Raw genomic sequence first — 56,849 nt, 5'->3', positions numbered from 1 at the left:
TTCATTGACAGAATAATTATTAGAATCTAGTTGCTCTTTTTTAGTCCAACGGTAATACGTTGACTTAGGTACCCCAAAAAGATTCAAGATATCTTTAATTGATACAGTGTTGCGATACTCTTCAACGAGCTTGATGATTATTTCAGGAACCACATCCTCTCTCTTTCCAAATACTTTTTTAATAGTTCAATTTGTTGCTCCAAAGATTTAATTCTAAGTCTTTGTGTTTCTTCGACCGTGTCTCCTTCAGGCCCTTTTCCAAAAGTATATTGCTTGCCTACCGGTTGAGAAAATCGGTAGTGTTCACCATTTCGATACCATCTCCACCATGTTTTGACTTGAGTTACATTTTTTATTCCAAGTTCAGTCTGAATAAACCTGCTTGAGTAGCCTGCCAACTTCATTTCTATAACTTTCATCTTTGTCTCATAGCTATGCATAGTTCGTGTTCCCATATAAAAACCTCCTATATTGAACTATTTTACAATAATTCTCATACAAGAGGTTTTTTTCTTTAGTCCCACGGAACTAGGTCAGTTCCAAATAAACAATTCCGCAGGTGGGGTTTTTTATGGGGGTCCAAAATGTAAATATGATTAATATAAAGTATAATGATTCTATTCTACTTTATAGATTTGAATCGTGTCATCGTCATCAAAGAAATGATAGGCTAAATCGGAAAACGATTCAGGATGGGCAAGCACCGCTGGATACTTCCCATTTTTAAACAAATAAATCGAGGTATGTCGAACTTTTTTAAGAAGACAATTATAGATATGGATGTAATGACATTTACGAATGCGCTGATCATCACGACATCCCGTTAAAAGAAGGGGAGCACGTAGGTTACTCAAATCATCGAAGTAGGGTGTATTCCCAAATTCTAAGATTGCATTGGTTTCATTAACCACTGTTGTATGCCATTTTTTTCCATGAATCCTTCGGAGGTTAAACTTTCCGGGTATACTGGAAAGTAACTTGCGACGCTCACGTGCAAGCGATTCAAGAAATTGCGGGCTTGATGATTCACCCTGAAAGTTATCGGCAATGATTTTATGAATCCGTCCGGGTTCTTTGAGTGCAATATTCACTGCAACAATTGCACCACCGCTCATTCCAACTAATTTTACATCTCGATAATCTTTAATATGAATCAATTCTAAAACTTGAGCAGCCTCATAAGCCCAAATATCAAGTGGGAATGTATCAATCTGCTCGGATTTTCCATAACCTAAAAAATCAATGAGAACGACTTTAAAGTCATCTTTATATAAATCAATAATCGGTTTAAATACATCAGATGATGATGCATTACCATGTAGGAAAATCAAGGGGTCTCCCATACCGAATTCTTCATAAAAGATCTCATGCCCCATAAAATTGAAATAAGACATTGTGTAACCTCCAAAATTACAATATCCACATTATAGCAAACTCTTTGTAATAAAACACAAAGAATGATTAAGTTCTCTAAATTACACGATGTAGTTGTTTAAGAAAAAAAATTATTAGGATAAAAAAGAGTATGGTAAAATAAAAATCGAAAGGAGGTTTTTTAGGAATACAAGCGCCTGGCTCATATTGAGCGACGAGGAAAGAGGAGAATCGAGACTTCGGCGGATGCCTCTTCGGTTATATGGAATCGTAAGATAAGGACAAATAGAACAAATCCCTTATCAACCATAATCTTAAAATAATAGGAGATATATAATATGTGTGGAATTGTAGGATATGTTGGCACGCGTAATGCTGTCGACGTTTTAAGCGTGGGATTATCCCACTTAGAGTACCGAGGGTATGACTCAGTTGGTTTAGCGATTCAAGAAAGAAAAAAAATAAAAACGTATAAAGAAAAAGGAAAAATTAAGAATTTAGAAATGCAACTTGAAGCAGCTCGTAAAGGTGAACCTTCCTGTGGTATTGGTCATACGCGTTGGGCAACGCATGGTCGTGCATCTAAAAATAACGCGCACCCACATGGCACAGAAAATGTAGTGTTGGTACATAATGGCATTATTGAAAATTATTTAGAGTTGAAAGAAGAATTATTAGCACTTGGTTACAGTTTTGTATCAGAGACAGATTCTGAGGTTGCGGCCAAGTATTTGGATTATCTAATAAAGCAATCAATCTCAAATCAAAAAGCCATTGAATTACTGTGTGACCGGATTCGTGGTAGTTATGCTTTTGCGATCATGTTTTTAAACGAACAGGATGTTCTTTATGGTGTTCGGCACGGCAGTCCATTGTGTTTAGGTATTGGAAAAGATGAAATGTTTCTTGGTTCGGATATGTCACCCATTTTGAGTTATACCAATGAGTATATACTTCTTGATGATCGTGAAATTGTCCGTGTTGAGTCGGATTCGTTTGTGGTGTACCGATCCGATGGTATCGAAGTTAAAGATAAAGTAATTCATTTTGTGAATTGGAATCAAGAATCATCCGATCGACAATTGTTTGAGCATTTTATGCTTAAGGAAATACATGAACAACCCGATGTACTTGACCGAACTTTAAGAACTTATACACAAGCTGATGATGAGGGTTCGTTAAATGTTTCCTTGCCCATCCCGTGTGATTTCTTTACAAACATTAAAACCATCCACATTATTGCATGTGGAACGGCCCTTTATGCAGGGTTATGCGCAAAGTATTGGATTGAAGCTGAAACAGATTATCGAGTCATGATTCATACAGCAAGTGAGTTCCGTTATTATCCTTTAAAGCTCGGTGAAGCAGATTGTGCATGGTTTATTTCGCAAAGTGGTGAAACGGCAGATAGTCTTGCCTGTTTACGCATGGTTTCTGAGCAAGGAATTAAGACGCTTGGAATTGTGAATACTCAAGGGTCTTCAATCGCACGCGAGGTCGATGTGTGTATTTATACATGTGCGGGGTTTGAAAAATCTGTGGCGAGTACAAAAGCCTACACGGCACAGATCGCATTGTTGTATCTTATTACATTATCACTTCAAGAATCGAATCATCCACATCAAGCTCTTGTGATGCTTCAACAATGTATTCGTGCACAACAAGACCTGCTTGAACAAAAAGATGACATTCAAGCGCTCGCACGAAAATACTTGGGGATTTCTTCAGTGTTTTTCTTAGGTCGTGGACTGGACTTCGCAACCTCGGTTGAAGCATCGCTGAAACTCAAAGAAGTTTCTTATGTTATGAGTGATGCTTATCCGGCAGGGGAATTAAAACATGGAACCCTTGCTCTTATTGATCCAAAAGTACTTTCAATTGTGACCTTAACACAAATGGATACTAAAGAAAAAACCCTGAGCAATTTACAGGAGGTGCAAGCACGATCAGGTCAACTTTTGTTGATGACCAGCGACCCGATGCTTTCGAGTTTTTGTGATGATGTGTTCGTCGTGCCAAAGGTTGATGATAAAACCATGCCGTTTATCAGCATTATTGCACATCAATTGTTTGCCTATTACAGTGCAAAAATCAGAGACTGCGACATCGATTGTCCACGAAACCTGGCAAAATCAGTTACCGTAGAATAACAAAAGAAAAACGTATCCTTCGATACGTTTTTCTTTTGACGGTCAGTACGTGGATAAATCTCCAATCATCTTAACCACTATTTCACTAGAGCGAGAGCTCCCATTGGATCCCATGGTTCAAGCTCAATGACGTGATCACTTTCAAGGGCTGCAAGATAATCTTTCGGTACATATTTCTTGTCGACCATAACTTGGTAGTTGTATTCATCAAACCATTCATCAGTCATGGTGTAATAGCCTTTACGTGCATTACGATCTGTTCCCCAACTGTTTTCAACGTTCCAACGTGTTGGTTTTCCGTTTTCATCCAGATTAACCCCAACGAAAACCATGGCGTGGGTCATCAAACTGTCGCCATAATCAAGACGACCGGATTTATCAAGGTTTAATTCAGTATTAAGAACGCCTTTGAAATCAAAGGCATCTTTAGCCATAATTCCATTTTCACGATCGTGCATTTGCCCAACATCGCATCCAAACCATACTGGTTTTCCATCTTGAAGTTGTGCGATGGCTGCTTCTTTTAAAATTTGACTCGGTGCATTCACATACTTGATGGGATCTGCTTCCTTCACCGTTCCAAGATATTTAACTGTAAATGCTTTTCCATAAGGTTTATCAGCGGTTGGTGCATTGATAATGCTTACTTTATCTTTAAGATTCCATCCAACATATTCATTCATAAATGCTACAGGTGTGATGGTGTCGATTTTTTTATAATTACCATCTTTATCATGATACTCGTAGCTAAAGGTTTCTGGAGGTGTTCCAAGACATAAACATAAAATATGGTAAATTTCATATAACATTTCATCTTTGCTACGTGGGTTTTCAGATTCGCGCAGTTCATAAGCAAATTCGCGCAGTTTTGACGTGATGATTTTGTTCATGAAGGCAGAGTTTGAACTGTGATATGTTTCGGGCATGACTTCTTTCGGTACAACACCATATTTTTCTAAAATTCCTTTAAACATATCCCACTGACCACCATCTTGAATGGGACCAGAGAGTAGATGTTGGATTAAGCGACCATCAGTTGGTTCATCCTTTGTCTCAATAATGCTTTCAAGGAAGTAATTTGCCTTCTCTAATTTATCCCAAAAGAAAGGGTAACTTTCTGAGAATTCAAAGGTATCAACATTAAGACAACCCAGAACATCAGCACGCATTGTGTTTAGTGATGCAAACATCCAACAACGTCCGCTTGCTTTCTGATTGGTAATGTGACCCCCTTTAGCCTGAACAGAAAATGCATCAGGATAACGTGATGAGAGTGTGTGATCGACGGCAGTATCGTGAATGCCGTTGTGTGTTACTGCATTTTCAAGGGTGCGCGCCGTTTTATTATTTTGATATTCCGATTTGAATTCGGATAATAATGATTTTGAAATAGCCATTATAAGACCTCCTATATTAAATTAGGGTCACCTAATTTAATTGGTATTATACGCCTGATTAATTATGGTGTCAAGAAAGGTATACCTAATTATTCACGAATTAGCACTCATGTATTGACAGTGCTAACGAATGTGATATACTAAAGGTGTAATAGCACTCTGTATAAGTGAGTGCTAAAATAGGAGGCGGACATATGAAACAAACAGTTAGACCGACAACACTTTTAGAAAGCTTATTTGGTGATGATTTTATGAATAATGCAGGCTTTGGCACCGGAATTGATATTTATCGTGAATCTGGGAATTATCATGTTGATATTGAGATGCCTGGATTTGAAAAAGAAGATATTGATGTAGAATTTAGTGGTGACATCTTATCGATTAAGGCAGAACATCGCACATCTGAAGAAAAAGAAGAAAAGAATTATTTCTATCGTTCACGAAATCAAAAGAGCGTTAAACGACAAATTCGCTTTGCGGATGTTGATGCAAATGCCATTGATGCAACTTACGAACGCGGTATCTTATCAATTACTTTACCGACAAAAGTTGAAGAACAGCTTTCGAATAAGATTAGTGTTAAATAAAAAAGAGGGTAATTCCTCTTTTTTTTTTGATTTGTTAATTTTTGGTGAACAATGCTCACCTTCGTGCGAAGGGTGTTATAATTTATATGGAGTTGATGCAAATGATTACGTTATCTCAACAAATCGAATCTGTAATGATGGAACTTACTGACCGAGGTTTTGAAGCTTTTGTGGTTGGTGGGTTTGTTCGTGATGCGCTTATGGGCCATCGATCATTTGATATTGACTTATGTACTAACGCTTTACCCGAACAACTTCTAAAAATTTATAAAAATTATTCAATTGAACCGATTGGTCACGATTATGGTATTAAGTTTAGGGTGGATGAAGAGCATTTTGAAATTTCTACTATGCGACTTGAGGGTGATTATGAAGATGGCAGACGTCCATCACGCGTCGAGTTTATCAATCATCTCTATGATGATTCATTGCGTCGTGATTTTACGGTCAATGCGCTTTATTATCATCCACGGCATGGTTTGGTTGATTACCATCAGGGTGTTGACGATTTACACAATCGTAAGTTAAGGGTCATTGGCGACCCAAAGGTTCGTTTCGGAGAAGATGTATTGCGTCTTGCACGTTTGTATCGATTTAAATCTGAGCTTGGTTTTGACATCGAGGCGAAAACGTTGCATGCAGCTCAAAATCAGTTGGAGTCGCTTCACCGATTGAAGCTTGTGCAACTTTATCCAGACCTTACGCGATATCTAAATGGGCCCTATTTTGTAGAGACGAGTTTGCTTTGTCCCGAGTTTTTAATGACGGTATTTCCACCGTTAAAGGATACACTCGCGTTTGATCAACAGAATCCATTTCATGAATACACCCTTTACGAGCACACGATTCGTACCGTACAAGGAATTCCCAATCGAATGGATTTAAAGTTGGTTGGATTGTTTCATGATTTAGGAAAGGTCTTTGTGCAAACTGTAGACGATTCTGGAATTGCTCATTATCCCGGTCATGCGCAAGCAAGCGGTGTCATCGCACGTCCTTTCTTTGAAGGGTTTCAATATTCAAAAAAGAAAGTCACATATTTAGAGCGATTGATTCTCGAACACGATTTAAAAATTCAACCCGAGTCGGCACAAATCCAGCAACTTATTCGGGTTCATGGTATCGATTGGGTTCGAGATTTGATGATTGTGAAGCGCGCAGATAACTTGGCAAAAGGATTGGGTGCGCAGTATCAATTACAACGTTGCACGCATATCAATCATATTATTGATGAAGTTATCAGTCAAAAACGCCCCACATCCATACGAGATCTTGATATCTCGGCATCAGATTTAAAAAAGTTGGGCATTGAAGGAAAAAGGATAAATCAGTATCTCAATCTGTGTTTGGATCGTGTCATCGAAGGAACACTCCCCAATACACAAAAATCACTGTTGAATTGCATCAAGGAGGTTAATGCAGTATGAGTTATATTGAAGTTAAAGATATTACAAAAATATATAAAGTTGGAAATGTTGAAATATCAGCCTGTGCAGGTGTTGATTTTTCAATTAATAAAGGTGAGTTTATTGTCATTGTAGGACCATCTGGTGCAGGAAAGACAACGGTGATGAATATTATTGGAGGGATGGATTCGCCCACTTCCGGTACAGTTACAATTGATGAAAAAGAAATCACTGGAATGAGTGATCGCGAAATGACGGCGTACCGTCGTGACGATGTGGGTTTTGTTTTTCAGTCGTATAATTTAATTCCAAACCTTACGGCGTTAGAGAATGTTGAACTGGCAACCCAAATTTGTAATGATGCAAAAAATCCCCAGATGATTTTAGAACAAGTTGGTCTTGATAAACGGATGGGAAATTTCCCAGCACAAATGTCCGGTGGTGAACAACAACGGGTGGCGATTGCACGAGCGATTGCAAAGAATCCGAAGTTACTTCTTTGTGATGAACCAACCGGTGCACTTGATACGGAAACAGGGCAACAGGTGTTGCGTGTTTTACGTGATTGTTCCGATATTTATAATATGACCGTGGTGATTATTACGCATAATCAAACCATTACACAAATTGCTGATCGCGTTATCGAGATTAAAAACGGTAGAGTCGAACGTAATTGGGTTAATGATGATGTAAAGTCAGTGGATGACATCTCATGGTAAAAGATATCCTACGCGAAATTAAGGCGAAATGGTTTCAGTTTGTTGCGATCCTTATAATCACCGCGTTGGGGGTTGGTTTTTTTGTTGGGATTCGTGTAACCGGATACGATATGCGTGCAACCGGTGATCGTTATATGAAAGAAAGCGAAGTGATGGATTTAGAATACCGTCACAGTCTTGGTATCGATCAAGCCATGTTGGATCAACTGAGTGACATTGTCGATGGTGATGCCGTCGGTGTCTATGATGGCGATGCTTTTATGAATCTGCGTGATGTTGATGGGGTTATGAAAGTTATTGACCTAAACGATCAGACAGAAAAAGACATTACACTTGTTGACGGGAGGATGCCGAGTCACAAAAACGAAGTGGTCGTGGATAAAGTGCTCCAAGAGCACCGTGGATTTTCGTTGGGGGACACAATAAAGTTAAAGAAAAATGATGTCTTTAGACCTGCAAATCTAAAAATAGTTGGGTTTGCGGAATCAAGTCTGTATATGAATTTAGAACGTGGACAGAGTAAAGTAGGCTCGGGTAATGTTTTAGGATTTATGTATGGATTTGATCTGGATAAAGAGATTGACGTGTTCACCAGTGCGCGATTTGTATTTGCAGAGGGCGCGGATGTCGAAGATCAAAAGCAACGGATTAAAGACCATGAAGCATCGCTATCCTCACAACGATTTGATCGTGCTTCTAAACCGGCGTTTGAAAAACTCCAAGATGCGCAAGAAGAATTAGATCAAAAACGTCTTGAAGCAGATCGTGAATTTGCGAAAGGGGCTCAAGCCCTCACGCAGTCCAAACTTCAACTGCAAGATGCCCATGAAGAACTTGAAAATGGCATTCTTGAATTATCATCGCAGCCTGGACCTGGTGATTTACAAACAAAGCTTGACAGTGCCGTGCGTCGTTTTGCGCAAACGGTGGGTGAGCGTGAGAATATTCTAAAAGGATATGAAACAGAACTTGAAGAAGGGAAGGCCCAATATACTTCGGGGTTAGAATCTTTAGAGTCAAAACGTCCAGAAATTGATGCATTAAAAGAAATTGTCGACTCACTGCCTGAACCTCAAAAAACAGAAGCGTTGACGGCGATTGCATCGTTTGATAAAGCAGAAGCAACGCTTAACGCGACGAAGCTGGAACTTGATCAAAACGAAACAGAAATTAAAACAGGATATGAGCGTCTTGAACAGGGCAAGGTAGAATTTAAAGCGGGTCAAGAACGTATTCAAAAAGGAATTCAAGAATATAATCAAGGATTAAAAAGTTTAACCGAGGCAGAACAAGCATTTAATCTTAAAAAAACAGAAGCGTATGACCAAATTGAGTCGGGTCAAAAAGAAATTGATGCAGGATTACAAGAGCTTGAAGATGCAGATCATGGGAAACTCTATCTGCTTGATCGGGAAGATGTGCTAATTGGATATCGTGAGTTTTACCAAGATAGTGACCGTATTGAAGCGATTGGTCAGGTCTTTCCATTAATCTTCTTTGGTGTTGCAATTCTTGTAACGCTCAGTACTGTAACCCGAATGGTTGATGAATCACGCATGCAAATGGGTGTCTATAAAGCGCTTGGATACTCTTGGTTTGCTTCTGCAATGAAGTTTGTTGGTTTTACAGGTCTTGCATGGATTTTGGGTTCAATCTTAGGGCTTATCATGGGCTTCTACATGATTCCAACACTTATCTATAATGCATATCGCATTATGTATCTTACACCCGAACTTGAGCGTGGTTTTGTTTGGAGTTATGCAGCAGTTCCGCTCTTGATTAGTTTTGTATCAAGTGTTGGCGTTGCAATGATTAAATCCATGTCAGTCAGCCGTGAGAAAGCAGCAAACCTATTACGTCCACCCCTTCCCAAAAGCGGTCAACGAATTCTTCTCGAACGGATTCCGATGATTTGGGATCGTCTTAGCTTTCTTTATAAAGTGAGCCTGCGTAATTTATTTAGAAATAAAACGCGCTTTGCGATGACCGTTGTCGGAATAGGCGGTTGTTGTGGGCTCCTAATTACGGGATTTGGTATTAAACATTCAATCTATTCGATTGTAGATAAACAATTTGATGAAGTGATCCAATACGACGGTATGGTTCTCTATGATCGTGACATCTCAACTGAAAATATTACGGTGACCGATTCCATTCATCTTGCAACCGAAGCAGCAAAAGTAGATGATTTAGATGTAACGCTTTATGTTGCGGAAGATTTTAAAGCCTTACCGAACTTTATTCAATTAAAAGATCGTCATACAAAAGCACCGATTTCGGTCGAAAAGGACCCGATTGTCATTACCGAAAAACTTGCCATCTTAAAAAATGTGGATGTTGGCGATGTGATGACGTTCAGGGTAAATGAACAAGAATATGAGTTTGAAATCGGTGGAATTTCTGAAAACTATGTTGCGCATTACATCTTTATGAGTGAGGCACAGCATCAAGTCTTGACAGGAAAGAAACTTCCTGAGAATATGTATCTCTTTAATACATCGGATGATCACGATCAGGTTGCGGAAAAACTACTGAGCCAAGATTCTGTGTTTAATGTTAGTTTCTTGGGTGATATGCGTGAGTCCTATCAGGATATGATGGGTAATTTTGATATTGTCATCTATGTAATTGTGGGTGCCGCATTTGCTTTAGAAGTGATTGTGCTTTTAAACCTCATTACCATGAATATTAGTGAGCGATATAAAGAACTGGCGACACTCAAGGTGCTTGGTTTTTATCCAAAAGAATTGGCGACATATATCTTGCGCGAGAACATTATTCTTACATTAATGAGTTTGATATTTGGTGTTGGTTTCGGATATTTCCTCCATCAATTTGTAGTTGTTCAAGCAGAATTGGATGCAATCATGTTTAATCGTGAGCTGTTACCAATGAGTATTGTGTTGGCCAGCGTGCTGACCTTTGCCCTCTCAATTGTCATTAACATCTTAATGGCACGACGCGCAAATAATGTTAATATGAGTGAAGCTTTAAAGACTTTTGATGATTAAATGATGACAAAGAGGCGCTTGCCTCTTTGCCTTCGTTTGTAGTATCATTTTGAAATTATGATATAATAAAGTATATCGTTTAAGTGAAAATGCCTCAGTATTGACAATTGAGGCTGTAATTTGTAGAATTACTGTTATAGAAAATTTGGAGGATTGTTTGTGGAAAACAGTGACCAGGATAGTTATCCTAAAAGGGATCAAAATTACAGTGTAGTTATAGGGGGAGTTCAATAATGCTTGTTCAAGTTATAACCCTAGTATTTTTAGTGCTTTTAAATGCTTTTTTTGCCGGAAGTGAATTAGCGTTTGTTTCAATTAATAATAACAAACTAAAAAGTATGGCTGAGGAAGGAAATAAAAAGGCACGACGTGTATTGAATCTTAAAGAAATTCCAAACCGTTTTTTATCAACCATTCAAATTGGTGTTTCATTAGCAAGTATTTTGTCAGGGGCTTTTGCTTCAGAAGCATTTGCACAAGTACTCACTGATTGGGTTGTACAAAATGGTTGGATGGCTGCTTCGGTTATGAAGCCAATTTCTATGATTTTGATTACACTGTTGACATCATATTTAATGCTTGTTTTTGGAGAACTTGTGCCAAAGCGCATTGCGATGACCAGTCCAGAAAAATTTGCTTTTTTTGTTGTTTATCCTATTTCGTGGCTGGCTGTGTTCACGAAGCCCTTGGTGAAATTTTTGTCAGTATCCACCAATCTTGTATTAAGAATTATTGGAATTGATCCAAATAAAGTTGAAGATGAAGTGACTGAGGAAGAAATTCGAATCATGGTTGATGCGGGTGAAATTGATGTCACAGAAAAAGAAATGATTAATAATATCTTTGAGTTTGATAATCTGGATGTTGCTGATATTATGACGCACCGTACAGAAGTTGTGGGTATTGATGTATCCAGCTCTTTTGCTGAGATTATGGAACTTGTGGACGAAGAACGCTATACACGTTATCCAGTTTATGAGGATAGTATCGATAATATTATTGGTTTAATTCATTTGCGTGACTTATTGCGTTATGTTAAAGATCATCGCGAGGATGAAGTATTTGAAATTAAGAAAATTATTCGTGAACCTTATTACGTACCCGATTCTAAACGTACCGATGAGCTTTTCAGAGAATTACAAAACAGTAAGATGCACTTTGCGGTCGTTATCGATGAGTATGGTGGTACGGCTGGGATTGTTACGATGGAAGATCTCATTGAAGAAATTATGGGTAACATCATGGATGAATATGATGAGGAAGAAGAACAAGAAATTGTTCCCGTTAATGTTGATGAGTATTTAGTAGATGGTGCCTGTGATATTGAGGATTTGGAAGATGTTTTAGAAATTAATCTTCCAGTTGAAGATTATGATACTGTAAGTGGTTTTGTAGTGGGGCAAATCGGGCGTCTTCCAACAGAAGAAGATGTGCGTGAAGATTTATCAGATGTAATTTATCATGGATACCGCTTTTCAATCATGGAGCTTGATGAAAAGGTCATTGCACGGGTTCGTGTTACAAAAGAAAAGGAAGTCGATCTCGACTCCCTAGAAGATTAGATATAATACATATTACCGTCGCCGGATTCATTTTTTATGAGTTCGGCGATTTCTTTTAGTTTAATACCTTTTAATGTTTCGCGTAATGCTGCATCAATAGGGGTATATAAATGCGTACACAGTGCAGCATTAATAATATTATCATCTGTTGAAGCAGGGGTTTTCTCAAAAAGCGATGGTTCTAAGGCGTTGAGAATGTTAAACATATTACATTCCTTGGACTTTAAATAATAACCGCCCGCAGGACCCTTTACAGCGTCAACGAGATTCGCTTGCTTTAAACTGGAAAAAACTTGTTCAAGATAAATTTTGGAAATATTTAAATGCTCAGCGATATTAACCAGGGTGGTAAGTTCTTGATCGTTGATGTGCATATATGTCATCGCGGCAATACCGTAACGTGTTCGTGCAGATAATTTCATGTCATCACTCCTTATTACCTATAATGTTATGTCTTTTACTAGGTAAAGTCAATGAAACTGAAAGAGTGTTAGAATTGACATGAATATAAATAGTTGTATAATACATATATAACATATAGGTAAAGGTGATAATATGAAAACATATAAAAATATAACAGAATTAATTGGACGCACGCCTCTTGTTGAGTTGTCGAACATTTCAAAAGAAGCTGGACTTAAAAACCCAATTCTTGCTAAGGTAGAATTTTTTAATCCAGGTGGTAGTGTTAAAGATCGTATTGCATTCGCAATGTTAACTGAGGCACGTAAACAAGGTTTCGTTAATGATGAAACCGTTATTATTGAGCCAACCAGTGGAAATACTGGTATTGGACTTGCTTCAATTGGTGCATCCATGGGTCTTAAGGTGATATTAACGATGCCTGAAACGATGAGTGTCGAACGTCGTAATTTATTAAAAGCTTATGGCGCAGAACTTGTTCTTACGGATGGTGCTGCTGGAATGAAAGGGGCCATTGCTAAGGCTGAGGAACTTGCGAAGGAATACGAAAATTCATTTATTCCATCACAATTTGATAATCAAGCTAACGTACAAGCTCACTACACAACTACAGGTCCTGAAATTTATGCGGACACTGATGGTAAAGTAGATATCTTTATTGCAGGTATTGGTACCGGCGGAACCATTACGGGTACGGGTATGTATCTAAAAGAACAAAATCCAAATATTCAAGTGATTACGGTTGAACCCGAAAATTCAGCAGTGCTCTCGGGTGAAAAACCCGGCCCACATAAACTCCAAGGTCTGGGTGCAGGGTTTGTACCATCGATTCTTCAAACAGATATCTATGAAGAGATTTTACGAATTACGGATTCAGAGGCATTTGTTATGGGTCGTCAATTGGCCCAAAAAGAAGGTTTACTTGTAGGTGTCTCTTCCGGTGCTGCGGTTGCTGCTGCACTTAAAGTAGCACAACGACCTGAAAATGAAGGCAAAACGATTGTTGTCGTCCTTCCAGATACCGGGGAACGTTATCTATCAACACCCATGTTTAACGAATAAGTATAAAAGAACACGGTAATTGAATCAAAACAATCGTGTGCATATACCACGATTAGATTGTTTGAAGTTCTATCAGGTATCCCTAAAGAATACAGGGATGCCTTTTTTGTGGGTCATCGTATGCGAAATATTGTTTTCTTTCGTAACATCGATAATTTATGGTAATATTTAGAATATAGAGTGAATGCGAGGATAGAGATGATGACGAAGAAAAAACAAGCACGATATCAACAAATTGCCCTGGATATTGCAGCTCGAATTGCACGCAATGATCTGCTTGAAGGTGAACGGATCTCGGGGCGATCCATTTTATCAAGTGAATACGGTGTATCACCTGAAACGATTCGAAGAGCGATGAGTCTTCTTGAAGAGGTTGAGGTGGTTCATGTGGCCAATAATTATGGTGTGATTATCGGTGCGAAAGAAGCTGCGATTGCTTATTTAGATTCTTTTTCTTCGGTTTCTGATGTCACTCAACTCAAGCATCGTCTGAATGCATTGATGGATAAGCGTCATGAGATTGATGAGGAAATTCGAACGATAATCAGTCAAATTGTGGATTTGTCTGGTCGATTTTCATTCTCAGATCCCTTAAAACGTTTTGAATTTACCTTACACGCGGGTTCAAAACTAATTGGTCAAACGATTGGGAGTTCCGCATTTTATCAGACTACAAAAATGACAATCATTGCTTTAAATCGCCAAGGTACGATGATATTATCCCCTGGACCGGATGCTGTTTTTGAAGAAAACGATGTTTTGGTGGTAGTGGGACATGTGGCGGATGTTGTTAAGGTAGAAATGTTGGTTCAAGACTAGTCAAATAAAGTGTGATGTGATAAGATAATCTTGAAAAATCGTACTAAAGATATATTGGTTTTGTTGGAACTTTTAGAGACAAGTTGGTTGGTGAAAAACTTGAGGAACACGAAATCAATGCTCCTTTAGAAGATGAGGAAACTCCGTATTGTTTGCGTTAAAAACAGGAGAGATGTATACACTTGTATAAATCAGGATGGTACCGCGTGAAAACGTTCCTGGATGGAATGTTTTTTTTATGTTTAGGAGGAAGTTATGAAGCAACTTACAAGTAGTGAAATAAGAACTATGTTTTTGGATTATTTTAAAGCACAAGATCACATGATTGAACCGGGTGCACCCCTTGTTCCAATCGATGATGATACCCTTTTATGGATTAATTCTGGGGTTGCTGCACTTAAAAAATATTTTGATGGTCGTGTTAAACCTAAGAAACCACGTATCGCAAACGTCCAAAAGTCATTGCGCACCAATGATATCGATAATGTAGGTAAGACAGCGCGTCACCATACATTTTTCGAAATGCTCGGAAATTTTTCAATCGGAGATTATTTTAAAGAAGAAGCCATTGGGTTTGCATATGAGTTTTTATTTTCTCCAGAATGGCTTGATTTGGATGTAAGTAAAGCGTATTTTAGTGTGCATACAGATGACCAAGAAGCTTTTGATATTTGGGTTAATAAATATAACGTGAATCCATCACGTATTTTACGCACGGATGATAACTTCTGGCAAATTGGTGATGGTCCTTGTGGTCCGAACTCAGAAATTTTTTATGATCGCGGTGAAAAATATGATCCCGAACATATCGGCGAGCGTCTTTTCTTTGAAGATCTTGAAAATGACCGTTATGTTGAAGTTTGGAACATTGTATTTTCACAATTTGATGGTGTTGAAGGTGGGGATATCCATACCTTTAAAGAACTTCCACAGAAAAACATTGATACAGGAATGGGTTTTGAACGTCTTGTAAGTATTGTTCAAGATGGTGATACAAACTTTGATACAGATTTATTTATTCCAATCATCCAAGCAATTGAAGCATTGACACCGCTTAAATATCACGACAATGTGATGGCATACCGTGTTATTTCTGATCATATTCGTTCATTAGTCTTTACACTAGCAGATGGTGCCGTGTTCTCTAATGAAGGACGTGGTTATGTTTTACGTCGCATTTTACGTCGTGCTGTACGTTTTGGTAAAGTGTTAGAAATTGAAGGAACCTTCCTTCATACATTAGTAGATGATGTTATTGCAGTTATGGGAGATGCATATCCAAACCTAGCAGAACATCGCGATATGATTGTGAAATTGATTTTGAGTGAGGAAGAGCGTTTTGCGAAGACATTGGCAGGCGGTGAGAAACTCTTACTTGATACAATTGAAGCAAACAAAGAGGCAATCATCACAGGGGAAGTTGCGTTTAAACTCTATGATACCTACGGTTTCCCAATTGAATTAACACAAGAAATTGCAGAAGAACATCACGTTTCCGTTGATTTGGAAGGTTTTAAAGCGTCGTTAGAAGAACAAAAAGAACGCGCACGCAGCAGTCGTCAAAAAGTTGAATCTATGGGTTCGCAACAAGAAGATCTTCTAAATTTCAAAGAAAACAGTGAGTTTATTTATGATTCGTTTGAAACACAGGGTCGCGTTGTGGGTTTATTTGTGGATGGCAAGCAAGTTGACGCCTTTACAGGTAAGGGGCATGTTGTTTTTGATAAAACATGTTTCTATGCTGAAAGTGGTGGACAAGTTGCGGATACAGGTACCATTGAATCCGATAGTGCTAAAGGAAATGTTCTTGATGTTAAGAAAGCGAATGGTGGACAGCCACTTCATTTTGTCGAAGTAGATGGAACCATTACAATGGGTCAAGTGTTTGATTTGAAAATTGACGCAAAACGTCGAATTTTAATTCGAAAAAATCACTCATGTGTTCACTTATTGCATTCTGCATTAAAGACTGTCGTTGGCGATCATGTGTCGCAAGCAGGCTCTTATGTTGATGAAAACTATTTCCGTTTCGATTTCTCACACTTTGAAAAGGTAACGGATGAGCAACTTGAAAAAGTTGAACTGATGATTAATCAATGGATTGCGGAGTCGTTACCAATTACGGTTGTTGAGAAACCACTTGAAGAAGCAAAAGCAATGGGGGCGATGGCATTATTTTCAGAAAATTATGGATCGGTTGTTCGCGTCGTGACAATGGGAGATGCTTCTATGGAATTATGTGGTGGAACCCATGCGCATGGAACAGGTGAAATCGGTGTCTTTAAACTAGTATCAGAAGAAAGTGTTGGTTCAGGTGTTCGCCGTATTCTAGGAAAAACAAGTTTCGGTGCTTATGAATCATATAAAGAAACAGAATTGGAAGTCGATCAAATTCGCACACAACTTAAATTGTCACCACAAAAATCAATTCAAACTAAGATTGAAGAGATGGAAGCAGAAATCAAGCAGTTAGAAGGCAAATACAAACTCATGATGGCGGATGTTCTCAAGGCTAAAACGCAAGAGTATATTCAAATGGCTGAACAGGTAGGAAATGACTTGAGTTTTGTTTGGATTGATATGGAAGATCAAGAGATGAATGTTGTCAAAGAACTTGTTGAACGCATTCGTGATCATGTCGATATTGTTTTTGTTGCAAATCATAAAGCATCCTCAGTAAACTTTGTTGTGGGATGCAGTGAAAAAGCAATTCAAGCTGGTATTAAAGCGGGAGATTTAGCGAAAGAAGCAGCAGTAACAACTGGTGGTAATGGTGGTGGTAAACCTAATTTTGCACAAGCCGGTGGTAAAGATATCACTAAAATAAATGATGCCAAATTAGTGATTTCTAACAAAATTGCTTAATAACTTTATCTTTTAAGGTTTATACGATAAAATAGAAATAAAGGATGTGATATAAATGTCGAAACACAATGTGACAGAAACAATGGCTTTTAATTCAGATGAAGTTCGTCGTGATCGAATTAAAGAAATCCTTGCTGAAGTAGAATCAGCACTCGAGGAACGCGGCTATCAATCCGTGAGTCAGATTTCTGGGTATTTGATTTCAAATGATCCAGCTTATATTTCTTCGCACAATAACGCGCGTGTGAAGATTCAGGAAGTTGAACGTTACGAAATTATTGAAGAGTTAGTACGTTTTTATCTTAGTGAAAAATAAATGATAGGTAAAATAATTGGTCTCGATCTTGGATCGAAAACGTGCGGTGTCGCGCTGTCTGATGGGCTTGGAATGTATGCTCATCCAGTTGAGACATTGTATTACAAAGTCTCAGTAGATGAGTTAAAGGAACCATTGGAAGCTTTAATCAAAAAAGAGCGCGTTAAAGTAATTGCATTGGGTTTTCCTAAGATGATGAATAATGATGTTGGGGAGCGTGCCCAAATTTCTGAAGATTTTAAAATGACATTGGAGTCTTGGTTTAATTGTGAAGTTGTACTCATCGATGAACGACTTACAAGTGTGGTGGCAAATCGTCAACTCATTGATCAAGATGTATCACGAAAAAAAAGAAAGAAAGTTGTCGATCAACTTGCGGCCGTTCATATACTTCAAACATATTTGGATAAACGCCGTTTTATGGAGGGAAATTAAAATGGAAGAAAAAACACTTATTGTCATCAATGATGACGGAACTGAACAAGAAATGGATATTTTATTTACGTTTGATGATGATACATTCAACAAAAAATATGTTTTATATGTAAGTCCAGAAGATACAACAGGCGAAGTTTTCGTTTCAAGTTATGTTGAAGATGGAACATTAAATGCTGTTACAGATCCAAAAGAATGGGCTATGATTGAAGAAGTATTTAATGCATTTATTATCCAACACGATGAATCAAGTGAAGAAGGCGGATGTGCTTGCGGTCAAGATCACGAAGCGTCTGAAGATCATGAGTGCAGTTGTGGATGTGGCCATGACCACTCACACTAAGAAAATTCTTGGTGGCCTTTTGCTTGTGTGTGTGATGGCGGTTATAGGATTTATGCTTCTTTTCAATATCAACACACAAAGCATTTCAAAGGACAGTCAAACTGTTCTTTTTAATGTGAACGAAGGTGACACAATGTCTGCTGTGATTGATCGATTAGCCGATGAAGGCATTGTTCGATCCTCTTTTTTCACCAAAATTAAAGCGAAATTAGGAAATCATGATCAACTTTATGAAGGGCAGTTTAACCTCGATAAAAGTTGGGATGTGGAACGCATTCTTGAGTATCTTGAGCAACCTTCCTATGAGCATGATAAGACAGGTTCAGTAACCATCACATTGATTGAAGGAAGCTGGGCAAAAGATATCGCAAAGAAAATTTCACTGAAGACCAATACCAAAGCGGAACGGTTTTTAGAACTTTGGAATGATCCAAAATACATTGAATCATTAATGTCTCAATATGAAGTATTGTCACAAGACTTACTCAAAAATAAAGACGCGAAGGTGTTGTTAGAAGGGTATCTTTATCCTGATACCTATGAATTTAATGTAAACAATACCGAAGAAGAAATTACGGAACGTCTTATTTCAAATGGTAATGATAAGTATCAAAACTATAAAAATCGTATTGATGCTTCAGGTATGACACCTTATCAACTCTTGAGTCTTGCCTCGATTGTAGAGTATGAAGCACCAGGTTATGAAAATATGCAGGATGTTGCGGGTGTGTTTATCAATCGTTTAAAACAAGGAATGAAGCTTGAATCAAGTGTGACCATTTGTTATGCACTTTATGAGTTTGAAGATTGGGATGATTGTGAATCGATGACGAACAATCAAATTGATTCGCCTTATAACACATACCGTTATGAAGGGATTACTCCGGGACCTATTTTGAATCCTTCGGAGTCTGCCATTGAAGCGGTACTTAATTATTCCCATCATGATTATTTATTCTTTGTCGCAAACGTGAAAGCAGACAAAAACGATCCAGATTATGGAAAAATATATTATTCAAAAACATTTGAAGAACATGACCAACGTGTCAAAGAGATACTCAATTAAGTATTAGGAGGCTATAATGAGTCCAATTGTTATTGGGATTGCTGGTGGAAGTGCATCCGGTAAATCTAGTATTGCAAAGAAATTAAAAAAACACTTCGATGAGACACAAAAAGTAGTCATCATTAAAATGGATGACTATTACAAGGACCAAAGTCACTTACCTATGGAAGAACGTTTGGCTACCAATTATGATCATCCATTTGCATTTGATATGGATTTATTAGTTTCCGATATGGAGTCTTTAAAGTCAGGGGTATCAATTCAAAAACCTGTGTATGATTTTATGAATCATACACGCAGCCAGTATTCAGAAGAAATTCAATGTAATGATGTTATTGTATTAGAAGGTCTCATGACGTTAGATGATTCTCGTTTACGTAATTTACTCGACATCAAAGTTTTTGTGGATGCACCTGCAGATATTCGATTTATACGTCGTCTTGTACGTGATGTAAATAAGCGTGGACGTACGTTGGAACACGTTATTGAGCAATATATGTCAACGGTTCGTATTATGCACGAACAGTTCGTTGAACCCTCAAAACGCTATGCTGATATTATTATTCCCGAAGGGGCTCATAACACCGTTGCGATTGATTTACTTACAACTAAAATAAGTAGTATCATTGGTACGAGTGTGTTATAATTTTTATTCAAGGAGTGATGAACATGACAGAAAGAATTCCTGTAACACAGGCTGGTTTAGATGAATTAAATCGTGAGCTTCGCCAATTAATCGAAGTTGAACGTCCAGAAGTTATTGAAGATTTAAAAGCAGCACGCGCACAAGGTGACTTGTCTGAAAATGCTGATTACGATGCAGCTCGTGATCGTCAAGCACGTGTTGAAGCTCGAATCCGTGAAATTGAAGCAACTTTAACAAAAGTTGAAATTATTGATGGTGACAAAGCAAAAAAACACAAGACAGTTGGTCTGGGTGCTACTGTTACGATTTATGATATGGAAATGGAAATTGAAGAAACATTTTCAATCGTAGGTTCTGTTGAAGCAGATCCTGAAAATGGTAAACTTTCAAACGTTTCACCACTTGCACAAGCAATGAACGAAGCCAAAGAAGGCGACGTTGTTGAAGTTCAAGTTGATGAACCATATGAGGTTAAAGTTCTAAAAATTAACTAAGAAGCGTAAGCTTCTTTTTTTATGAATTACTTTGTAAATATCATAATTAACTAAGGGGTGGTTCATGAAATTTATTGTAATTATTGCATTAATCGTGTGTGTTGCGTCGTTTCAATTCATCATGAATATGAATGAATTGACGTTTCAAAAGAAGACATCGATACGGATTGATATCGATGATAAGTCCTATGATGTTGCTTTAGAAAGTAATGATACCATACTAAAAATTCTTGCACGGCTTGGTATTCAGGCCTCAAACATTAAAAACTTACCCAACATAACTTCTTTCTATGAAGGCCAACACCTTAAACTAGAAATGAAGAAAACAACATGTGTCTCACTTAATACGTCAAGTGAACAAGATTTAGTGCAAATAAAGGGAATTGGACCTCGCAAAGCTGAAGCAATTCTTCAATATCGGCTTCACCATCAAAAGTTTATGAGTATCGATGAACTCCTCAATATCAAGGGAATTGGACCTAAACTCTTGGAACGGATTAAAGATTTTGTATGCATTTAATCTACGGAATGTTACTTGGAACCTTGGTTGATGGAATTCTTTTAAAAATGTGTTTAGGTTGTGCTTGGACTGGTTTACTCTGTTTTCGCAAACATCCACATCGCTTTCTTTTTCCACTGCTTTTTCTGTTAATGACGCAAATTCATCAATATTCATTTCCGCTGGGAGTTGTTGTTGCGGTGGATGATACGGGTTTATGGCTCAACCGTTTTAATACCAAGCAGCGATTGTTGATGAACTATACAGGCGAGGTAGGTGATTTACTGTGGCTTCTTGGGAATGATGTGCACTCAGGAAATTACATTAAGGTTGTGAAATTACCCTTGATTGACTCTATTTATCAAACAATCCATCAATATCCCTACCTTGAATCGTACTTTTTCGAGCGTCGCGAATCCTACCTTGCTTTGATTTCATTTCAAATTCGATCCCTTTCAGAACTGCTCATCATTTTAAAAAAACGTTTTCAAATTTCAATAAGTACTCACGTAATTAATGCAGGTGTGACATTTTGGTATCAGTATCTTTTTGGAGTGAATGCATCAAATTTAAATTTTTTGTTGCGGCAAGTATTTTCACCACACGTAACAATAATAATTCTTATTTTTCTCTTGCCAAAACCGCTCCAAAATCCATCATTTCTTATTATTTATGGTCCACTACTTATATCAAACTTAACTTCTTTATGCCAACATGCACCGCGATGGTTTATACGTTTTGTCTTAGTTTTTTATTCGTGCAAACGCTTGGATTTGTTGAGTATTGTCATGGTTCGCGTTTTGAAACCCATTATGGGATTTATCTTTTTGATACTGTATGGATGCATTTTGCTTGGACTCCCTTTGCATTATTGTGACCGGTTCTTTGCGGTGATGAATACGGTAAATACTTGGATTGAGAAACGTTTTACAGTCTACGGAGCACCACCACTTATTTGTTTGCTTTTCCTCTTTAAAGTAAAGTCGAATACGAGTGCTTTGATGCGCATTTTGTGCATTGCTTTGATGACCCTCTATAATCCATGTTATACCATTACTTTTATTGATGTCGGTCAAGGGGACAGTATTTTAATCCGAACTCCATTTTCTTTGTATACAACACTCATCGATACGGGTCGTCCGCGAGCGTATCCTGAGGTTCGCCGCGTTCTTTCAGCGTATGGAATTCAAACAATCGATCAATTGATTATTACGCACGGCGACCAAGACCATAATGGGTCACAAAATCGCGTAATAAAAGACTATAAAGTCGTGAACATCATTGAAGAAAAAGGTGCACAACTCAAATTGCTCCATGAATTGTTGTACGATAAGGTTTATCGAACAAAAAATGACAACAGTTTAATTTTAGGTTTAAAAGTAAAACAGTATGCATTTTTATTTATGGGGGATGCATCAAAAGAACAAGAGCGCGAATTGCTCCGATTCTATCATTTTGATGACCCAATTTTTCTAATTAAATTGGGCCATCATGGATCCAGGACCGCAACTGACTCACGCTTTATACAGGATTTAAAACCTCAATTTGGTTTAATTAGTTCTGATCCTTCTCAATACGGACATCCACACAAAGAAGTCATTGACATATTAAAAACGAATGATGTTGAAGTGTTAGAAACGTCGAAGATGGGCACGATTGACTTTGTGTTTACGCCATTCTTTGATTACTTTGTTTCAAATCGTGGTCACTTTGGTATAATAGGGATGGTGATAAGATGATAGACGTAATCGTAGGAAAAGAACCTTCGTTGATTAAACGTAAGGTAGAGAGTATCATAAAAGAATATGAAAACCAGTATGGTGTTTTCGATGTATCACATTTTGACACACGTGATAAGGGTTTTTTATTTGATCATGTTTTGGAAAGTGCTTTAACGGTTTCACTTTTTGGCGATAAAAAGGCGGTTGTATTATCAACTCATGATGATTTGATAAAAGAAATGGAAACATCCTTAAGTGAATTAATGGCACAATCAATGTTTGATGTAAGTCTAATTGTTATTTTTGAGAAGAAACCGCTGGCAAAATCTGTGATGGGTAAAGCAATTGCGAAGCATGCTCGTGTCCATCAAATTAAGGATCCAGATGTGGGTCAGCTAAGTATATTGATGAAACAAGAAATTGAACGGCTTGAATTTAAAATGTCGAATGCTGCCATGGTTGAATTGCTTGAGCGAGTTGGTGACGATACGACACGTCTTTATCAAGAATTAAACAAATTAAGTTTGGTCGGACAGGATATTGAAAAAGAGCACGTTGTTAAGCTAATCTCTAAAAATATCGATGAGGATATTTTTGCGATTTCAAATGCGCTCTTAGATAAAAACATTGGGAAGGCTTTTTCTGTTTATCAAAATCTACTCGCGCAGAAAGTAGACCCTCTTGCTCTTTTAGGACTTATAGGAAGCAGTTTTCGTAAGATTTATCAAATCAGCGCCTTATACGAACAAGGGATTTCAAACAAGGGGATTGCTGATCGGTTGTCGCTCTCAGAAAAGCAAGTCTATTTTCTGGTGAAAAACCAGATGCGTCCGTCATTTGGTTTGTTGGAACTCTTAAATCAGCTTGCCCAAATCGATCAGGATGTGAAACAAGGAAAAATTGATCGATTTGTAGCATTTGAATTGTTTATGATTGAAGCAATAATATAAAAAAATAACCTTCGTATGAAGGTTATTTTAATGTGTTAAGTTTTAATGATAAATCGGATTTTTTACGGGCTACGTAGTTTTTGTGATGAATGTTGCTTGTAATCGATTTATCCAACAATGAATTGGTTTGATTGAATAGGCGTTCTGCCATTTCTTTGTCACCAGCTTCGATTGCGGAATTAAAACTACGAAGTGCTGTTTTCAAACTTGAACGTTGGCTCTTGTTTGCAGCTTCCGATTTACGATTTGTTTTTGTTCGTTTTGCATTACTTGCGATAATTGCCATAAATTGCCACCTCCCAGTATAGAAACATTGTAACACGTTTGAAGTTTGCTCAATGTGTAAGTTCAGTGATATAAATTTCACATTGGTTCAAATAATGTTTTTTGGAAATTAAGAATGAACGATGCACTTGTTTCGAGCACGTGTTATAATATGTGCTAGGATGTGATAATATGCGCGTTATGTTTATGGGAACAACACATTTTTCTTGTGTTGTGTTACAACAATTATTAGATGATGGTTATAATGTGGTTGCAGTGGTGACCCAACCAGATCGTCCTTTTGGACGTAAAAAGGTTTTAAAGGCACCCCCTGTTAAGGAATTAGCTTTAAAGCACGAAATTCCGGTGATTCAACCCATCAAAATTAAAGAATCAATTGAAGATGTTTTAAAATTTGAACCCGATTTAGTGGTTACATGTGCCTACGGACAGATTGTCCCTAAAGCCATTTTAGACTATCCAAAATTTCTTTGTTTGAATGTTCATGCTTCATTGCTCCCAAAATATCGTGGAGGGGCACCCATTCATTGGTCAATCATTCGTGGCGAAAAGGAAACAGGCGTTACGTTAATGCGAATGGATGTCGGTATGGATAGTGGGGATATGCTCGCATCTCGACGCGTATCAATTGATGATCATGACATGATGGGCGATGTCGAGTCAAAATTAATGGCGGCTTCCAAAATTCTAATTCAAGAGGATTTAAGAGCTTATCTTGAAGGCGATTTATCATTTGTACCACAAAATAAAGAACACGTCACACTCGCTTACACAATTCAACGCGAAGATGAGTTTGTTTCATTTAATAGATCTGTTTTTGATGTTTATAATCATATTCGAGGTCTAATTCCATGGCCGGTTGGATATGGTGTTGTGGAAGGGATGAATGTTAAGTTTCATGGGGTTACAATGTCCGAATCAAGTCATTCGTATGCACCTGGGGAAGTCATATCAGTAGATGAGAGTGGGCTTACCGTTGCTTGTGTTAATGGATCCGTTACAATTACTTTGATACAGCCAGCAGGAAAACCGATAACGTCTGCTCATGATTTCGCAAATGGACTGGGTCGAAATTGGAAGGGGAAACGATTTGAATGAGAGAAAATTATGAAGTAAAACGTACACAGACTTTAGTCATGATTGGTATTGTTACAGCGTTGATTACGACGGTAACACTCATCATTAAAATACCATCCGCAACCGGAGGATATCTTAATCTCAGTGACTTTGTTATTATGGTATCCCCAATTATGCTTCCGCTTGGAGGTGCGATCTTTGCGGCAGGTGTTGGGTGTGCTTTAGCCGACATTGCAGGTGGTTATGCTGTCTACGCTATTTTTTCTCTCTTTATCAAAGCGGGGGAAGTTATTATTATTAAGCTTTTAGAACGCTACCTTGATACACGTCAACGATGGATTCCCTTTTCACTGGCAGCACTTTGGATGATGACGATGTATGGGTTTGTTGCGGTTTTCTTAACCAAAAGCTGGCCATCCTTTTTTGTGGCCTTAAAAGGTGATTTGGTTCAAGGTATTTTCGCAGTCATATTGGCGACATTGTTTTATCCAAGATTACAAAAACTAATGAAATATTTAAGAGGTAACTAAATGAATCAAAAAAATATTCGAAATTTTTCTATTATCGCTCATATTGACCACGGAAAATCAACATTAGCGGATCGTATTTTAGAACAAACACATACGGTTGCACACCGTGATATGCAAGCGCAATTATTGGATCAGTTGGATCTTGAGCGCGAACGTGGGATTACAATTAAACTGAATGCTGTTCAACTTGCATATAAAGCAAATGATGGACAAGAGTATATCTTCCATTTAATCGATACTCCTGGTCACGTTGACTTTACTTATGAGGTGTCTCGCTCTCTTGCTGCATGTGAAGGCGCAATTCTTATTGTGGATGCGACACAAGGGATTCAAGCACAAACACTCGCAAATGCATATCTTGCAATTGAAAACGACTTGGAAATTATGGTTGTTATCAATAAAGTCGATTTACCTTCTGCAGATCCAGAACGTGTAAAACGTGAGATTGAGGACGTATTAGGTATTGATGCAAGTAATGCACCGTTAATCAGTGCGAAAACAGGTTTAAATATTGACCAAGTTTTGGAAGGCATTGTTTCGCAAATTCCAGCCCCTCAAGGGGATCTTGATGCACCTTTACAAGCCTTGGTTTTTGACTCGATTTATGACACCTATCGTGGTGTTATTGCATTTGTAAATATTAAACAAGGCCAAGTTAAAGTTGGCGACGAGATTAAATTTATGGCTTCTGGTGCAGTGTTTGAGGTGACTGAATTGGGTGTGCGGACACCCACTGAAATCAAAAAAGATAAACTCGTAACGGGGGAAGTAGGATGGATTAGTGCTAGCATCAAATCCATTAAAGAAATTGGCGTGGGGGATACAATAACCCTCGCGGATAATCCTGCCAAAGAAGCACTACCAGGATATCGTAAATTAAACCCAATGGTATATTGTGGGCTTTATCCAATTGATAGTAAACGTTATACAGATTTAAGAGAAGCTTTAGAGAAAATGCAATTGAATGATTCCTCCCTTGTTTTTGAGCCAGAAACATCACAAGCACTTGGGTTTGGATTCCGTTGTGGCTTCCTAGGCCTGCTTCATATGGATGTAATCCAAGAACGTTTGGAACGCGAATTTCAATTTGATTTAATCGCGACAGCACCTTCAGTTGAATTCCATGTTTACCTAACAAATGGAGAAATGTTAAAATTAGACAATCCATCAAGAATGCCAATTTCAAATGTGATTGATCATGTTGAAGAACCCTTTGTCGAGGCTCAAATTATGGTGCCATCTGACTATGTTGGTGCTGTAATGGAACTTTGTCAAAATAAACGTGGAATATATATGGATATGCAAACAATTGATGGTACCCGTATGAACATTGTTTATCATTTGCCACTTGTGGAAATTGTTTTTGATTTCTTCGATCGTCTTAAATCAACGACTCGAGGCTATGCATCTTTTGATTACGAGTTTATTGGCTATCAACAATCCAATCTTGTGAAGATGGATATTCTTCTCAATGGAGAAATTGTCGATGCACTATCAACCATTGTCCATCGCGACTTTGCGTTTAATCGTGGAAAAGCAATTACTGAAAAACTAAGAACACTTATTCCAAGACAACAGTTTGAAGTTCCAATTCAAGCGGCTATTAATCAGAAAGTTATTGCCCGCTCTACCATCAAAGCACTCCGTAAAAACGTTATTGCGAAATGTTATGGTGGTGATATTTCACGTAAGAAGAAACTCTTAGAGAAGCAAAAAGAAGGTAAGAAACGTATGAAGCAAGTTGGTTCAGTGGAAATACCTCAAGAAGCATTTATGTCTGTTCTGTCAATGGATGATGAATAGTCACGTTAATAAACGCATTCAAGCGATGCGAGAACACTTTGGTTGGGATAAAACAGATACCATCGAATTTATGACCGCATGTGTTGTGGAAGAAGCGCTTGAATTGCAAGAAAGTTTGAATGATGAAGCGAACTTTAAGAAAGAGATTGCGGATGTACTCATGTATACAATTTCCATATGTCTCGATCGTGACTACGATATCGAATTGTTGATTAACGATAAAATTGATGAGGTGATGAAACGTGAGTACTAAAGCACTTTATGTCCATATTCCATTTTGTGATCATATCTGTGGATATTGCGATTTTACGCGCTTTCATTACGCACGGCAAATTTCAGATCAGTTTATGATTCGTTTGATCCAACAAATTAATGGTTTACCCGGTAACCTAAAAACAATTTATGTTGGGGGTGGTACCCCAACTTCTCTTGAAGATGATCAATTAGAAGCGTTACTTAAAGCATTGAAACCGAAACTTGCAGATGATTATGAATGGACGTTTGAAGGCAATCCAGAAAATCTTACGGAAGAAAATGTTCAGATGCTTCACGATTACGGTGTGAACCGAATGAGTTTGGGTGTTCAAACAACACATGATGATCTCCTCGAAAAAATAGGCCGACACCATAAATTTTATGATGTTGAGGTAGGGGTTAAGTTATTGCGTAAAATTGGAATTGAAAACATCTCATTAGATTTGATGTATGGACTTCCTGGACAAACGCTTGAAAGTTTTGAAGCATCGATGCGCGATGTTATTGCACTGAAACCTGATCATGTATCCATTTATGCCTTAACTGTTGAACCCAATTCATTATTTGGAAGACGTGGCATTCAACCTGTTCCGATTGAACTTGAAACTGAAATGTTTCTTTCGTGCATTCAATTAATGGAGGATGCAGGATATGAACAGTATGAAATTTCAAATTTTGCACTTCCGGGATCGAGAAGTCAACATAACCAAGTTTATTGGCGTTATGAAGATTTTTATGCCCTTGGTCCGGGTTCGAGTTTGAAACATAATCATCAACGTAAGACTTGGACAACTAAACTTGGGATGTATCTCAAAGAAGATTCGTACCATGAAGTCATCGACCTCACGGTCGAAGACGAGATGTTTGAGTTTATGATGATGGGCTTGCGTCTTAAAGATGGTGTCGCCTTTTCGCGATTTGAAGAACGCTTTGGTATTCCTATGACACAGGTTTTCAACGATGCGATTGAAGAAGGTATTTCTCGTAAACTTCTATACCAAACAGAAGATGTGTTAAAAACGACATTTGAAGGATTTGTAATGTTGGATGATACGTTGCTTCCTTTCATGTCTATCTTAAATGATGAATAAAAAACCTGTATGGTTCCAAATTGATGGAATCATACAGGTTTTTTCTATAATGAAACTAAGATCAATACAGTAGCAACTGAAATCAGTACAAGACAGAGACTGAGTCCAATCCAAATAACAGTTAGAAATTTCAACTCAAGTGTATCAACACGTTTTGAAAAGTGCTTATAGATACCAAACAATAATGCATTTAAAGCGCAAACGAGAAGAATTATCAGCAAGCTTAGATTGAATGGACCAAACTGTGTTTGCTTTAGATAGATATAAATAAATGCAACCAATGATAAAACAGAGGCGATTAGCGGTATGAGTAAATCTCGGTTTATGCGTGATTTCATGATAATTGATTTATATAGTAATCGATAATGGCTTGTGTTCCCATTTCATCATATCCATGTTCGCTAAGTGTTTGGTAGATTTTACATACACTTTCTACAATAGGAAGATACAAATCATCTTTTTCATCCATCACTAACTTTAAGTCCTTGAGGAAGTGTTTAAGGTAAAATCCAGGTTCAAAATCCTTTGATATCATTTTTGGACCGTTATTTGCAGCTTGCCATGAAGCTGCTGAACCACCCGTAATGACATTAAGCATGGTTGTCATATCGATTTGATGATGGTGTGCATAATGCAACGCTTCGGCAGTGCCTGCTAGGGCTCCAGCAATGGCTGTTTGATTCGCTAATTTAGCATGTTGTCCATTACCATGCGTACCCATATAATTAATTGTTTTACCCATAACCTTCAAAAGAGGCAGTACGGACTCAAAATCGGCGTGATCGCCGCCCACCATAATTGAGAGGGTCGCATTGATTGCGCCTAAGTCTCCACCGGTCACAGGGGCATCAAGCATTCTATATCCATGTTTTTCTGCATCATCCGCCAAGGATTTCGCAAGTGATGGAGAAGATGTTGTCATATCTACCAAAAGACAACCTGGTTTCGCATGCTTCATGACCTCTTCGAAAACATCCTTTACATCATTTGGATACCCTACAATCGCAAAGACAACATCCGCATCTTGTACGACTGCTTCAATGGTTTGACATGCCGTGGCTGATGGTTCCATTGCTTTTGCTTTTGAGAATGTGCGATTATATGCTGAGACAGCATAACCTGCTTGTGCTAAATGTAACGCCATGGGTTTCCCCATAACACCTGTACCAATCCATGCAACTTTTTTCATATAAATATACCCTCCTTAAGTAAAATCAATTATACCATGACTGTGCTATAATAATTTAAAAAGGGGCAATTATGAAATATAAAACAATGTTTTTAGGTCTTGTGGCTGTGGTTGCTTTAGGGATTATGATTCAGGTTATGATTCCTGGAACAGATCTTCTGATTACAAAACCGAACACCTTTTCGCTTTCAAAACGACTTGAGACGCAAACTTTCATTTGAATTGTGTTTTGATTCGAAACGGTAGAGTTATCGAAAACAAAGTTTTGATGAATCAAAACCATCTACAGGTTGAAAATGAAGATGAAATACGACTTAAAACGATTCAGTTTGAGTTATTGAAGAATACGATGGTTTTATCGTTTGAGATGGCAAATAAACAGCTTGTATCCGTTGAAAAACAGATTGAGATGGTTTTGCCAGAGCATTCGTTTCAATTCACTGACGGTCTTGAAACCGTTGAATTTGGTGAAACATATCTACTGGCGTATGCTTCTTCTTCAATTTACACCAACACTGTGACATTAAGTGATCTTTATGCTCAAATCACAAACGATAAAAATACAGATGAATTTATAGTCTTTACGATTCAATTTCTATAGTGCCCTCAAACCAGTTTAAGTCCTCTCGCTTCAACAGTTGAAAACAAGGATGTTGTAGATACAATAAAATCAAGATGAATTCAATCGAGGCTGTTTGAGAGGTGAATTCTAAAGTTCGCTTTCCCTTTAATTTCACGGGATCATAAAGAAATTCACTTGCCTATTAAGCATGGGTATGTTATTATTTGTAGGCTTTATGACTGGGATATCCGTTTCCTCGACGATACTCTCGGTGATGAAGGTCTGAAAAATAGGAGGATACATACATGTTATCAAAATCAGAAAAACAAGCAATCATGACTCAATATGCACGTCATGAAGGCGATACAGGTTCAGCAGAAGTTCAAGTAGCTGTTCTTACAGCAGAAATTAACTTGCTTACAGAACATATGAAAGAACATAAAAAAGATTTCCACTCAAACCGTGGACTTCTAAAAAAAGTTGGACGTCGTCGTAATTTATTAACTTACCTACGTAACGAAGACATTAACCGTTACCGTGAATTAATCACAAGCCTAGGATTAAGAAAATAATAAAAAACATGAAAAGGAGCAGTTGCTCCTTTTTTGTTATATCAAATACGTATAGAATGTGTTAAAATTGAATAAGATATTGAGGTGAATCTATGAACAAGAGAGTATTTGAACTAGATTTTTGTGGAAAAAGTCTAAAAGTTGAAACGGGAGAATTAGCAAAACAGGCTGGTGGGTCTGTTTTAGTGCGTTATGAAGATACTGCAGTATTATCCGCTGCAACTGCAAGCAAGAAAGCGAAAGACATCGATTTCTTCCCACTTACAGTTACATATGAAGAAAAATTATATTCAGTTGGGAAGATTCCAGGTGGGTTTTTACGTCGTGAAGGACGTCCAAGTGAACATGCAACACTAACATCACGTTTAATTGATCGTACAATTCGTCCATTGTTTGCGGAAGGGTTCCGTAATGAAGTACAAGTTGTTAATACAGTTTTATCTGTTGATCAAGACAGTGCACCTGATATGGCAGCAATGTTTGGGGCATCTTTATCCTTGATGGTTTCGGATATTCCTTTTGAAGGACCGATTGCAGGGGTTACTGTTGGTTATATTGACGAAACGTTTGTTATAAATCCAACCCTTGAAGAGCAAGCAAAATCAAAAATGCATTTGATTGTTGCGGGTACAAAAGATGCAATCAATATGGTTGAAGCTGGCGCTGAGGAAGTTTCTGAAGAACTAATGCTTGAAGCGATGTTATTTGGTCATGAATGGATCAAACGTCTTTGTGCTTTCCAAATTGAAATCGCACAAGAAGTTGCGAAAGAAAAGATGGAAGTTACACTCTATGAAGTTCCAACAGAAATTGTTGATGAGGTTGAAGCGCTTGTAGGTAAAGATTTACGTGCAGCCGTTGCGATTCATGAAAAATTAAAACGTTATGGAACGATTGATGAACTTGAAGAAAAAGCGGTTTTACATTTTGAAGCGAAATCTTATGAGACGGAATCTGAAAAAAATAAAACGGTAAAATACGTTAAAGAAGTTACGCACGGAATGGTTGCGGATGAAGTTCGTCGCCTTATTTCGATTGAAAAAATTCGTCCTGATGGCCGTGGTGTTGATGAAGTACGTCCATTAAATGTTCAAATTGATTTATTAAGTCGTGTTCACGGTAGTGGACTCTTTACACGAGGTGAAACTCAAGTACTCTCTGTTTGTACCCTAGGTGCAATGGCAGATACTCAAATAATTGATGACTTATCGGATGTGGATTCTAAACGATTCTTACATCACTATAATTTCCCTCCTTACAGTGTTGGTGAAACAGGCCGTATGGGTGCGCCAGGGCGTCGTGAAATTGGCCATGGTGCTTTAGGTGAGCGTGCTCTATCCTATGTTATTCCTTCTGAAGAGGAATTCCCATATACAATTCGTTTAGTAGCGGAAGTTCTTGAGTCAAACGGTTCTTCTTCTCAAGCAAGTATCTGTGCGGGTTCATTAGCGTTGATGGCAGCAGGTGTTCCTGTTAAAGCGGCAGTGAGTGGAATTGCGATGGGTCTTGTTCAATATGGTGAAGATTACACCATCCTAACAGATATTCAAGGAATGGAAGATCACTTTGGAGATATGGACTTTAAAGTTGCTGGAACAAAACAAGGGATTACAGCACTTCAAATGGATATCAAAATTAAAGGTTTATCAGAAGATATTCTTCGTGAAGCATTAGCTCAAGCGAAAAAAGGTCGTGCAGAAATGATGGCTGCAATGGATGACGTGATTTCAGAACCTCGTACCTTTGTGGGTGAATATGCACCTAAAATTGCTCAAATGAACATTAAACCGGATAAAATTCGTGATGTTATTGGAGCAGGTGGTAAAATCATTAATCAAATCATTGAAGAATGTAATGATGTTAAAATTGATATTGAAGATGATGGTCGTGTTGTGATTTACCATACAGATCAAGCTTCAATTGACAAAGCAAAAGCGATGATTGAAAATATCGTACGTGTAGCAGAAGTTGGAGAAATCTATGATGCTAAGGTTGTGCGTATTGAAAAATTTGGAGCATTTGTAAATCTATTCCCGGGAACGGATGCACTCTTACACGTTTCAAAAATGGATCATAGTCGTGTTGAAAAACCAGAAGATATCGTTAAATTAGGGGATATCGTTAAAGTTAAGGTTATGGAAATTGATGAAAAGGGCCGTGTAAACGTATCCCGTAAAGCATTATTACCAAAACCGGAAGTCAAAAAAGAAGACGTTAAGCCTGCGGAATAATAGGCGAAAAAAACATCAACCGAAATCGTTGATGTTTTTTTTATTGTTATTTATCTTTAAAATAATCGCGTACAGCAGGGGCGACACGTGTTCCAAACAATTCAATAGCATGCAGAACATCTTCATGTTCCATTGACCCAATAGGGAGATGGAGCATGAATCGATTGAGTCCAAGGTCTTCAATCATCTTGATGAGTTTGGGTGTTACGTCTTCCGGACTTCCTACAAACATCGCACCACCCGGTCCTGTCGCAACGTCAAAATCTTCACGACGATAGGTTTGAACCCAATTCGAGCGATCTTTCGCAATTGCTTCAATCAATAATTTCGTGGGGTAGAAATAGTTATCTTTTGCTTCTTCCGATGTATCCGCTATAAATCCCCAAGAATGTGCTGCAACTTGAAGCTGGTCTTTCGGGTATCCCATTTGTTTCCCAATTGCGTGGTAAGCTTCGATCAGTGATTTAAAGCGTAAAGGGTTTCCACCGATTATCGCGTAGGTGATGGGTAAGCCTTGTCGCGCTATATTCACAGTTGACTCTACATTTCCCCCTGTTGCGACCCAAATAGGAAGGTTTTTTTGGACAGAACGGGGGTAAATACCTGTATGATCAAGGGATTGGGTATGGTGACCTTCCCAGGTAACGGTTTCGTTTTCGACGATGGTACGAAGCATCTGCAATTTTTCAGTAAAGAGGGCCTCATAGTTCTTTAAATCATAGCCAAACAGTGGGAATGATTCTGTAAATGAACCTCGTCCTACCATCATCTCGGCACGTCCGTTAGATAGCGCATCGATGGTTGCGTACTGTTGATACGCACGTACAGGATCAATTGAAGAGAGGACGGTAACGGCTGAACTTAAACGAATGTGATTCGTATTGACGGCTCCTGCAGCCAGAACAATCTCAGGGGCTGAAACTGCGAAATCAGAGCGATGATGTTCGCCAATGCCATAAATATCGAGTCCGACACGGTCGGCTAATTCAATTTCCTTAACAAGCTGACGGATGCGTTCATCGTGAGCAGGGGCAACGCCCGTATGTTCGAGGGGTGTTGTTTCTCCAAAAGTACTGATACCTAATTCTATTTTCATGTAGTTACTCCTTTTCTAAATAAGGATATACTTCTTTGAATAAATCAAGAAGTTCAGCGACATAGAGAATCTATGCGAATTCAATACGAATCATGAATATGTATGATCTAATTTGATTATATAATAAGTAAATTATTTTTTTCAATGACGATGCCTGCGGTGCCAAGATATAAAAAAAAGTATTGAATGTACAACTCAATACTTTTATGTTTCTATTGACTATTTTGGTAATCTTGATAGATTTTGAAAACTTCATCAAGGTCATGATGATTGGGTACAGGTACAAATTTTAATTCCTCTACGTCATAGCGTGGAATAACATGAACATGGTAATGAGGGACGGTTTGTCCACTTACTTCATTGGCGTTCGTCAAAATATTAACACCGGATGCGCCAAAGGTTTTCATAAGGTTTAACGCAAGCATTTGTGCCGTGCAATTAACCTTTGAGACGACCTCTGGTGTCGCGGTGAGTACAGATTCTGTCGCAACCTTTGGTACAACTAAGGTATGGCCTTTAGTCGCCTGTGATATGTCTAGAAATGCGATGACATCATCGTCCTCCCATATTATTTTTGCGGGGATTTCTCGGTTAATAATTTTTTCAAAAAGTGTCATAGTAGACCTCCTCTAGTGCTATTATAGCATAAAGAAAAGACGCTTATTTAGCGTCTTTGTCTTTTTGAATGTTTAAGTATTGTGGGAACTTTTCAGCTACCGCATCATAAACATCTTTGTCATAGATTTTAAATCCATTATCCACAAAGAGTTGCGCAAGATATTGATTAACGATATCTTTGGATCCTACAAATGCTTCAATGGTTTCATCTTGATATCGATTGGCATCGATTTCAATGATTTGAACAATATATTTACTGTCATCACTTGAATCACTGAGAACACCAGATAATGTAGGCTCAGTTGCATTTTTAAGTGCGTCCGCAACTTCTTGAGGATATTGCACTGATTTCAAGAGGTGTACTTTAGCACTTCCATCATATGAAGAACCCGTAACTTTGTAATCTTTTGCGACATCATCGAAGTTTTCTCCGCCCTTAATTTTCTCAAGAGCTTCGTCCGCTTTTTCTTGATTCTCTAATTGAAGAATGCGCGCTTTGCGGGGTGCGTTTTCTGTCGTTAATGCTTCAAAATCTGCAACCATTTTTTCTTTAAGAAGATGTGTCATTTTAAGCTCAGGATAAACAGTTTGTGCCATGAAAGCATCAACACTTTCATAACCGCTTTGTTTTAAACGTTCTTCAAGTTGATCACCAAAAACTTCTTTGATCTCTTCAAGACGTTTATCTGCTTCTGCTTTTACATCTGCATCCGCAACATTTTCAGTAATTTTATTTTGTGCCGACTTAACAACAGTCATTCCACCATCACTGAGTTTCATAACATCAAAAAGACGTTTTGATGTGATTTTTTCACTTCCGACAGAGAATATCTCTTCATCTGTGGAAATCATTGCACGTGCATCACTGCATCCCGCAAGCATCAGCAGTGCGAGGAGTGAAACTAGAAGTTTTTTCATTATTGATTACCTCCTAGACCCATAAATGCCATTAAATCTGCTTTGACAGAATCATCCGCAAACTTAATATCTAAGCCTTCTGCTTTTTCCCAGATTGCTTGATATTGGATTTTAGGATTATTTGTTGATATTGCTTTTAAGAAATCTTTATCGTATTTGATTTCTTCGAAAGAGTCTTGTTGAACTGTAATGCGATGACGACCGTATTGTGAAGTAACCCACCCAGTTGTTTCACCCTTCTTGATACTTGTAGCTCCTTCAATAAATTCAGGAACTAAACTTGATGTTTTATCCATATATCCGAGTAAACCGCCATTTTGGGCTGTTCCATCATCGGAAAATTCCATAGCAACATCACTAAAAGATTTACCCTCTTTTAAAGCTGCATCAATTTTCTCCATTTTTGCTGTTTCTTCAGCAGTAGGATTTTTTGAATCGTCCATCTTGACAAGGATGTGACTTACAACACGAGGTTGATTTTCTTCGATAAATGCTTTCACATATTGATCGTAATTTGCTTCAAGGTAATCACCTAAAATAACATCAAGTTTATTTGAGTTTTCATAAAACTTGTTCATTTCATCAACACCTTTATAACCTAATGAAACAAGGGCTTTATCCAATTGTTCTAACCCTGCTGCACCATTTTGTGCAGAAACATTAGTTTTAACTGTTTCAGCTTCTTCTTTAGATTTCTTAACGATATCTTCAGTTGTTTCCATTGAATCAAGAACAGCGCGTTCGAATAATTTATAAATCTCTGCGGTTCCTTTCGATTCTAAGAGTTCATTATAATATGCATCTGCAGTATAATCACTCCCAGCAACCTCATATATTACATCTTTACCGTCTACTTTTTTACCGCTCAAAACAGCGTTCATCTGTTCCTTAGTAAAATACCCGATACCGACAATCAGTACCAAACCTATAACGACGACAAACCAATATTTTTTTAAATTGTCAATCATTACAATCCTCCTTTTGTCTCATTAATTATAGGTTATTTGAGGGGTCAATGCAACACGTTACGAATACGTTTCGTGAGCGATGGTCGCCTTATTCGGATTAATCTTGTGCTATAATATAAGAATTAAGATATAAGTAGAGGAAAGTGATAATATGGCACAATTAAGAATTGAAAATTTACATGTAGCAATTGAAGGAAAAGAAATACTCAAGGGTGTCAATCTTGTGATTAATGAGAATGAAATCCATGCAATCATGGGTCCCAATGGGAATGGGAAATCAACACTTCTTTCTGCTATAATGGGTCATCCGCGTTACGAGATTACGGAAGGATCTGTTTATGTAGATGATATCAATGTTCTTGAACTTGAAGTGGATGAGCGCAGTAAACTCGGATTGTTTTTAGGAATGCAATATCCACAAGAAGTCTCTGGAGTAACAAATTCTGATTTTTTAAAGTCCGCTTTAAATGCGCGTCGTGAAACACCAATCGGTTTATTTGAATTTGTGAAGTCCATGGAAGGCAGCATTGAACGTCTTAAAATGAAAGAAGATCTTGCACATCGCTTCCTAAATGAAGGATTTAGTGGTGGTGAGAAAAAGCGAAATGAAATCTTGCAGATGATTATGTTAGAACCACGGTTTGCGATGTTGGATGAAATTGATTCGGGACTTGATATTGATGCACTCGCACTGGTTGCTAAGGTATTAAAAGAGGAACAAGATAAACAAAAAATGGGATTAATTATTGTAAGTCATTATGAACGGTTCTTTGAGCTTATTCAACCAACTCATACACACATCATGATTGATGGTCGTATTGTATTAAGTTCGGATGAAACACTTGTAAGTAAAATTGATCGCGAAGGTTACGATTGGATTGAAGGAACGCTTGAAAAAGAGAAAGCGACAAAACGTCCAAGTGTCCTTGGAACATGTGCGGTGCGTGAAGCAATGGGTGATAAATAATGACGGAATTTAGCTTGACGGAACCGATGAATTCAATCGTACTTGATATTCAAGGTGAAGAAAAAGTATCCATTACGATTCCTAAACGTGCAACGGGTACCCTCTATATTATTGCGAAAGGTCAAGGGTCTCTTGATCTAACACTTCATGTATCAGAACAGGCGAATTTTAAATATTTGTGGATCAATCAAAGTGATGAAGCTTTGGAAGTGAATGAGCACATTAAGTTGTATGAACACGCGCACTTAATCGCAAACTATGGTGAGATGAGTCAAGGAAACCATCAAAAATATACCCATATTGAGTACCTTGGTTTGGGAAGTCATTGTGAATTTAAAGGCGCAGTGATTGCTTTTAATAAACTAAAATGGACGGTAAAGGCAGATCATCAAGCCCGTAAAAGTTATGCAATGGTTGAGTGTAATGCGATTGTCCTTAATAAAGGAAGTCTAAATCTAGAAGTAATAGGAAGTATTGCTAAAGGAAATTCAGGATCTGAAACCCATCAAATGAGTCGCATTATGAATTTAGGAGAAGATGTTCATGGTGTAGTGTATCCGATGCTTCTTATCGATGAAAATGATGTAGCAGCATCACATGCGGCTTCTGTGGGCCAACCGAATGAAGAGCACATCTACTATCTTCAATCCCGTGGTTTAACACGTGAGGATGCCTTGCGTCTTATTATAATGGGTTATCTCATGCCAATTGTAGATGCAATTGATGATGAAACGATTCAAACACAATTAAAAGAAGAAATTACAGAGAAGGTGAATACACAATGGATTCAATAAAAAAAGATTTTCCTTTTTTTAAGCACCATCCAGATGTTAGTTATCTTGATAATGCCGCTACAGCTTTAAAACCTCAATGTGTTATTGATGCTGTTGTTGATTATTATGAACGTCTAAGTTCCAATATTCATCGCGGAGATTATGATACATCCCTTGAAACCAGTGATTTATATGAAGCCGTTCGAAAGAAAACGGCGGATTTTATTCAAACAACACCGGAGTCTATTATTTTTACTTCGGGAGCGAGTGAATCTTTAAACCTTGTTGCAAGTGGGTATGCTAAATATTATCTCAAAAAAGATGACGTGGTGCTGTTAAATCAAGCAGAACACGCATCCAATATTCTTCCTTGGTATGCAATGGCGGAAGAAATTGGTTTTAAAGTTGAATTTGTTCCCCTGGATGATGCGGGTCATATTACACTTGAAATGCTTTCGAGTGCATTTCACGATAAGGTAAAACTGGTATCGATGGCTCATGTATCCAATGTTTTGGGATATGTTAATGATATTAAATCATTCGCAAAGTATGCACATGACCATGGCGCGTTATTTTGTCTTGATGCAGCTCAATCAATCGGACATATGCCAATTGATGTCAAAGACTTAGATGTTGATTTTATGGCGTTTTCTGCGCATAAAATGCTGGGGCCTACAGGTGTAGGGGTTCTTTATGTCAAACCCGAAATACAAACGAAAATGTATCCCATCTCCCATGGAGGCGGCAGTAATATTCGTTTTGATGCCTGTGGCATCGTGGAATTAAAATCTGGACCTGCGAAATTTGAAGCAGGTACACCGAATATTGAGGGCGTGCTTGGTTTTGGCGCAGCACTTGATTATTTAACTCAATTTGGTATGAAGCGCATTCACGCAATTATCTTGCCACTTCATCAACGTGCATTGGATGCATTGAATGCGATGGATCATATAACGGTTTATAATCAACATGCGGATATGGGGCTTATTACATTTAGTGTGAAGGGAATTTTTGCTCAGGATGTTGCAGCATATCTCAATCGTGAGGGTATTAGCGTTCGATCGGGTGAGCATTGTGCAAAACTTATTAATGGGGCATTAAATATGGAAAAAAGTGTTCGTATTTCATTCTATTTTTATAATAATGATGCGGATGTTACGAAATTGATAAAAGCGTTAGAGACGATTACGTTGGAAAAATGTATCGACCTCTATCTATAGATTTGGAGTGATAAAATGAATTATTTTGAAGATCCCCGTTTTCTTCGACAACTAATTATGGATCATTATGAAAATCCACGAAATAAGCGGACCGACGAAGCATATACAAAAAAACGTGTCAGTACGGATTCCTGTATTGATGATTTAACCATTCAAGCATCCATTAAAAATGGCGTTATTGAAGATGTTTGTTTTGATGGTCAAGCGTGTACAATTGCGACTTCCGCTGCCTCAATTATGACCGAGCTTGTGAAAGGGAAGACTTTAGAAGAAGCCGAAAAGATTATTGCTGAATATAATCGAATGATTCATCTGGAATCTTTTGATGAGGAGCTTCTTCAAGAAGCGGTTGCGTTTAAAAATGTTGGGCGACAAGCGAATCGGATTACGTGCGCAACGTTAGGGTGGCGTGGTTTGACGGATATTATTGAAGAAAGTAGGGATAAAGATGAGTGAAGAGAAAATTGATGATCGCGATCGCTTACCAAACGAAGAATATCAATACGGTTTTCATGATGAAATCGAAAGTGTTGTAGCATTTGATAAAGGTTTAAATGAAGAAGTGGTGCGTGAAATTTCACGGCTTAAAAATGAACCTGAGTGGATGCTTGAAATACGCTTAAAGGCTTATGAATCCTTTAAGGAGCAAAAAATGCCTGCATGGGGTGCAGATCTTTCTAAGGTAGATTTTGATGAATACATCTATTTCTTGCGTGCGAGTGACCAAGTGGAGCGCACGTGGGAGGATGTTCCTGAAGAAATTCGCAATACTTTTGATCGTCTTGGAATTCCAGAAGCAGAAGCTAAATATTTGTCAGGTGTGGCGACTCAATATGATTCCGAAGTCGTTTATGCAAGCATGCTTCAGGAAGTGGAATCTAAAGGGGTTTTATTTTTTGATATGGATACGGGATTGCGCGAACATCCTGAAATTGTAAAGGAATATTTTGGAAAGCTTGTACCTTACAATGATAATAAGTTTGCGGCATTGAATACAGCGGTATGGTCTGGAGGATCGTTTATCTATATTCCAAAAGGAGTAACATTGGATAAACCATTGCAGTCCTATTTTAGAATTAATGCTGAGCAAATGGGGCAGTTTGAACGAACCATGATTATAGTGGATGAAGGCGCCGATGTGCATTATGTTGAAGGGTGTACAGCACCGATTTACAAAAAAGATGCAATGCATGCTGCAGTCGTGGAGATATTTGTTCATAAAAATGCTAAATGTCGTTATACGACCATCCAAAATTGGTCATCAAATGTTTACAATCTTGTCACAAAGCGTGCCCAAGTTGAGGCACACGGAATGATGGAGTGGATTGATGGTAATATTGGTGCTTATATAACTATGAAATATCCTTCGTGTGTTTTAATTGGAGAATATGCTAAAGGTATGACCATCTCTATTGCTGTTGCGGGGGCTAATCAATGGCAAGACGCTGGAGCGAAAATGATTCATAAAGCACCCAATACTCAAAGTACCATTATCTCAAAATCAGTATCACGCAATGGTGGTACTGTGAATTATCGAGGTATTGTGCACCATGATAAAAATTCAATAAATGCGAAAACTAAAATTGAGTGTGATACGTTGATACTAGATCCGCTTTCTATGAGTGATACCATGCCAGTCAATGTTGTCGATACCAATGCGTCCATCATTGAACACGAAGCGCGTGTGTCGAAGATTTCTGAAGAAGAACTTTTCTATCTTATGAGTCGGGGATTAAGTGAAGAACAAGCGTCTGAAACGATTATTATGGGATTTTTGGAACCCTTTACTCGGGAATTACCGATGGAATATGCGGTTGAATTAAATCAACTTATGAAAATGGAGATGGAAGGCTCTGTTGGATAAAAAAACGATTGCTCAGGGAGTCTTAGAGAAGCGCAAGCAATACGATGTGCTGATGCGTGCTCCCTGGGATAGCGTAATTCATAATGCTGTAATGGATCGTTTAGAAGGGCATCAAACAATTGCACTTTATGCTGCATTTAATCATGAAGTGGATACTTATGGAATGATGGAAACGTTATTTTGGGATGATCGCTATACAATTTGTTTGCCTAAAATTAAAGGGGAATCGATGGACTTCTACGCGATAACAGGTTTTGAACAGTTACAACCTGGGGTGATGGGGATTCTTGAACCCACAACCAATCATAAAATTTCAGCAGATGAAATTGATGTGGTAATCGTACCCATGGTTGCTTTTAATAGACAAGGTTATCGTATTGGTTATGGTGGCGGTTATTATGATCGTTTTCTTAAAGGTATTAATGCAATAAAAATTGGTGTTGCGTATTCGTTTCAAGAAACAGATATTCCATTCCAACAAGATCATGATATTCGTTGTGATGTTATTATTACTGAAAATGCAATTATGAACCCTAATCGCGATTAGGGTTTTTTTGGCCCAATTGGTGAAAACATTAGAGAAATAAATGGTATAATGAGGCTTAGAGTGTATGAGGTATAAAAATGTCTAATAAATCAAAGATTATCAATTTTAGTGCTGTTATGTTTTTGATGTATGCTTCACATGGATTGTTGTTTCCACAAGTAGTGCCCTTTTTAACGCATCTTGGGTATTCGGCATCACAACGGGGACTTATTCTTTCTTTTCTAGCCATCATTGCGATGGTAGGCCAAATTCTATCCGGTTATTTATGTGATCGATTTGGAACGATTAAGCGATTTTTTATCTACGGAACATTTATTTTAGCGGCAACAGGGATGCTTTCCTACTGTATAAATATACATAATTTTTATTATCACTTCTTCTTAGTAGGAACGATGGCAGGTGTTGTTCGAATTCTTTCGAATCTTTTTGAGACATGGGTGTTGGAAGTTGATGGCATTTATCATCAATTTAGCTTTATTCGGAGTTTTGGTTCGCTTGGGTGGGCCTTAGCATCGCTCGTGTCTGGATTTTTTATCCATCGCTATGGTTATGCATCATTAGGCTATTTGTCTGGCATTTTAAGTTTTGTGGTTATTTTTTATTCTTTTAAACTTGAAGATGCGTCCAAACAAAGTCGGGATGGTGTGGCGACGACACTCAGTTTTAAAGATTTAAAAGTACTTTTCACGAATAAACGTTACATGTATTTGGTTCTTGTTTTTACACTGACCTATTTTGTAATCAATGTGGATTCAATTACCATTACGGATTATATGTTTCATCTTGGGGGTAATGCTCAAGATGTTGGGATAAAATGGTTTGTGGAGGCACTCAGTGAGATTCCACTGATGTTAGTGGGGGGCGCCCTACTGAAAAAATACGGTGGCAAAAACTTAATGGTTTTTTCCAGTATGATTATGATCATTCGAATGATAACCTATGGCATGGCGACATCTGTGTTCCAAATTATTGTCCTATCAACACTTCAAGCAATCACATTCCCACTTATTCTGGTGGCACAAAAAGATTTAATTTTTAGAGAATCACCAAGTCATTTACGTTCAACAGCACAGATGTTCTCGATTTCAATGAGTATTGGATTCTCGGCAATCATTACACCACTTGTCTCAGGGATTCTCGTTGAACAGATGCCAATTCAAACGGTTATCTTTATTTTCGGAGCTATTATGGTGGTTCCTACAGTCATGATTTCTATCTTTAAACCGGCTCACACAAATTAACACAGTTTCGGCGAATTCATACCATAATGTTTTTGTATTCTATACACGTAAACATTTTGTTTACAATGACTATATTTCTTCTCCTTAAAAATAAATATGGTTACAGATTTCCCTTGTTAAATAATATTTTTCCGAAAAAAAGGCGTATTGCCTTTTTTTTATGGCTCTTTGAGTTTTACATTACCTTAAACGATGATTTCATGGTAGAATATTATATGTTGAAAGAGGTATTATTATGAATATTGTTCAATTAACATCTGAATCAATTCGTGAGTTACGTGAAAAACGTAATGGTATCATGAAAAGTATGATTGAAGGGCAGGATGGATCCCTCCTTGTTTTAGGTGGGTCTTTTGCGGGGGAAGATCGCCAACGTAACATTGTGTCCTATGCAGTATTCACCATCTTTTTTGAGCTTTGGGAACGATTCAATATGGAATCTTGGTCGTATACGTTTGATGAAGAAGGACTAATGTTCTACATTAAACTGGACGAAAGCGCAAAAACGGTCAAAGATATTTTGGTTCACTATGAAGATCACCATCCATTAGGCTTTGCAATTGATAGTGATGTGTTCGATTGTGATCAAAAGTGGACCCGTGAAGCGCTGGGATATAAAAATAGACTTGATGACTACTATAAGTCCTCGCTTGAAGAATTGATGAATGATATTGTAGAAGATCCAAAATACATTGATAATTATACTAAACGAGTTGAAGGTTATATTGTAAAAGGTGATAAACAGACAATTCTGTCGAACATCTTAGTTTATGGGTATGTGAGTTCATTTACCAAAACAATGGGGTTTGGTATGTATGGTCCCAATTATCGTGGCAGTAATGAACAAATGAATTTCGAAAAGTTTATTCATCTTGTTCGTACATACAAAGATGAAATGCAACGGATATTCTCAGTGAATAGCACAAGTACGGTTGATATTGCTCGTTTCCAAAACGAAGTTGAAACGAAGATTCAACGTGCCGTTTTAAATCAGCAATCCTACCACTATACCGTATTCATTACCAGCACAGTAATGTTTGCATTTATTAATTCACGAGGCTATGCAGATATAACGAAACAAATTAAAAAAATAAGTGAAGGGTTTACTCAGAATAATATGTTCACTGAGGAACCGAAGCGCTATGAAATCTTAAATAACGGAATGCGCGAAGTATTTAATCAATACGTTCCGTTCTTACAAAAAAATAAATCGATTACATCAACGTTACTCTATATTATGAGTCGTCATGATGATCAAGCGGTTTTAATGCATAATGGAGAACAAGCATTATTAAAAACACAATTTTTAGCTAAGAACTTGATTTTTAAAGAAGATAAGTGGCCAGAGCTTGATAAGTTTTGTGCATCTGGGTATATATATCCTCATGATGCGACAACGCTTTTAGCGGTCACATGCATGCTTGATATTATGCAACGATATTATTTAAAAATTAAAATGTTATTTGATACACAAGAAAAATAAAGGTGGAAAAGAAAATGAATTTTTTAGAAGAATTAAACTGGCGTGGTCTTGTTAAGGATGTTACCAATTATGAAGCGTTGGAAAAACGATTAGAGCAGCCAATTACGCTATATTGTGGGTTTGATCCAACTGCGGATTCCCTCCATGTCGGTCATCTTCAACAACTAATTTTATTAAAGCGTTACCAAATGCAAGGTCATAAGCCAATTGCATTGGTTGGAGGCGCAACCGGGATGATTGGTGACCCACGTCCTACAACAGAACGCTCAATGCTCGATGATGCAGACTTACAAAAAAATGTAGATGGTATTGGGGCTCAGATTGAACGTATTCTCTCAAGTGATAATAATCCAGTTACGATTGTAAACAATCGTGATTGGCTGGGAGATTTAACCGTTCTTGATTTCTTACGGGATTATGGTAAATTTTTCAGCGTAAGTAATATGTTGGCAAAAGATACGATTGCAAAGCGTTTAAGCACTGGAATTTCTTTTACAGAATTCTCATATACAATCTTACAATCGATTGATTTCCTTCATTTATACAAAAACTATGGTATTGAACTACAAATTGGTGGGTCTGATCAATGGGGAAACCTTGTTAGTGGTGCAGATCTAATTCGTAAGGTTGAAGGGCCAGAAGCTGAAGTATTTGGTATTACCTCACACTTAATTATGAAATCAGATGGCACAAAATTCGGTAAGAGTGAAGGTCAAAATATCTGGTTGGATGAAAACCGTACGGATGCTTATAGTTTCTATCAATTCTTCATTAATACAAGTGATGACGATGTGATTGATTTCTTAAAACGTCTTTCGTTTAAGAGTGTTGAAGAAATTCAAGCAATCGAAGCGTCATTTATTAAAGAACCACATTTAAGACTTGCGCAAAAGGAACTTGCAAAGGAATTAACAGAAGTTGTCTTCGGTAAGGAAGGTCTTGCAATGGCAGAACGTGTCACCAACGCACTCTTTTCAGGTAATGTACAAGAGCTAACCGTTGACCAAATTCGTCAAGTGTTTGCAGACAGTGCATCCATTGAAGTAACGGCTGATGAAAATATTGTTGAGTTACTGGTTAATACTAAAGTATGTCCAAGCAAGCGTGAAGCACGTCAGCTCATTGAAGGTGGAGCAATTCGCGTAAATGGCGAAGTTGTGAGTGATACAAATTTTGTCGTTTCTAAGGAAAATGCAATTGGTAAAGAAGTGACCGTTGTACGCCGCGGTAAGAAGACGTATCATATCTTTAACCACACAAACTAAATCGTAAGAGGTATAATATGAAAAAACTATTTTTGGTACTCTTGAGCATGATGTTGTTAACAGGGTGTTCAGTGAATGAAAAAAAACTCTATACTGAAAAATTGAAACGGTATGAGTCTTATTGGAATGCAATTAACGATAATGACCGTTTTGTTGAGTCATCACGTTTCTTTGATATTTCGGCGACCATTGAAAAACATGAAGATTTATATGTCTATGGCGTTGTGATTGATAAGCCAAAGATTGCCATGTATGGTGTAGAAATTGTTGTTCTTGAAAACAACGAAGATTACCATGCGGATAAAATGATGCCAACTGCGGGTATTTTTGATTCGGAATATAATTTAGTTCCAGGGCAAGTTCGAAAAGATCGTAACTATATGGGTGGGATCAGTCTTGCTGGGGAAGTGGATGTTCCAGAAGTAACATTGAATATTCTGGTTTCATGGCGTAATAATACAAAACTTGAAACACAACGAGAGTTTATTCAGTTTAAATTAAAATATGAGGAACCTAAAAAAGAGGAATCCAAATCCAATAAAGATGATTCAAAAAAAGAGGAACCTAAAAAAGAAGAAGTAGTAGATAAAACCGAAGAAGACGATGAGTAGCATACGATTTAAAGAAAACCATTCTAAATAATTGAATGGTTTTTTCTTTGTGTTCAAATACTCATAAAAAAAACTTCCTCATTGAGGAAGTTTTAGGATTATGAAGATTAACGGTTGTAGAATTCAACAACTAATGCTTCATTAATTTCTTGGTTTAATTCGCTACGTTCTGGTAAACGTTTGTATTCACCTTTGAATTTATCTTTGTCAAATGTAACATAATCAACCATTGATACATTAGCTTCTAAAGCATCTTTGATTGCTGCCATTGAACGTGAAGATTCTTTAACTTCAATTGTTTGACCAGGTTTTACAATGTATGAAGGAATATCAACTTTTTTTCCATCTACTAAGATATGACCATGGTTAACTAATTGACGCGCTCCACGACGTGTGCGTGATAAGTTCATGCGGTATACAACGTTATCTAAACGTGATTCTAACATGAATAAGAAGTTGTGACCTGCAACACCTTCAAGTTTTGAAGCTTTTTTGAATGTGTTATAGAATTGTTTTTCAGTAACTCCATATGTATAACGAATACGTTGTTTCTCACGTAATTGTAAACCGTAGTTTGATAATTTTGGACGACGTGCTTTACCATGTTGTCCTGGTGCATAATCGCGACGTTGTAGCTCTTCACCTGTTTCGAGGATTGAGAAACTTAAACGACGTGCTTTTTTCCAAACTGGACCTTTAATTCTTGCCATAATACTGACCTCCTAATATGTCATTAGCGAGTTCCACAAATTATTACTAGTTGAGTTTATCTATAATCGTTTCCCTGTACAGCGTAGGTACTTTGATTCCTGCCGCGGGATAAACACGTGGCTAATAACTTTGCGTGCTGCACTAAAAATATGACGCTTATATAATATACCTAAATTGAGGTGAAAAGTCAACGAAACACATTTAAGAACTAAGCTATCTATGGTACAATAAATTCAACGAGGTGAACGTATGAATTTTCAGATGATATTAAAGTTTATGAATGACTACAAATATATAATTGCTGTTGTCCTAGTGCTGTTAATCATTGGGGTTTTTGTCTACATACGTATGGCTAAAAAACGTCGATTGAATAAAGCCTTTGAAACCTTAGAGGTGCGATACAACGAGCTCATGAGTATTCCTGTGTTGTTCAAAATAAACAAAGCAAATGGGTTGGCTAAATTAAACCCGGATGTTGAGAAAAAAGTTTCAGAGTGCAAGGCGGAGTTTAGTGAGATCAATGCACGTCAAGAAGAAATTTCAGATGCACTTGCAGATTCTGAAGATGCACTTGCATTTGGGAAACTAAAAGAAGCTTCAAAACACTTAACACGTTTGGATGTATTGATTACTGAATCCATGGAACAGACGGTTTCCCTAAATGATAATCTCGAAACGTTACTCGAGCAAGAAACACGTCAACGCATGGAGATTACAACATTAAAAGATCGATTTAGAGAATTGAAAAAAAATGCGATTGAAAATACATCGGGATTGGGGGATGCATTCCCGACAATTGAAGATCAAATTAAAGAAATTGAACAAAACTTTTCGGTTTTTGAAGAATGGATGTATGCATCTGATTTCATGAAAGCTCAGGAAATCAGTGAAGAGACACGTGCTTCAATTGATGATCTAGAAATTAAAATTACAGAGATTCCCAAACTTTATGAGCACGCTAAAGGATTAATTCCACAATTGCTGGATGAAGTCTCAAAACTTTATCAAGGTGTTCGTCAGAACGGAGTTTTTGTAGAACATCTTGAAGTTCCTAAAAACATTGGTGTTTTAAGTGAGATCCTTAAAGATGACTTGATTAATATTGGTCAAGGCGAAATTGAAAAGTCACGGACGAGTCTTAAGGAAAGTCAAAAGCGACTTGAACAACTTGCCCTCTCAATTCAAAAAGAAGACAAAGCACAACGTGAGGTTGATGCGTTAAGTGAAGAAGTGTTTGAGAACTTAGAGTTTCTTGTGGATAGCATCAGTAAGATGTGCAAGGATGCACATAAAGTTGAGACGCGTTTTAATTTCGACGGGTATACTGAAAATGTTGGCGTATTCTCACAACGCATTCAAGAATTTAGTGAATCCGGTGTGAAGGTTTCAAGAATGATCGAGGAAGAAAAAATCCCGGCCTCAACGATTCTTATTTCGCTGCAAGAACTTGGTCAAGATGTTTCAATGCTTAAAGATGAGTATCTTGCCATGAATGAAAAAGTAGAACGTGCGAATGCAGATGAAGTGCGCGCAACGAAGCAATTACTTAAGCTCCATCTTATCATTAATGATGTTCAAGTAAGAATTCAAAAACGTTCATTACCTTCGATTTCCGATAAATATGCTTCGGATTTAGAACGTGCTTATAAATATACTGATCAAGTGAAAGAAATGCTAGGTCAAGATGTAATCGATGTTAAACTCTTAAACGCTACAGTTGATGAGGCAATCGATTATATCTACAAACTACACAACAACGTCAATAACTTGGTGGGTGTAGTCGACATGTGTGAAAATGCAATTGTTTATGCAAACAAATTTAGAGCTTTTGTTCCCGATATCGATGCCGAATTAACCCGTGCAGAGTTATCCTTCAATAGTGGTGATTATACACAGAGTTTGACTACAATCATTAATTCTATTGATCGATATAGACCGAATACGGCTTATGAGGAGATGATTCGTGACAATGCAAAAAGCGCACGATAAACCAATTTATTTAGATTATTCAAGTACAACACCGACGCGTCCAGAAATTTTGAAGGATGCGTTGGTGATTATGGAAAAATATTACGAAAATGCTGATTCACTTCATTATGGTGGCCAGCGTGTGTCTGATCTTGTAGTGCAATCTCGTGATGCATTAGCAAAAATGCTTGGTGTACTCCCTCATGAGATTTTTTTCACGTCTGGAGCCAGTGAATCAAACAGTACTGCAATTAAGGGAATTGCCCTTGCAAACCGTCATCGTGGTAAACATATCATCACAACATGTGTTGAACACAGCTCCGTCATGGGTGCTGTGCAACAATTAAAAGATGAATTTGGATTTGAAGTTGATTATCTCAGTGTTGATACAAAAGGATGTATCTCACTTGATGAATTGAAGCAAAAACTTCGAAAAGATACAGTTCTTGTCACAGTTATGGCTGTTAACAATGAAGTTGGAAGTATTACTGATGTTCAAGAAGTGGCGCGTATAACGAAAAAATATTCGAGTGCGTATGTTCATATTGACGGTGTTCAAGCGCTCGCTCGCCATGATTTCCCCATGAAACAAATTGATAGTGTTTCTTATTCTGCACATAAAATTTATGGTTTGAAGGGGAGTGGATTGCTCGTTAAAAAAGCAAATGTTAAGTGTTTGTCACTGATTAATGGGGGACAGCAAGAAGGTGGATTGCGTGGAGGAACTTTAGATAATGTTTCCGCAATTTTGTGGGCGAAAACACTCCGATTGGCAGTTGAGGACCACAAACGCTCATTTAATGATATAATACGCATGAATAAATTTTTATACGATACTTTCGATGGAATGGAAAACATCCACATTAACTCAGATATTCACGGTTCACCGTATATCTTTAACATGTCAGTTTTAAATGTTGGATCGGAAATAATGATGAATGGCTTAAATGCAAAAGGCATATACGTATCAGCACAGAGTACGTGTAATTCGAAGTCGTTGGAACCTTCTCATGTATTAAAAGCCATGGGCTGTGATGAAACATGCGCACTTACAAGTGTTCGCATCAGTTTATCACACCTAACGACAATGGAAGAACTCGAAAAAGTTTGTGAAACAATATTGGAGATAAAAAATTATGTACAACACTAACTATGAATTTATTGTTTGCCGTTATGGTGAACTTTCAACAAAAGGGAAAAACCGACGTAATTTTACGGCACAATTGGTGCGTAATGTTCGTTCGCAATTGGTAGCATTTCCGAATCTAACGTATCGTGAGACATACGATCGTCTGTATATTACTTTAAATGGAGAAGATGGATTGGCTGTTAGTGATGAACTGCGCCATGTGTTTGGTTTAAGTTCCTTTTCACTTGCAGTTAAAGTTGAGCGAGATTTGGATGTTATTGCGAATGTCGCTGCAGAAATGATTCAAAAAGAAGAAGGCAAATCGACGTTTAAAGTGATTGCTCGTCGTCATGACAAATCCTATGAACATATTTCTGACGTTATTAATCGCCATGTTGCAACCAAAATCTTACAAACAACAGAATTCAAAGTGGATGTTCGTAAGCCGGATGTGGGGATTATCATTGAAGTTCGAAGTGACTCAGCATATATCATGATGGGGCGCGTTGAAGGTGCTGGTGGATATCCAGTAGGGATTCAAGGTAAAGTTATGGTGATGCTTTCGGGGGGAATTGATTCGCCGGTCGCTGCTTACTTGATGATGAAGCGTGGGGTTCGTATTGAAGCAATCCACTTTGCATCACCGCCATACACTTCTGACGAGGCGCAAAAGAAAGTTATGGACCTTGCCCAACAACTTACAAATTACCAAGATCACATTCGTATTAATGTAGTACCTTTTACTGATGTTCAACTGGAAATTTATAAAAAAGTTCCAGAGAGTTATGCCATTACGATGATGCGTCGTTTCATGCTTCGTATTGCGGAACGTCTTGCATTCCGTCGTAATTGTCTTGCAATTGCCAATGGTGAAAGTCTTGGTCAAGTTGCATCACAAACACTACATAGTATGAAAGAAATCACAAATATTGGGACATTACCGATCTTACGCCCTCTCATTACTTATGATAAGGTAGAGATAATTGACCTCGCACGTAAGATTGATACCTATGAAACATCAATATTGCCATTTGAAGATTGCTGTACAATCTTTACACCGAAAAACCCTACAACAAAACCGCATGGGGACAAGATTTTACGTTTTGAAGAGGGACTTGATATTGATGCGCTGGTTGATGAAGCAATTAAAAACATCGAAGTAGTAGAAGTTACAAAGAAAAAACAAGAAGATACACCATCGTTCTTATAGGAGGAAGTTATGGCATTCGATAATTTAACAAACCGATTACAAGATACATTTAGAAATATGACCGGAAAGGGGAAACTTTCCGAAAAAAATATTACCGATGCATTAAGTGAGATTCGAATTTCACTTTTAGAAGCAGATGTAAGTTTAGAAGTAATTAATGAACTGTTAGAACATACGCGCAGCGAAGCGCTTGGAATGAAAGTGACGCGCGATGTTGAACCTTCACAAATGTTTGTCAAGATTGTGAATGACAAATTAATTGAGATTTTAGGTGAAGAAAAATCCGAACTTAGCTTTAATCAAAAACCCGGAATTTTAATGATGGTTGGTTTGCAAGGTTCAGGGAAAACAACGACAATTGCGAAAATTGCAAACAAGCTCAACAAAGAAGGAAAAAAAGTCTTGTTGGTTGCCGCAGACTTAGCGCGTCCTGCTGCAATTGAACAGCTGAAAATCCTGGGAACACAAATCGGTGTGGAAGTATATGCGCAAGAAAACAGCACCCCAGTTGAGGTGGTAAAAAATGCGCTTGCACACGGTAAGGATTTCGATCTTATTCTCATTGATACTGCAGGTCGATTACAAATTGATGAAGCATTAATGCAACAACTTGTCGATATTCAATCGCTAACAAAACCAGATGAAATTCTATTAAGTGTTGATGCAATGAGTGGTCAAGATGTTATTCATGTTGCGAATGGATTTAAAGAAAAACTCAACATTACAGGTCTTGTTGCTACTAAATTTGATGGTGATTCGCGTGGTGGTTCAATTCTCTCAGTACGATACATGACTCAAGTTCCCGTAAAGTTTGTTGGGGTTGGGGAAGGTATTGATGAGTTGGATGAGTTTTATCCAGATCGTACCGCTTCTCGTATTTTAGGGATGGGTGATATCGTAAGTCTTGTAGAAAAAGCGCAAGAAAAAATGGATATCGAAGCTTCTGAACGTTCAGCGGAACGCATGATGAAGGGTCAATTTACACTTGATGATATGCTTATTCAATTACAACAAGTTTCAAAAATGGGTCCATTATCTGGTCTAATGAAAATGATGCCAGGAGCGAATCAATTAGCAGGTCAAATTGATGACGCAGATGCATCAAGTACAATGAAAAAAACTGAGGCAATGATTCTAAGTATGACTCCGGAAGAACGTAACAATCCTAAAATTATTCGTTCTACACGCAAGCGTCGTATTGCTGAAGGATCGGGTACCTCTACAACAGACGTGAACCGTCTTTTAAGCCAATACGAAAAAATGCAGAAGCAAATGAAGATGCTCTCTCGTTTTATGGGTAAATAGAAACGTCTTATAAACTATATTTAAAAGAATCTCAAAGATAATCTCATTTCAAATTGACAATGTCAGAGATTTCAAAATATTGATAAGAGCAATGTTTAAAGCCTAGAAAAATTTTACTTGATTATTTAAGCTGTTTATGATAAATTATATAGGCTTAAAGCACTCTGGTTCCGCTGTTGGAATCATTATGAACCAGTTTTAACATATATAGACAGAAAAAGGAGAATTACTATGTCATTAGCATTAGTACAAGAAATTACAAAGTCACAATTACGTAACGACATTCCTGAATTCCGTCCTGGATGTACAGTACGCGTAGACGTTAAAATCCAAGAAGGTGGAAAAACACGTATTCAAGCATTTGAAGGTGTTGTTATTAAAACTCAAGGAACAGGTATTTCAGAATCATTTACAGTTCGTAAAATGTCATCAGGAATTGGTGTGGAACGTACATTCCCAATCAACTCACCTATTATTGACAGCGTAACTGTATTACGTAAAGGTAAAGTACGTCGTTCAAAACTATACTACTTACGTGACCGTTCAGGTAAATCAGCACGTATTAAAGAAATTCGTTAGTATTAGCCGTATTTATACGGCTTTTTCTTTATTGTAGGGAGGGTATGAAATGAATAAAGGCGATGATAAGTTTTTAATTGCGGTTAAAGACTTTATTAAAAGTATGGTAATCAGTCTTGTTTTGGTTATTTTAGTAACGCAATTTATTGCGCGTCCTGTTCGGGTAGAAGGGTTATCCATGTACCCGAGTCTTAACGATAAAGAATTAGGCTTTTCAAATATTTTAAGCATGAAAATGAAAGATCCAGAGCGTTTTGATGTTCTTGTGCTCTATCTTGATTCACAGAAAAAACATATTGTGAAGCGTGTAATTGGTTTGCCAGGTGAAGTTGTGGAAATACGTGATGAAAAATTATATATCGATGGGAAAGAAGTTGAACAACCTTTCTTGGATACAGATTACGTACGTGAAATGACGTCGACAGGGAAAGAGTTTTCTCGTGATTTTGGTCCGATAACGGTGCCCGAAGGTGAGTATTTTATGCTAGGGGATAACCGTATTCGTTCAAGTGATTCTCGAGATTATGGAACCTTTAAACGTGAAGCAATTAAAAGTAAAGATGTCTTTGTCTTTATACCATTTAACAAAATAAGAACAGTAGGAAAATAGGAGCGTGATTTGATGTCACAGGTACATTGGTTTCCGGGTCATATGGCAAAAGCGATTCGCTTGATTGAAGAACAAATCAAAGTCGTTGATTTTGTCATCGAATGTCGTGACGCTCGTGCACCGATGTCGACTCGAAATCCTGTTTTGTCACGGTCAATTGGACAAAAGAAACGTCTTATTGTTTTGACAAAAAAAGATTTAGCGGACCCAAAACAGAGTGAAATGTGGGTTGAAAAGCTTGAATCGGAAGGGAATGTCGTACTTTTGGTGGATGTGATTAACGATCCCGTACGTAAAATGATTATTGAAAAGACGGATATCGTCTTAAAAGAGAAACGTGAACGCGATAAACGTCGTGGAATTCGTCCTCGAACCGCACGTGCATTAATTGTAGGTGTTCCAAATGTTGGGAAATCCAGTGTTATTAATAAAATCTCAGCCCGAAAGGCTGCAGGTGTTGAAAATAGACCGGGTGTTACCCAATCGTTAAAGCTTATTAAAGTAACCCAAGATCTTGAATTGGTTGATACACCCGGTGTGTTGTGGCCTAAATTTGAATCGGAGGAAATGGGGATTATTTGTGCTGTGATTGGATCTGTAAAAGATACAGGATATCCAATGGCATTGGTTACAGATTATGCTCGTGATTACTATATTCAGTATAAACCTGAAGAGTTAAAGCGTCGTTATGAACTTGAATCCTTTGATAATTTTTATGACCAAGTGGGACGTTATCGCGGTCTTCTTGGTGAAGGTGGAACGGTGAACGACGATAAAACACGAGTCGCGTTTTTGAGTGATATTCAAAACGGTCGGATTGGACGCATTACATGGGATCGCTTATAGAAGAATTTGAAATCAATTACTGGGAGCAAGGAAAACTTGTTGTTGGGATTGATGAAGCAGGTAGAGGTCCAATGGCTGGTCCCTGTGTTGTTTCGGGTGTTATTTTCCCAAAAGGATTTTATGACGCTCGTATTAATGATTCTAAACAATTAAGTGAAAAACAACGCGATGCGTTGGTTTCCATTATTGAATCCAATGCATTATGGACATTTACAGAGATTATTCCAGTGGATGTCATCGACCGTGATAATATTTATCGAGCAACTCAAAATGCTATGAAAAAAATTGCTCTTGAGAGCAAAGCAGATATTGTGTTAACCGACGCCATGCCTTTAGATGACCTCACGGTTCCGTGTGAAGCAATCGTTAAAGGGGATGCACGTTCGCTTTCGATAGCTGCCGCAAGTATTTTGGCTAAAACGGTTCGAGATGGGCTCATGAAAGTTTATGACCTTGAGTTTCCAGAGTATGGTTTTGCGAAACACAAAGGATATGGGACGAAACAACATAAAGAAGCAATTCTCAAGTTTGGTCGTTGTCCCATTCATCGAAAATCTTTTCGATTTAAAGACGAGACACAAATATCGTTTGATATTTAGGTCTTGTTTTTTTTATTGCTTAACTAATAATGGTGATAATGTGAGAAATTACTTAAAAAATCTTGCAATCCATTTAAGAGGGGATTATTCTAGTATATGTCGTTTCATTCATGAGGGAAAAAGGGTTCCCTCATATGAATATCAAGGAAACTATATTTGTTATGGAGATCGAGATTATCCAAAGTGTTTTTATGAGTTGGACGATCCACCCTTCGTTATTTTTTATGAAGGGAATCTCTCGTTACTCCATACCCGTTGTATTGCAGTAGTGGGTTCGAGAACTCCAAGTAAATACGCTCTAAGAATGACTGAATTATTTGTTCGTAATGTAAGGGAACACTATACCATTGTTTCGGGTCTGGCTTACGGCATTGATATCATGGCGCATCGGTGTGCACTTGATTTTCAATCGATAGCTGTGGTAGGGTGTGGTTTAGATATATGTTATCCATTTAAGCATCGCGAAGTTTTTGATGTTATGAAACAAAAGCATCTTGTGATTTCGGAGTATCCGATAGGTGTGCATCCACAAAAGCATTATTTTCCATTTCGAAATCGTTTGATTGCAGCTTTATCACAAAGCATCTATGTGATGAGTGCTTTAGCGCGAAGTGGGACGATGCATACGGTTAATGAAGCATTGAAATTAAATCGAAGGGTTGTATGTCTTCCTCATAATCTGGATGATATTTCAGGAGTCGGATGCAATCTTTTGATCCAGGAGGGAGCCGAGGTGTTGACAAACCTCGAAGATTTATCCAATATATAAACTAAGGAGTGTTGGCTATGAAAAATTTAGTAATTGTTGAGTCACCTTCAAAATCTAAAACAATTGAGAAGTATCTTGGTGAGGATTTTGAGGTTGTTTCTTCAAAAGGTCA

Annotated in this window: 58 protein-coding genes and 1 pseudogene (1 of these 59 only partly in view); 47 read left to right on the top strand and 12 right to left on the bottom strand. The window is 37.7% G+C overall.

The annotated features are described in order from the left end of the window. Both EPJ89_RS01640 and EPJ89_RS01635 read right to left on the bottom strand, forming a co-directional pair. Nucleotides 1–455, bottom strand: a pseudogene (locus EPJ89_RS01640) (IS3 family transposase); the annotation flags it as partial. Between the two features lie 162 nt (nucleotides 456–617). Next, complete coding sequence (locus tag EPJ89_RS01635) at nucleotides 618–1,394, bottom strand: alpha/beta fold hydrolase (RefSeq protein ID WP_200548840.1); 777 nt, start codon at nucleotides 1,392–1,394, stop codon at nucleotides 618–620. A gap of 318 nt (nucleotides 1,395–1,712) precedes the next feature. Here EPJ89_RS01635 and glmS point away from each other — a divergent pair, with 318 nt between their 5' ends. Beyond that, nucleotides 1,713–3,524, top strand: a complete 1,812-nt coding sequence (glmS, locus tag EPJ89_RS01630; RefSeq protein ID WP_200548839.1) for a glutamine--fructose-6-phosphate transaminase (isomerizing) — start codon at nucleotides 1,713–1,715, stop codon at nucleotides 3,522–3,524. 77 nt (nucleotides 3,525–3,601) lie between these two features. On the opposite strand, the gene EPJ89_RS01625 is transcribed toward glmS, so the two are convergent. Beyond that, on the bottom strand, nucleotides 3,602–4,921 hold the full coding sequence (locus EPJ89_RS01625; protein WP_200548838.1) for an aminopeptidase C: 1,320 nt from the start codon (nucleotides 4,919–4,921) through the stop codon (nucleotides 3,602–3,604). 194 nt (nucleotides 4,922–5,115) lie between these two features. On the opposite strand from EPJ89_RS01625, the gene EPJ89_RS01620 reads away from it, so the two are divergent. The 5 genes from EPJ89_RS01620 to EPJ89_RS01600 all read left to right on the top strand — a co-directional run bounded on the left by EPJ89_RS01620 (nucleotide 5,116) and on the right by EPJ89_RS01600 (nucleotide 12,206). Further along, on the top strand, nucleotides 5,116–5,508 hold the full coding sequence (locus tag EPJ89_RS01620; protein ID WP_125164751.1) for an Hsp20/alpha crystallin family protein: 393 nt from the start codon (nucleotides 5,116–5,118) through the stop codon (nucleotides 5,506–5,508). Between the two features lie 101 nt (nucleotides 5,509–5,609). Next, on the top strand, nucleotides 5,610–6,935 hold the full coding sequence (locus EPJ89_RS01615; protein WP_161636678.1) for a CCA tRNA nucleotidyltransferase: 1,326 nt from the start codon (nucleotides 5,610–5,612) through the stop codon (nucleotides 6,933–6,935). After that, entirely contained in the window at nucleotides 6,932–7,633 is a 702-nt protein-coding gene (locus EPJ89_RS01610) for an ABC transporter ATP-binding protein (RefSeq protein WP_125164749.1), read from the top strand. The genes EPJ89_RS01615 and EPJ89_RS01610 overlap by 4 nt, the downstream gene beginning before the upstream one ends. Next, on the top strand, nucleotides 7,627–10,644 hold the full coding sequence (locus EPJ89_RS01605) for an ABC transporter permease (protein ID WP_200548837.1): 3,018 nt from the start codon (nucleotides 7,627–7,629) through the stop codon (nucleotides 10,642–10,644). The genes EPJ89_RS01610 and EPJ89_RS01605 overlap by 7 nt, the downstream gene beginning before the upstream one ends. A gap of 233 nt (nucleotides 10,645–10,877) precedes the next feature. Beyond that, the gene (locus EPJ89_RS01600; protein ID WP_200548836.1) at nucleotides 10,878–12,206 is read left to right on the top strand and encodes a hemolysin family protein; all 1,329 of its coding nucleotides are present in this window, start codon (nucleotides 10,878–10,880) and stop codon (nucleotides 12,204–12,206) included. On the opposite strand, the gene EPJ89_RS01595 is transcribed toward EPJ89_RS01600, so the two are convergent. Then, complete coding sequence (locus EPJ89_RS01595) at nucleotides 12,203–12,628, bottom strand: RrF2 family transcriptional regulator (RefSeq protein WP_123171725.1); 426 nt, start codon at nucleotides 12,626–12,628, stop codon at nucleotides 12,203–12,205. The genes EPJ89_RS01600 and EPJ89_RS01595 overlap by 4 nt on opposite strands. Before the next feature lie 133 nt (nucleotides 12,629–12,761). Between EPJ89_RS01595 and cysK the strand changes: the two genes are divergently transcribed. The 12 genes from cysK to holA all read left to right on the top strand — a co-directional run bounded on the left by cysK (nucleotide 12,762) and on the right by holA (nucleotide 23,845). Next, nucleotides 12,762–13,691 carry a cysteine synthase A gene (gene cysK, locus EPJ89_RS01590; RefSeq protein ID WP_200542749.1) on the top strand — a complete coding sequence of 310 codons (930 nt, stop codon included), beginning with the start codon at nucleotides 12,762–12,764 and terminating at the stop codon, nucleotides 13,689–13,691. A gap of 198 nt (nucleotides 13,692–13,889) precedes the next feature. Further along, nucleotides 13,890–14,510, top strand: coding sequence for a TrkA C-terminal domain-containing protein (locus tag EPJ89_RS01585; protein ID WP_125164745.1), 621 nt, complete (start codon nucleotides 13,890–13,892; stop codon nucleotides 14,508–14,510). Nucleotides 14,511–14,765: 255 nt separating this feature from the next. Further along, on the top strand, nucleotides 14,766–17,375 hold the full coding sequence (gene alaS, locus EPJ89_RS01580; RefSeq protein ID WP_200548835.1) for an alanine--tRNA ligase: 2,610 nt from the start codon (nucleotides 14,766–14,768) through the stop codon (nucleotides 17,373–17,375). Between the two features lie 55 nt (nucleotides 17,376–17,430). Beyond that, entirely contained in the window at nucleotides 17,431–17,691 is a 261-nt protein-coding gene (locus tag EPJ89_RS01575) for an IreB family regulatory phosphoprotein (protein WP_125164743.1), read from the top strand. Continuing rightward, nucleotides 17,692–18,126, top strand: a complete 435-nt coding sequence (ruvX, locus tag EPJ89_RS01570; protein WP_125164742.1) for a Holliday junction resolvase RuvX — start codon at nucleotides 17,692–17,694, stop codon at nucleotides 18,124–18,126. It begins immediately after the preceding gene. Between the two features lies 1 nt (nucleotide 18,127). Next, on the top strand, nucleotides 18,128–18,469 hold the full coding sequence (locus tag EPJ89_RS01565) for a DUF1292 domain-containing protein (RefSeq protein WP_125164741.1): 342 nt from the start codon (nucleotides 18,128–18,130) through the stop codon (nucleotides 18,467–18,469). Next, nucleotides 18,378–19,535 carry an endolytic transglycosylase MltG gene (gene mltG, locus EPJ89_RS01560; RefSeq protein ID WP_345944259.1) on the top strand — a complete coding sequence of 386 codons (1,158 nt, stop codon included), beginning with the start codon at nucleotides 18,378–18,380 and terminating at the stop codon, nucleotides 19,533–19,535. The genes EPJ89_RS01565 and mltG overlap by 92 nt, the downstream gene beginning before the upstream one ends. 16 nt (nucleotides 19,536–19,551) lie before the next feature. Continuing rightward, nucleotides 19,552–20,181, top strand: coding sequence for a uridine kinase (udk, locus tag EPJ89_RS01555; RefSeq protein WP_161636673.1), 630 nt, complete (start codon nucleotides 19,552–19,554; stop codon nucleotides 20,179–20,181). 23 nt (nucleotides 20,182–20,204) lie between these two features. Next, nucleotides 20,205–20,675 carry a transcription elongation factor GreA gene (greA, locus tag EPJ89_RS01550; RefSeq protein WP_003773073.1) on the top strand — a complete coding sequence of 157 codons (471 nt, stop codon included), beginning with the start codon at nucleotides 20,205–20,207 and terminating at the stop codon, nucleotides 20,673–20,675. A gap of 64 nt (nucleotides 20,676–20,739) precedes the next feature. Further along, nucleotides 20,740–21,195: a ComEA family DNA-binding protein gene (locus tag EPJ89_RS01545; RefSeq protein WP_244660776.1), complete on the top strand. Its 456-nt coding sequence runs from the start codon at nucleotides 20,740–20,742 to the stop codon at nucleotides 21,193–21,195. Beyond that, complete coding sequence (locus EPJ89_RS01540) at nucleotides 21,186–22,913, top strand: ComEC/Rec2 family competence protein (RefSeq protein WP_200542750.1); 1,728 nt, start codon at nucleotides 21,186–21,188, stop codon at nucleotides 22,911–22,913. Before EPJ89_RS01545 ends, EPJ89_RS01540 begins: the two co-directional genes overlap by 10 nt. Beyond that, nucleotides 22,910–23,845 (top strand): DNA polymerase III subunit delta, encoded by a 936-nt coding sequence (holA, locus tag EPJ89_RS01535; RefSeq protein ID WP_125164738.1) that lies wholly within the window; start codon nucleotides 22,910–22,912, stop codon nucleotides 23,843–23,845. Before EPJ89_RS01540 ends, holA begins: the two co-directional genes overlap by 4 nt. A gap of 22 nt (nucleotides 23,846–23,867) precedes the next feature. Here holA and rpsT read toward each other — a convergent pair whose 3' ends face one another. Beyond that, nucleotides 23,868–24,131, bottom strand: coding sequence for a 30S ribosomal protein S20 (gene rpsT / locus EPJ89_RS01530; RefSeq protein WP_125164737.1), 264 nt, complete (start codon nucleotides 24,129–24,131; stop codon nucleotides 23,868–23,870). Between the two features lie 170 nt (nucleotides 24,132–24,301). Between rpsT and fmt the strand changes: the two genes are divergently transcribed. Genes fmt through hemW form a run of 5 tightly spaced genes read left to right on the top strand, consistent with a single transcriptional unit; the run spans nucleotide 24,302 to nucleotide 28,886 of the window. Continuing rightward, nucleotides 24,302–25,228, top strand: a complete 927-nt coding sequence (gene fmt / locus EPJ89_RS01525) for a methionyl-tRNA formyltransferase (protein ID WP_161636671.1) — start codon at nucleotides 24,302–24,304, stop codon at nucleotides 25,226–25,228. Next, nucleotides 25,225–25,737, top strand: a complete 513-nt coding sequence (locus tag EPJ89_RS01520) for an ECF transporter S component (protein ID WP_125164736.1) — start codon at nucleotides 25,225–25,227, stop codon at nucleotides 25,735–25,737. The genes fmt and EPJ89_RS01520 overlap by 4 nt, the downstream gene beginning before the upstream one ends. Continuing rightward, nucleotides 25,738–27,540, top strand: coding sequence for a translation elongation factor 4 (gene lepA, locus EPJ89_RS01515; RefSeq protein ID WP_125164735.1), 1,803 nt, complete (start codon nucleotides 25,738–25,740; stop codon nucleotides 27,538–27,540). Then, complete coding sequence (locus EPJ89_RS01510) at nucleotides 27,533–27,793, top strand: MazG nucleotide pyrophosphohydrolase domain-containing protein (RefSeq protein ID WP_237558269.1); 261 nt, start codon at nucleotides 27,533–27,535, stop codon at nucleotides 27,791–27,793. The genes lepA and EPJ89_RS01510 overlap by 8 nt, the downstream gene beginning before the upstream one ends. Beyond that, the gene (gene hemW, locus EPJ89_RS01505; RefSeq protein WP_161636669.1) at nucleotides 27,783–28,886 is read left to right on the top strand and encodes a radical SAM family heme chaperone HemW; all 1,104 of its coding nucleotides are present in this window, start codon (nucleotides 27,783–27,785) and stop codon (nucleotides 28,884–28,886) included. Before EPJ89_RS01510 ends, hemW begins: the two co-directional genes overlap by 11 nt. Before the next feature lie 44 nt (nucleotides 28,887–28,930). On the opposite strand, the gene EPJ89_RS01500 is transcribed toward hemW, so the two are convergent. Continuing rightward, the gene (locus EPJ89_RS01500) at nucleotides 28,931–29,224 is read right to left on the bottom strand and encodes a hypothetical protein (RefSeq protein ID WP_161636668.1); all 294 of its coding nucleotides are present in this window, start codon (nucleotides 29,222–29,224) and stop codon (nucleotides 28,931–28,933) included. Further along, nucleotides 29,221–30,075, bottom strand: coding sequence for an NAD(P)-dependent oxidoreductase (locus tag EPJ89_RS01495; protein WP_161636667.1), 855 nt, complete (start codon nucleotides 30,073–30,075; stop codon nucleotides 29,221–29,223). Before EPJ89_RS01495 ends, EPJ89_RS01500 begins: the two co-directional genes overlap by 4 nt. A 71-nt stretch (nucleotides 30,076–30,146) precedes the next feature. Between EPJ89_RS01495 and EPJ89_RS01490 the strand changes: the two genes are divergently transcribed. The 4 genes from EPJ89_RS01490 to pnp all read left to right on the top strand — a co-directional run bounded on the left by EPJ89_RS01490 (nucleotide 30,147) and on the right by pnp (nucleotide 33,440). Next, nucleotides 30,147–30,296, top strand: coding sequence for a hypothetical protein (locus tag EPJ89_RS01490; RefSeq protein ID WP_161636666.1), 150 nt, complete (start codon nucleotides 30,147–30,149; stop codon nucleotides 30,294–30,296). 47 nt (nucleotides 30,297–30,343) lie between these two features. Then, nucleotides 30,344–30,676 (top strand): hypothetical protein, encoded by a 333-nt coding sequence (locus EPJ89_RS01485; RefSeq protein ID WP_161636665.1) that lies wholly within the window; start codon nucleotides 30,344–30,346, stop codon nucleotides 30,674–30,676. A gap of 266 nt (nucleotides 30,677–30,942) precedes the next feature. Next, nucleotides 30,943–31,209 (top strand): 30S ribosomal protein S15, encoded by a 267-nt coding sequence (gene rpsO, locus EPJ89_RS01480; protein WP_003773100.1) that lies wholly within the window; start codon nucleotides 30,943–30,945, stop codon nucleotides 31,207–31,209. Between the two features lie 92 nt (nucleotides 31,210–31,301). Further along, nucleotides 31,302–33,440 carry a polyribonucleotide nucleotidyltransferase gene (gene pnp, locus EPJ89_RS01475; protein WP_200542694.1) on the top strand — a complete coding sequence of 713 codons (2,139 nt, stop codon included), beginning with the start codon at nucleotides 31,302–31,304 and terminating at the stop codon, nucleotides 33,438–33,440. Nucleotides 33,441–33,486: 46 nt separating this feature from the next. Here pnp and EPJ89_RS01470 read toward each other — a convergent pair whose 3' ends face one another. The 4 genes from EPJ89_RS01470 to EPJ89_RS01455 form a co-directional block, all read right to left on the bottom strand. Further along, nucleotides 33,487–34,536: an LLM class flavin-dependent oxidoreductase gene (locus EPJ89_RS01470; protein ID WP_161636663.1), complete on the bottom strand. Its 1,050-nt coding sequence runs from the start codon at nucleotides 34,534–34,536 to the stop codon at nucleotides 33,487–33,489. Nucleotides 34,537–34,748: 212 nt separating this feature from the next. Continuing rightward, entirely contained in the window at nucleotides 34,749–35,153 is a 405-nt protein-coding gene (locus tag EPJ89_RS01465; RefSeq protein ID WP_161636662.1) for an HIT family protein, read from the bottom strand. 43 nt (nucleotides 35,154–35,196) lie between these two features. Next, nucleotides 35,197–36,072 carry a foldase protein PrsA gene (locus EPJ89_RS01460; protein ID WP_161636661.1) on the bottom strand — a complete coding sequence of 292 codons (876 nt, stop codon included), beginning with the start codon at nucleotides 36,070–36,072 and terminating at the stop codon, nucleotides 35,197–35,199. After that, on the bottom strand, nucleotides 36,072–37,040 hold the full coding sequence (locus EPJ89_RS01455; RefSeq protein ID WP_125164726.1) for a peptidylprolyl isomerase: 969 nt from the start codon (nucleotides 37,038–37,040) through the stop codon (nucleotides 36,072–36,074). Before EPJ89_RS01455 ends, EPJ89_RS01460 begins: the two co-directional genes overlap by 1 nt. A gap of 151 nt (nucleotides 37,041–37,191) precedes the next feature. On the opposite strand from EPJ89_RS01455, the gene sufC reads away from it, so the two are divergent. The 10 genes from sufC to EPJ89_RS01405 all read left to right on the top strand — a co-directional run bounded on the left by sufC (nucleotide 37,192) and on the right by EPJ89_RS01405 (nucleotide 47,011). Beyond that, entirely contained in the window at nucleotides 37,192–38,007 is an 816-nt protein-coding gene (gene sufC, locus EPJ89_RS01450; protein ID WP_200548834.1) for a Fe-S cluster assembly ATPase SufC, read from the top strand. Next, nucleotides 38,007–38,801, top strand: coding sequence for a SufB/SufD family protein (locus EPJ89_RS01445; protein WP_161636659.1), 795 nt, complete (start codon nucleotides 38,007–38,009; stop codon nucleotides 38,799–38,801). The genes sufC and EPJ89_RS01445 overlap by 1 nt, the downstream gene beginning before the upstream one ends. Continuing rightward, a complete protein-coding gene (locus tag EPJ89_RS01440) occupies nucleotides 38,789–40,000 on the top strand; it encodes an aminotransferase class V-fold PLP-dependent enzyme (protein WP_161636658.1) in 1,212 nt (403 codons plus the stop codon). The genes EPJ89_RS01445 and EPJ89_RS01440 overlap by 13 nt, the downstream gene beginning before the upstream one ends. A 15-nt stretch (nucleotides 40,001–40,015) precedes the next feature. Next, nucleotides 40,016–40,456, top strand: a complete 441-nt coding sequence (sufU, locus tag EPJ89_RS01435) for a Fe-S cluster assembly sulfur transfer protein SufU (RefSeq protein ID WP_125164722.1) — start codon at nucleotides 40,016–40,018, stop codon at nucleotides 40,454–40,456. Beyond that, the gene (sufB, locus tag EPJ89_RS01430; protein ID WP_161636657.1) at nucleotides 40,449–41,864 is read left to right on the top strand and encodes a Fe-S cluster assembly protein SufB; all 1,416 of its coding nucleotides are present in this window, start codon (nucleotides 40,449–40,451) and stop codon (nucleotides 41,862–41,864) included. Before sufU ends, sufB begins: the two co-directional genes overlap by 8 nt. After that, entirely contained in the window at nucleotides 41,857–42,411 is a 555-nt protein-coding gene (locus tag EPJ89_RS01425; protein ID WP_161636656.1) for a 5-formyltetrahydrofolate cyclo-ligase, read from the top strand. The genes sufB and EPJ89_RS01425 overlap by 8 nt, the downstream gene beginning before the upstream one ends. 77 nt (nucleotides 42,412–42,488) lie before the next feature. After that, nucleotides 42,489–43,652 (top strand): MFS transporter, encoded by a 1,164-nt coding sequence (locus EPJ89_RS01420; protein ID WP_200548833.1) that lies wholly within the window; start codon nucleotides 42,489–42,491, stop codon nucleotides 43,650–43,652. Between the two features lie 235 nt (nucleotides 43,653–43,887). After that, nucleotides 43,888–45,135 carry a citrate lyase holo-[acyl-carrier protein] synthase gene (locus EPJ89_RS01415; protein WP_161636655.1) on the top strand — a complete coding sequence of 416 codons (1,248 nt, stop codon included), beginning with the start codon at nucleotides 43,888–43,890 and terminating at the stop codon, nucleotides 45,133–45,135. A 14-nt stretch (nucleotides 45,136–45,149) separates the two neighbouring features. Continuing rightward, the gene (gene tyrS / locus EPJ89_RS01410) at nucleotides 45,150–46,400 is read left to right on the top strand and encodes a tyrosine--tRNA ligase (RefSeq protein WP_161636654.1); all 1,251 of its coding nucleotides are present in this window, start codon (nucleotides 45,150–45,152) and stop codon (nucleotides 46,398–46,400) included. 17 nt (nucleotides 46,401–46,417) lie between these two features. Beyond that, the gene (locus tag EPJ89_RS01405; protein ID WP_125164718.1) at nucleotides 46,418–47,011 is read left to right on the top strand and encodes a membrane lipoprotein lipid attachment site-containing protein; all 594 of its coding nucleotides are present in this window, start codon (nucleotides 46,418–46,420) and stop codon (nucleotides 47,009–47,011) included. A 107-nt stretch (nucleotides 47,012–47,118) separates the two neighbouring features. On the opposite strand, the gene rpsD is transcribed toward EPJ89_RS01405, so the two are convergent. After that, a complete protein-coding gene (gene rpsD, locus EPJ89_RS01400; protein WP_123171693.1) occupies nucleotides 47,119–47,721 on the bottom strand; it encodes a 30S ribosomal protein S4 in 603 nt (200 codons plus the stop codon). Nucleotides 47,722–47,971: 250 nt separating this feature from the next. On the opposite strand from rpsD, the gene EPJ89_RS01395 reads away from it, so the two are divergent. The 10 genes from EPJ89_RS01395 to topA all read left to right on the top strand — a co-directional run. Next, the gene (locus tag EPJ89_RS01395; RefSeq protein WP_161636653.1) at nucleotides 47,972–49,711 is read left to right on the top strand and encodes a septation ring formation regulator EzrA; all 1,740 of its coding nucleotides are present in this window, start codon (nucleotides 47,972–47,974) and stop codon (nucleotides 49,709–49,711) included. Continuing rightward, on the top strand, nucleotides 49,692–50,840 hold the full coding sequence (locus EPJ89_RS01390; RefSeq protein WP_161636725.1) for a cysteine desulfurase family protein: 1,149 nt from the start codon (nucleotides 49,692–49,694) through the stop codon (nucleotides 50,838–50,840). The genes EPJ89_RS01395 and EPJ89_RS01390 overlap by 20 nt, the downstream gene beginning before the upstream one ends. Beyond that, complete coding sequence (thiI, locus tag EPJ89_RS01385; protein WP_161636652.1) at nucleotides 50,827–52,029, top strand: tRNA uracil 4-sulfurtransferase ThiI; 1,203 nt, start codon at nucleotides 50,827–50,829, stop codon at nucleotides 52,027–52,029. The genes EPJ89_RS01390 and thiI overlap by 14 nt, the downstream gene beginning before the upstream one ends. Nucleotides 52,030–52,038: 9 nt before the next feature. Continuing rightward, the gene (gene ffh, locus EPJ89_RS01380; protein ID WP_200542702.1) at nucleotides 52,039–53,334 is read left to right on the top strand and encodes a signal recognition particle protein; all 1,296 of its coding nucleotides are present in this window, start codon (nucleotides 52,039–52,041) and stop codon (nucleotides 53,332–53,334) included. 231 nt (nucleotides 53,335–53,565) lie between these two features. After that, nucleotides 53,566–53,913 carry a 50S ribosomal protein L19 gene (rplS, locus tag EPJ89_RS01375; RefSeq protein ID WP_003773145.1) on the top strand — a complete coding sequence of 116 codons (348 nt, stop codon included), beginning with the start codon at nucleotides 53,566–53,568 and terminating at the stop codon, nucleotides 53,911–53,913. A 49-nt stretch (nucleotides 53,914–53,962) separates the two neighbouring features. Continuing rightward, nucleotides 53,963–54,523, top strand: a complete 561-nt coding sequence (gene lepB / locus EPJ89_RS01370; RefSeq protein WP_125164714.1) for a signal peptidase I — start codon at nucleotides 53,963–53,965, stop codon at nucleotides 54,521–54,523. A gap of 12 nt (nucleotides 54,524–54,535) precedes the next feature. Next, the gene (ylqF, locus tag EPJ89_RS01365; protein ID WP_161636650.1) at nucleotides 54,536–55,369 is read left to right on the top strand and encodes a ribosome biogenesis GTPase YlqF; all 834 of its coding nucleotides are present in this window, start codon (nucleotides 54,536–54,538) and stop codon (nucleotides 55,367–55,369) included. Then, nucleotides 55,354–55,968, top strand: a complete 615-nt coding sequence (locus tag EPJ89_RS01360) for a ribonuclease HII (protein WP_125164712.1) — start codon at nucleotides 55,354–55,356, stop codon at nucleotides 55,966–55,968. The genes ylqF and EPJ89_RS01360 overlap by 16 nt, the downstream gene beginning before the upstream one ends. A gap of 40 nt (nucleotides 55,969–56,008) precedes the next feature. Then, complete coding sequence (dprA, locus tag EPJ89_RS01355) at nucleotides 56,009–56,737, top strand: DNA-processing protein DprA (protein WP_125164711.1); 729 nt, start codon at nucleotides 56,009–56,011, stop codon at nucleotides 56,735–56,737. A 17-nt stretch (nucleotides 56,738–56,754) separates the two neighbouring features. Beyond that, nucleotides 56,755–56,849 carry the start of a type I DNA topoisomerase gene (topA, locus tag EPJ89_RS01350; protein ID WP_200548832.1) on the top strand. It continues 1,960 nt past the right edge of the window, so only the first 95 of its 2,055 coding nucleotides appear in the window; its start codon is at nucleotides 56,755–56,757; the stop codon falls past the right edge of the window.

Origin of the sequence: Erysipelothrix sp. strain 2 (EsS2-6-Brazil) (genome assembly GCF_016617625.1) — a bacterium.
Lineage (GTDB): Bacteria > Bacillota_I > Bacilli_A > Erysipelotrichales > Erysipelotrichaceae > Erysipelothrix > Erysipelothrix piscisicarius.
Note: the sequence above shows the minus strand (reverse complement) of the source record. Positions and strands in the feature narration are given on the sequence as shown.

Excerpts from the sequence above, each read along its gene's own strand:
- EPJ89_RS01635 (WP_200548840.1), bottom strand. The coding sequence starts at position 1,394 with ATGTCTTATTTCAATTTTATGGGGCATGAGATCTTTTATGAAGAATTC.
- glmS (WP_200548839.1), top strand. The coding sequence starts at position 1,713 with ATGTGTGGAATTGTAGGATATGTTGGCACGCGTAATGCTGTCGACGTT.
- EPJ89_RS01625 (WP_200548838.1), bottom strand. The coding sequence starts at position 4,921 with ATGGCTATTTCAAAATCATTATTATCCGAATTCAAATCGGAATATCAA.
- EPJ89_RS01620 (WP_125164751.1), top strand. The coding sequence starts at position 5,116 with ATGAAACAAACAGTTAGACCGACAACACTTTTAGAAAGCTTATTTGGT.
- EPJ89_RS01615 (WP_161636678.1), top strand. The coding sequence starts at position 5,610 with ATGATTACGTTATCTCAACAAATCGAATCTGTAATGATGGAACTTACT.
- EPJ89_RS01610 (WP_125164749.1), top strand. The coding sequence starts at position 6,932 with ATGAGTTATATTGAAGTTAAAGATATTACAAAAATATATAAAGTTGGA.
- EPJ89_RS01605 (WP_200548837.1), top strand. The coding sequence starts at position 7,627 with ATGGTAAAAGATATCCTACGCGAAATTAAGGCGAAATGGTTTCAGTTT.
- EPJ89_RS01600 (WP_200548836.1), top strand. The coding sequence starts at position 10,878 with ATGCTTGTTCAAGTTATAACCCTAGTATTTTTAGTGCTTTTAAATGCT.
- EPJ89_RS01595 (WP_123171725.1), bottom strand. The coding sequence starts at position 12,628 with ATGAAATTATCTGCACGAACACGTTACGGTATTGCCGCGATGACATAT.
- cysK (WP_200542749.1), top strand. The coding sequence starts at position 12,762 with ATGAAAACATATAAAAATATAACAGAATTAATTGGACGCACGCCTCTT.
- EPJ89_RS01585 (WP_125164745.1), top strand. The coding sequence starts at position 13,890 with ATGATGACGAAGAAAAAACAAGCACGATATCAACAAATTGCCCTGGAT.
- alaS (WP_200548835.1), top strand. The coding sequence starts at position 14,766 with ATGAAGCAACTTACAAGTAGTGAAATAAGAACTATGTTTTTGGATTAT.
- EPJ89_RS01575 (WP_125164743.1), top strand. The coding sequence starts at position 17,431 with ATGTCGAAACACAATGTGACAGAAACAATGGCTTTTAATTCAGATGAA.
- ruvX (WP_125164742.1), top strand. The coding sequence starts at position 17,692 with ATGATAGGTAAAATAATTGGTCTCGATCTTGGATCGAAAACGTGCGGT.
- EPJ89_RS01565 (WP_125164741.1), top strand. The coding sequence starts at position 18,128 with ATGGAAGAAAAAACACTTATTGTCATCAATGATGACGGAACTGAACAA.
- udk (WP_161636673.1), top strand. The coding sequence starts at position 19,552 with ATGAGTCCAATTGTTATTGGGATTGCTGGTGGAAGTGCATCCGGTAAA.
- greA (WP_003773073.1), top strand. The coding sequence starts at position 20,205 with ATGACAGAAAGAATTCCTGTAACACAGGCTGGTTTAGATGAATTAAAT.
- EPJ89_RS01545 (WP_244660776.1), top strand. The coding sequence starts at position 20,740 with ATGAAATTTATTGTAATTATTGCATTAATCGTGTGTGTTGCGTCGTTT.
- EPJ89_RS01540 (WP_200542750.1), top strand. The coding sequence starts at position 21,186 with ATGCATTTAATCTACGGAATGTTACTTGGAACCTTGGTTGATGGAATT.
- holA (WP_125164738.1), top strand. The coding sequence starts at position 22,910 with ATGATAGACGTAATCGTAGGAAAAGAACCTTCGTTGATTAAACGTAAG.
- rpsT (WP_125164737.1), bottom strand. The coding sequence starts at position 24,131 with ATGGCAATTATCGCAAGTAATGCAAAACGAACAAAAACAAATCGTAAA.
- fmt (WP_161636671.1), top strand. The coding sequence starts at position 24,302 with ATGCGCGTTATGTTTATGGGAACAACACATTTTTCTTGTGTTGTGTTA.
- EPJ89_RS01520 (WP_125164736.1), top strand. The coding sequence starts at position 25,225 with ATGAGAGAAAATTATGAAGTAAAACGTACACAGACTTTAGTCATGATT.
- lepA (WP_125164735.1), top strand. The coding sequence starts at position 25,738 with ATGAATCAAAAAAATATTCGAAATTTTTCTATTATCGCTCATATTGAC.
- EPJ89_RS01510 (WP_237558269.1), top strand. The coding sequence starts at position 27,533 with ATGAATAGTCACGTTAATAAACGCATTCAAGCGATGCGAGAACACTTT.
- EPJ89_RS01500 (WP_161636668.1), bottom strand. The coding sequence starts at position 29,224 with ATGAAATCACGCATAAACCGAGATTTACTCATACCGCTAATCGCCTCT.
- EPJ89_RS01495 (WP_161636667.1), bottom strand. The coding sequence starts at position 30,075 with ATGAAAAAAGTTGCATGGATTGGTACAGGTGTTATGGGGAAACCCATG.
- EPJ89_RS01490 (WP_161636666.1), top strand. The coding sequence starts at position 30,147 with ATGAAATATAAAACAATGTTTTTAGGTCTTGTGGCTGTGGTTGCTTTA.
- EPJ89_RS01485 (WP_161636665.1), top strand. The coding sequence starts at position 30,344 with ATGAATCAAAACCATCTACAGGTTGAAAATGAAGATGAAATACGACTT.
- rpsO (WP_003773100.1), top strand. The coding sequence starts at position 30,943 with ATGTTATCAAAATCAGAAAAACAAGCAATCATGACTCAATATGCACGT.
- pnp (WP_200542694.1), top strand. The coding sequence starts at position 31,302 with ATGAACAAGAGAGTATTTGAACTAGATTTTTGTGGAAAAAGTCTAAAA.
- EPJ89_RS01470 (WP_161636663.1), bottom strand. The coding sequence starts at position 34,536 with ATGAAAATAGAATTAGGTATCAGTACTTTTGGAGAAACAACACCCCTC.
- EPJ89_RS01465 (WP_161636662.1), bottom strand. The coding sequence starts at position 35,153 with ATGACACTTTTTGAAAAAATTATTAACCGAGAAATCCCCGCAAAAATA.
- EPJ89_RS01460 (WP_161636661.1), bottom strand. The coding sequence starts at position 36,072 with ATGAAAAAACTTCTAGTTTCACTCCTCGCACTGCTGATGCTTGCGGGA.
- EPJ89_RS01455 (WP_125164726.1), bottom strand. The coding sequence starts at position 37,040 with ATGATTGACAATTTAAAAAAATATTGGTTTGTCGTCGTTATAGGTTTG.
- sufC (WP_200548834.1), top strand. The coding sequence starts at position 37,192 with ATGGCACAATTAAGAATTGAAAATTTACATGTAGCAATTGAAGGAAAA.
- EPJ89_RS01445 (WP_161636659.1), top strand. The coding sequence starts at position 38,007 with ATGACGGAATTTAGCTTGACGGAACCGATGAATTCAATCGTACTTGAT.
- EPJ89_RS01440 (WP_161636658.1), top strand. The coding sequence starts at position 38,789 with ATGGATTCAATAAAAAAAGATTTTCCTTTTTTTAAGCACCATCCAGAT.
- sufU (WP_125164722.1), top strand. The coding sequence starts at position 40,016 with ATGAATTATTTTGAAGATCCCCGTTTTCTTCGACAACTAATTATGGAT.
- sufB (WP_161636657.1), top strand. The coding sequence starts at position 40,449 with ATGAGTGAAGAGAAAATTGATGATCGCGATCGCTTACCAAACGAAGAA.
- EPJ89_RS01420 (WP_200548833.1), top strand. The coding sequence starts at position 42,489 with ATGTCTAATAAATCAAAGATTATCAATTTTAGTGCTGTTATGTTTTTG.
- EPJ89_RS01415 (WP_161636655.1), top strand. The coding sequence starts at position 43,888 with ATGAATATTGTTCAATTAACATCTGAATCAATTCGTGAGTTACGTGAA.
- tyrS (WP_161636654.1), top strand. The coding sequence starts at position 45,150 with ATGAATTTTTTAGAAGAATTAAACTGGCGTGGTCTTGTTAAGGATGTT.
- EPJ89_RS01405 (WP_125164718.1), top strand. The coding sequence starts at position 46,418 with ATGAAAAAACTATTTTTGGTACTCTTGAGCATGATGTTGTTAACAGGG.
- rpsD (WP_123171693.1), bottom strand. The coding sequence starts at position 47,721 with ATGGCAAGAATTAAAGGTCCAGTTTGGAAAAAAGCACGTCGTTTAAGT.
- EPJ89_RS01395 (WP_161636653.1), top strand. The coding sequence starts at position 47,972 with ATGAATTTTCAGATGATATTAAAGTTTATGAATGACTACAAATATATA.
- EPJ89_RS01390 (WP_161636725.1), top strand. The coding sequence starts at position 49,692 with ATGCAAAAAGCGCACGATAAACCAATTTATTTAGATTATTCAAGTACA.
- thiI (WP_161636652.1), top strand. The coding sequence starts at position 50,827 with ATGTACAACACTAACTATGAATTTATTGTTTGCCGTTATGGTGAACTT.
- ffh (WP_200542702.1), top strand. The coding sequence starts at position 52,039 with ATGGCATTCGATAATTTAACAAACCGATTACAAGATACATTTAGAAAT.
- rplS (WP_003773145.1), top strand. The coding sequence starts at position 53,566 with ATGTCATTAGCATTAGTACAAGAAATTACAAAGTCACAATTACGTAAC.
- lepB (WP_125164714.1), top strand. The coding sequence starts at position 53,963 with ATGAATAAAGGCGATGATAAGTTTTTAATTGCGGTTAAAGACTTTATT.
- ylqF (WP_161636650.1), top strand. The coding sequence starts at position 54,536 with ATGTCACAGGTACATTGGTTTCCGGGTCATATGGCAAAAGCGATTCGC.
- EPJ89_RS01360 (WP_125164712.1), top strand. The coding sequence starts at position 55,354 with ATGGGATCGCTTATAGAAGAATTTGAAATCAATTACTGGGAGCAAGGA.